The organism is Lysinibacillus sp. FJAT-14222 (genome assembly GCF_001278875.1).
GTDB classification, from domain to species: domain Bacteria; phylum Bacillota; class Bacilli; order Bacillales_A; family Planococcaceae; genus Lysinibacillus; species Lysinibacillus agricola.
Genome location: NZ_LIYL01000050.1, coordinates 1 through 57,671, shown reverse-complemented (window position 1 = coordinate 57,671; position 57,671 = coordinate 1). Strand labels below are relative to the sequence as shown.

Here is a 57,671-nt window from a genome sequence, read left to right as displayed (position 1 = left end):
CAATCGTGGATGGCATAGCTTTAGGCTTTGATTTTGTTGAACAGATTCGTAAATTAGTAGAAGCCGCTGAAAAATCAGATCGTGCAGATAGCTTTAAACGTGAATTTACAGTGATCGAATGGTTATCACCAATTCCACGTACACCAAAAAATATTATGTGTATTGGGAAAAACTATAATGAACATGCAAAAGAAATGGGTGCAGAGGCAGCCCCAACAGACTTAGTGGTATTTACAAAATCTCCGACTGCTATTGCTGCTGATGACCAAACTATTTCTATTCATGCTGATCTTTCATCCAAAATGGATTATGAAGGCGAATTAGCAATTGTTATTGGTAAACGTGGTAAAAATATTCCGAAAAACTTAGCATATGATTATGTATTTGGCTACACAATTGCCAATGATATAACAGCTCGTGATTTACAAGAAAAACATAAACAATATTTCTTAGGAAAAAGCTTGGAAGGTACTTGTCCACTTGGACCGTACCTTGTGACAAAAGATGAAATTCCAAATCCACAAGAGTTAACAGTGGTAACAAAAGTAAACGATGAAGTACGTCAAAACGGCTCAACAAAAGACATGATGTTCTCTGTAGAATCATTAGTATCGATTTTATCTCAGCACGTAACATTAGAGCCAGGCGATGTTATTTTAACTGGTACCCCAGCTGGTGTTGGAAAAGGCATGAATCCACCACAATTCTTAAAAGCTGGAGATACTGTAAAAGTATCCATTCAAGGCATCGGTACATTAGTCAATCATTTTGAATAATGGCTCTCAAATCCGCGCGAGTTTATACTCCGCGGATTTTTTTAAGTATATTGTGTGAACACTATGGTAATGTTTGAAACCCTTCCCATCACATGATAGGATAGAGTTTGATAGAAAAAAGAATATGAGGTGGGACAATAATGGGATTTTTAACTGACTCAACACATGCGCATATTGCTACTTGGGTAGTTGCAATCGTAATCTTTTTAATTGCAGCATTAATGGGCAAGCAGTCAAAAGGCTTACATATGACATTACGTTTATTCTACATTTTAATTATTATTACTGGTGGGGCACTATTCTTCCAGTATCAAACTAATGATCCAATGCTTTATGGTCTGAAATTCTTAGGCGGTATTTTAGTCATTGGTATGATGGAAATGGTATTAGTTCGTCAAAAGAAAAATAAACCAACTGGCCTGTTTTGGATTTTATTCGCAGTATTCTTATTCATTACATTATTCTTAGGCTTCAAACTGCCAATAGGACTACATTTCTTGGCATAATTATTTAGAAAAGTCGTGAAGATTTAGCTTCACGACTTTTATTTTTGGGGAGATAAAAAAACTGCTTAGGAAAGCCGAAGAAGTGATCGGTTAGCCCGACAAACTGCTCGAATCCTGCTACCAAGTCGATGAACTGTATTCGAAGAAGAAGTTGACACCTTTTTGCCGTAATTCATTTTGCATTTTCGGAAAATATTTTGAAATGATAGCGACGTGACTGTTTTATTTGGTAAAATGACGATGGATTGGTTTGAAAGAGAGGGAATAAAAGTGAAATTCAAGAAGTGGATAAGTGCGACAGCTGCATCGCTTTTACTAGCAACTTTATTAGTAAGTGCTACACCAGTTGCACATGCTGATGAAGCATCAACAAGAACGATTGCAGAAGAAAGCATCTATGATTTACTCGTTGACCGTTTCTTTAATGGTTCGGGCACTAACGATTTTGATACAAATACGCAAGACCCTACGAAATTTGCAGGAGGCGATTTTGCAGGTCTACAAGATAAACTGAAATTTATCGGAGAGATGGGCTTTACAATCGTTTCCATTGGTCCAATTTTTGCCACTGAGAAATATGATGGTTCGATGCTGACGAGCTATTCTACAATCGAGCGTCATTTTGGGACATCTGAAGAGTTTCAAAGTGTCGTTGAGGCCTATAAAGCCAAAAATATGTCGATCATGGTTGATTTTCCACTTAATAATGTAAGTCCGAATCATGAGTGGGCAAAGGATTCAGCAAAAAAGGACTGGATTGCTTCAACAAATAATGGACAAGTACAGTGGGACTTAACAAACAAAGATGTGCAAGAAGCGCTTATTAAATCAGCAACAGACTTTGTCTCTACATATGATGTTGGTGGGGTGCGTCTAACTAATATTGTTGGTGCCGATACAGAATTTATCGATGCAATGATTGCGGCATTAAAAGATACGAAAAAATCGCTTTTTGTGATTTCAAATGAAGAAAGTGATGCAAATTTTGATGCAAGCTTTTCACCAGCTACAGCGGATATTTACCGTAATATATTTAAAAATGTTGATAAGGATTCTTCTAAGTTGATGGAGCCTTTTACAGGTGAGAAACCAACTCAGATTATGGTTGATTCGCTAGATACACATCGTTTTACATTTGATTCTGCAACTGAAAATATGTTCCCGCCGACGCGTTTGAAAATGGCGATGGGTGCTTTATTTATGATGCCAGGGATTCCAGTTGTGCAATATGGTACAGAAATTGCGATGAACGGGGAAGAAAAGCCAGATACGCATCAAATATATAACTTTAAAACAGATACAGAATTAATCGACTATATTAAAAATGTCCAATCTTTACGTAATCAATCTGCTACATTACGCAATGGTGATTTTGAAGTTATCACAAATGAAAATGGCCTACTTGTATTTACACGTACATCTGACGAAGAGAAATGGGTCATCATGGTTAACAATACTGGTAAAACACAACGCGTTGATTTAACACCAGCTCAGATTGGTGAAGGTAAAATGCTAAATGGTATTTTACATGAAGAAAAAGTTCGTATTAATGAAAAAGACGTTTATCCAGTTATTTTAGACCGCGAAATGGTAGAGGTTTATCAAATTAAAAATGATGAAGGATTCAATATCCCATATATGGTAGCGCTAGGATTAGTGTGGGTAATATTCATAGGATTTGTAGTTGTAATTATTAGACGAGGTAAAGTACGACGTAAGGAGCAAGATGTTCCAAAATAAAGTGAAACTTTAATCAGTTGGGACTTTCTTCATCCCCACTTCACTTCTTTGCTTTCGCTGAGTTTGAGGTGGAGGTCTTGTACCTGACGCTTCGCTAATTACCCGTTAATGCGGGAAAAATTGTAAACCCCCTCTACACTTTTACATTAAGTGTGGAGGGGGTTTTTATTAAGCTTGATAGCTTTTATTCGTAAAGAAGATGGCAATTGTACCTGGTCCTACGTGGGAGCCGATAGCTGAACCAATCATTGTTACTTGAATAGCTTTTGGTGAAAATCTTTCTTGGATAGAAGCCTTTACTTCATTGGCGAAGTCCACATCATCACTATGGCTAATACCAACAATTTTCTCAGAAAAGTTATCACCGCGCTCCTGCATTAATTCTAACATGCGAGCGATGGCTTTTTTGCGTCCACGTGACTTTTCAATCGGCACAAGCTTGCCGTCCTCTACATTTAAAATAGGTTTAATGCTTAGGAGCCCTCCAAGAAATGCGCTTGCCTTTGATACACGCCCACCTTTAGCGAGGTAATCTAAATCCTCAACCGTAAATAAGTGCTCCATTTGTGGGGTAAGGGCAGTAATTTTGGCTTCGATTTCATCCAACGAAGCACCTGTATTTCGAAGACGAACAGCTTCCTCAACTACTAAGCCAAAACCTAATGAAGCACATTTAGAATCGATTATAGCTAATTTGAGTGATGGATATTGCTCTTGTACTTGATTACGAATCATGACCGCCGTATTGTAGGTGCCTGATAATTCCGATGAAAAGGCAATATAGATACCTTCCTCTTCATTTTTTGCTAGATTTTCAAAATGCTTGAGAAAAAGCTCTGGTGATACTTGGGATGTTTTTGGGCGAGCACCTTGACGAATTGCATCGTAAATTTCTTTGGAATTAATCGAAATGACATCATCATATTCATTATTGTTCAATTGCACTCGTAGTGGAAGAAGTTCAATATTGTTTTCTTCGTAATATGATTTTGGTAAGTCACATCCACTATCAGTAAAAATTTTCATCATTTGTCCCCCTAATTTAACATTCTTTTAACTCTATATGAGAAGTTTTCAAATACCTATACTACATAACAGGTGAACAAGTGTCGAGCTGTCACTTTCCACTCTAAGCTTCTCTAAATTATTTCCTAGTAAATGTTATATAGATAAATAATCATATCGAGTTTCAGTATAATTGCAACTCATACAATTCAACATTATTGATAGTTGCTACATATTTTTAACTTTATTCAGCAAGTACTCATTAGTGTTAAATATGATATCGGGATAAAGGGTACTACTGAATAAAGTTAAACTGTAAAAAATGGAATGTTAACTTGAACTTACTACTTAACTAGGATAATTTCAAGCGATCGATGAGTATTTTAGCGATTCCATCGTCATTATTGGTTGTTGTAATTTCATTGGCAATATTTTTTAAAGTAGAAATGCCATTACCCATTGCAACACCTAATCCTGCATATTCAATCATTTCTAAATCATTGTCCTCATCACCGAATGCAATGATACGATCGCGTGGGATACCTAAATCCTTTGCTACATGAGCAATTCCCACTGCTTTATTTAAGCCACGTCGAACAATCTCAATAATATGGAGTGGCGCACCCCAGCGACGATGTTCAATGACCTCTGCATGAACAGCCTGTAAGTGATCACGAATAATCATTGAATTTACATCATTAGCTTGAATCAGTAAACTAGTGGGGTTGTCGTGTAAATGAGTATATAAATCCCCAAGAGTAATTTTTGGATTCCCCATATTAAAGATATTTAATATCCGTTCATCCTCTGTATGCACATAAATATCGTCCTTAACCTCTGCAATAATATTTTCGTATTCATAGCTATTGATGGATTCGACGACATTATGCACTACGCCTAAATCAATAGGAGTATGCATAGTCTGCCAAGAAGCATTTTTTGGATGGTGAACATAAGCACCATTAAAATTTACGATGGGCGTTGTAAGGCCAAGCTCGTGATAGTATATATCACTCGCACGATAAGGACGACCTGTAGCGATCATCACTTGATGACCTTGTTCCTTTGCCTGCAATAATGTTTTTTTAGTTTTTGCTGAAATTTGTTGTTGGTCCGTTAATAACGTACCATCTAAATCTAAAACGATTAAATGCGGTTTCATAGCTTATTGCCCCTTTCCTATAGTTTGAATAGTATCTCTTTGTTATCCATTCGTCAAAATTTTGTCACATAGATAAAAGTTTGCTAACATAAAGATGAGACAAAAGTTGGGAGTGACAAAGATGATTGTTGAGAAAGAAGTGTGGGGGAATATTCCTTTATTACATATACATACAGAAAATATGAATGAAGAAACCCCAGTAGTGATTTTTTTACATGGCTTTATGAGTGCAAAAGAACATAACTTACATTATGCATATCAATTAGTAGGTAGAGGGGTGCGTGTCCTACTACCAGATGCAAAATTACATGGCGACCGTAGTGAAGGCCTGTCTGAGATGCAAATGAGCTTACACTTTTGGGATATTGTTTTAAATTCTATTCATGAAGTTGAACAATTATATAATGAATTAAAGAATAAACAATTATTAATAAATGATAAAATTGGCATTGCCGGTACGTCAATGGGTGGAATTGTGACGTCAGGCTGCTTAAAGCTTTATGATTGGATTAAAACAGCAGCAGTATGTATGGGTGCACCAGGTTTTATTAAATTGGCTGAGTATCAATTACAGCAATTCGCTAAAAACGGTGTTAACTGGCCAATGTCCGAAGAAGAGGTACAGCAAACGAATGAACTTCTAGCTAAATATGATGTCAGCCTAACACCAGAAAAATTTGCAGGACGACCTGTATTGTTTTGGCATGGGGAACTAGATAAAACAGTACCTTTCAAAGAAACTTATAATTTTTATTTAACTTTACGCAAATACTATGAAGCAAATCCAGATGACTTAAAATTCTTAGCTAATAAAAAAGCAGGTCACGCTGTGTCACGAGACGGTATGTTAGCTGCAACAGAATGGCTTGCACAGCATTTGGCATAATAAGACGCATCTGCTATGATTAAGTTAACACTGTGATGGAAGGAGAAATACAGATGGATCAAGATATGAAAGACAGCATGTTCGGTGCATTAGAAAATGTAATTGACCCTGAGCTTGGTATTGATATCGTCAACTTAGGTTTAGTATATGATGTAGAGTTAGATGAAGAAGGTGTAGCAACCGTTACAATGACGCTAACGTCTATGGGCTGCCCAATGGGACCTGTTATTGTTGATCAAGTGAATACAGCATTAGGTGAGCTTCCAGAGGTAAAAAGTACAAATGTCAATATTGTATGGAATCCACCTTGGTCAAAAGATAAAATGTCACGCTATGCAAAAATGGCATTAGGTGTACGATAAGTCCGCTTAAAGGCACGAGAAAAAAATCCCCGTTTATAACTCATAAGCGGGGATTTTGTGTGTAGCGATTAATCGATACGACATATTTGTAACGGACAATTCTCACAGGCGATTTCATCCTTTAAAAATTGTAGATCGTGAATGGTAATATAACCTTTTTCGAACGATATAATATTGTGTTTCTTTAAATCATTAAGCATGCGATTGATCATCTCTCTACTCGTCGCACATAAATTAGCAATTTCTGTATTTGTTAATGGGAAATCAATAAAAATAGTGCCATTTTCTAAAGGCTTGCCATAAGTATTCGAAAGACGGATCAGCGTTGAAAATAAAGCGCCCTTTTTACCATTTAAAACTAAATCACGCAAACGACTTTGATGCTTTAAATTTTCTGTTTGCAACCACTTCATATATTCCACCATTAAATTAGGTTGTTCCACTAATAAAAGTTCCAATGATTTACGGCTTAGAACATATAAAGTTGAAGGTTCTAATACTTTTGCAGTCATGGAATGATATGTTAGATTACAAAATAATGAGCCTTCACCAATAATACTACCTGAACCACAAATTCGAATGGTTAATTCCTTCCCGTTCTCGGTTTCCTGACTAATCGAGATAGCTCCTGTTTTTATATAATATATTTCATTCGCACGTTCGCCCTCTAAAAAAATTTTACTATCCTTATTTACTTTAATAAAAACACCATGCTTTTGAAATAGATCGTGAAATTTTTCTTGTATACTATCCATTTTAATCATATCTCCAACACATCGCTTTCTTTTTGTAATACTTGGCTGTTAATTACAAAAGGATGGTGAATAATTTCGATATTAAATCTAAGAAACATACTTTTATTATAACGTAATTTTCCAATTGTAAGTGAAGAAATTTAGAGCTAATTCTTTGCTAAGGTTTGTCGTATGTTGTAAAATAAAGTTAGTCAAAGAAGGTCAAACATTTTTAATGAAACAGAATGGCAAACGGGATTCCGCTAACATTATTGAAAAGGAGTGCTAAACATGCAATTTCAACAAACAGATGACAAAAAACCATTAGAGCAATTTGGACGTAATTTAATTGAAGAAGTAAAAGACGGCAAAATGGACCCGGTTATCGGTCGTGACGAAGAAATTCGTAATGTCATTCGTATTTTAACACGCAAAACGAAAAATAACCCTGTCTTAATAGGTGAGCCTGGGGTTGGTAAAACAGCGATAGTAGAAGGATTAGCCCAACGTATAGTAAAGGGCGATGTTCCTGAAGGATTAAAAGATTGTGTACTGTATGAGCTGGATATGAGTGCCTTAATTGCAGGTGCTAGCTATCGTGGACAATTTGAAGAGCGTTTAAAAGGTGTACTAAAAGAAGTAAAGGAATCTGAGGGGCGCATCATTTTATTTATCGATGAAATTCATACAATTGTTGGAGCAGGTAAAACGGATGGTGCAATGGATGCTGGGAATATGTTAAAGCCAATGCTTGCGCGAGGTGAGTTGCATTGTATTGGTGCTACAACATTAGATGAATACCGTATGTATATTGAAAAAGATCCTGCTTTAGAGCGTCGTTTCCAACAGGTGCTTGTGCGTGAGCCATCTATGGAGGATACAGTTTCCATTTTACGGGGCTTAAAAGAGCGCTTTGAGTTACATCATGCGGTACGTATTCATGACCGTGCTATTGTAGCGGCAGCAGAGCTTTCAAATCGCTATATTACAGAGCGCTTCTTGCCAGATAAAGCCATTGATTTAATCGATGAAGCCTGTGCGATGATTCGAACAGAAATTGATTCAATGCCACAGGAACTAGATGCAGTAACGCGCCGTATTATGCAATTAGAAATTGAGGAGCAAGCACTGTGTAAAGAAAAGGACGAGGCAAGTAAAAAGCGTCTAGAGCAGTTGCGTGAGGATTTAACAAAGCTAAAAGAATCCTCTGAGGGCATGCGTAAACAATGGGAAACCGAAAAAGAAGCGTTACAAGGCATTCAGAAAAAACGTGAAATACTTGATAAATACCGCCGTGACTTAGATGAAGCAGAAAGTAAATATGACTTAAATAAAGCAGCCGAACTACGTCATGGGAAAATTCCTACTCTTGAAAAGGAAATTCAAGAGATGGAGAAACAATTAGAGAATGGTACGGAATCACGTATTTTACGTGAAGAGGTAACTGCCGATGAGATCGCATCTATTGTTTCACGCTGGACAGGGATACCAGTGACAAAATTAGTGGAAGGCGAGCGCGAAAAATTATTGCGTTTAAAAGATACATTACATGAACGTGTGGTTGGGCAGGACAATGCTGTGCAGCTTGTCACTGAAGCGGTATGGCGTGCTCGAGCTGGTATCAAAGATCCGCATCGACCAATTGGTAGTTTTTTATTTCTAGGACCAACGGGTGTTGGTAAAACAGAACTTGCGAAGGCACTAGCGGCACAGCTATTTGATTCTGAAGATCATTTTATTCGCATTGATATGAGTGAATATATGGAGAAACATAGCGTATCACGTCTTGTAGGGGCACCTCCAGGTTATGTTGGCTATGAGGAAGGTGGACAATTAACAGAAGCTGTTCGCCGTAATCCATATTCAGTTGTATTATTAGATGAAATTGAAAAGGCACACCCAGATGTCGCGAATATTTTACTGCAAATTTTAGATGACGGTCGGATTACCGATAGCCAAGGCCGTATGGTCAACTTTACGAACACAGTTGTCATTTTAACCTCTAACATTGGCTCAAGTTATTTGATGGAAGCAAAAGAGGACGATGCCGCAGTTGAGGATTTAGTGATGGCTGCACTACGTCAGCACTTTAAACCAGAGTTGTTAAATCGTATGGATGATATTATTATGTTCCATGCACTATCAGATGAGCACTTTACAGCGATTGCTTGGAATTATGTCGAACAGCTTGTAAAACGAGTTGCGGAGCAGGACATTGCTTTACAAGTAGATCAAGATGTAATTGATTGGGTGGTAGAACAAGGGGCAGATCCTCAGTTTGGCGCAAGACCCCTAAAACGCTTCGTGCAACGTTATATTGAAACTGCGGTTGCAAGAGAATTGCTACGAGGTGAAGTATTACCAGGAGAAACATTGCACATTAGAATGCATGATGGCCAATGTGTTGTTGAAAAATAACAAGAAAAAACCTGTTTCACATTGTGCGAAACAGGTTTTTTTTTAGTTGAATTAATGATGGTCTACAGCTTCTGGAGTTGATTCGTTTGGAATGATTGCACCAATAATGAATACAAGAATTGTGAATACAACCGACATGACTACACCAATTTGGAAATCAAATGGTGCACCAAGTACAGAGCTTACTACGTAGTTTAACATTGAAACTAGTAGGAATGACCATATGAATGTTACGATATATTGCATTAATTTCACCTCAACCGAACTTTTTTATATCATAAAGTTTTACTACATATTCATTATCATATCATAACATAAATCGAAAAAAAAAGAACCTTTTCTGTTAATCATGGCGAATTTGTCACGGAAGTGAGCTTCAGGAAGCCCACTTTCGCACAGAAAACATTCGCTCCACTCCAGGGTCTCATCTGTGACGCTGATCCCCAAGAAGTCTCCCAACCCTCACTCCAATCAGCATACGGTTTAACAAATGTCATCCACAATTTTTGGTGATACGCCTATTATTTCTCATCTTTTTTAAAAATGCACATATCATTAAAACCCTTGATACTACTAGTTTTAAGACGTTAAATTTAATTCACCTTGCACCTCTCCTTCATTATGAGTTATAATTATGACCAGTTACTAATAATTGATAGTAAAAAGCGGAGGGGTTGCTATATGAACGCTGGTATTATAGGAATAGGTAAATACGTTCCAGAGAAGGTTGTTACAAATTTTGATTTAGAAAAAATTATGGACACTTCGGATGAATGGATTCGAACTCGCACGGGGATTGAAGAACGTCATTTTGCAGCAGATGATCAGGAAACTTCAGATTTAGCAGTAGCTGCTGCTAAAGAGGCTATTGCAAAAGCAGGTATTACACCTGAGGAAATAGGCTTAATACTTGTAGCAACTGTAACACAAGATCAAACGTTTCCAAGTGTAGCATGTATGGTTCAGGAGCAAATTGGAGCAGTCAATGCAGCAGCGATGGACCAGGCGGCAGCTTGTGCAGGATTTATATATAGTTTAGTGACAGCAAAGCAGTTTGTAGAATCAAATACTTATAAATATGTCTTAGTAGTAGGTGTTGAAAAGCTGTCGAAAGTAGTTGATTGGGAAGATCGCAATACTGCTGTATTATTCGGTGACGGTGCAAGTGCAGCCATTGTTGGACCAGTATCAGAAGGTAGAGGTATTTTATCATTTGAGCTTGGAGCTGATGGTACAGGTGGGAAGAATTTGTATTTAACACAGCAGGACACAATCGCTATGAACGGCCGTGAAGTATTTAAGTTTGCCGTACGTCAAATGGGTGAATCTGCAGTAAACGTATTAGATAAAGCAGGTTTAACAAAAGAAGACGTAGATTTTTTAGTGCCGCATCAGGCAAATATTCGAATTATGGAATCTGCTCGTGAGCGTCTAGAGTTGCCACCGGAAAAAATGTCAAAAACGATTCACAAATACGGGAATACGTCGGCAGCATCTATTGGTATTTCCTTGGTAGATGAGCTTGAAGCAGGTAAGATAAAAGATGATGATATATTAGTACTTGTTGGATTTGGCGGTGGCTTAACATGGGGCGCCGTTGCAATGAGATGGGGAAAATAATAACGAAAAAATGCTTGAGGGGAGTAAGACAATGAGTAAACGACGAGTAGTAATTACAGGAATTGGCGCAGTTACACCACTAGGAAATAGCATCGAAGAAACATGGGCTAACATTAAAGCTGGAAAATCTGGTGTTGGCGAGTTAACACGTTTAAATAAAGATCAATTTGCAGCAAAAATTGCCGCTGAAGTGAAAGATTTCGATATTGAAAAATATATCGAGCGTAAAGAGGCTCGTAAAATGGATCGCTTTACACATTATGCCCTAGCAGCGTCCATCATGGCGATGGAAGATGCACAATTAACAATCGATGAAGAGCTAGCACCACGTGCAGGTGTCTGGATTGGCTCTGGAATCGGTGGAATGGAAACATACGAACAACAATTTTTAACATTCCAAGAACGTGGAGCAAGACGGGTAAGTCCCTTCTTTATTCCAATGATGATTCCAGATATGGCTTCAGGTCAAGTGTCGATTCACTTAGGTGCAAAGGGCATTAACTCTTGTTCAGTAACTGCTTGTGCTTCAGGTACAAACTCGATTGGTGATGCTTTTAAAGTAATTGAACGTGGCGATGCAGATGTCATGATTTCTGGTGGGGCTGAGTCGCCAATCGTTACAATGGCAGTGGCAGGTTTCTGTGCAAATACTGCATTATCTTTAAATACAGATCCACAAACAGCTTGCCGTCCATTTGATAAAAATCGTGATGGTTTCATTATCGGGGAAGGCGCGGGTATTGTCATTTTGGAAGAATATGAGCACGCAAAAGCACGCGGTGCAAAAATCTATGCGGAGGTTCTTGGCTATGGTGCAACAGGAGATGCTCATCATATTACAGCTCCAGCTCCAGAAGGGGAAGGTGCTTCCCGTGCAATGATGCAAGCTTTAACTGACGGTGGCGTAGAAGCTTCACAAGTAGACTATATTAACGCACATGGAACAAGTACACCATATAATGATTTATTTGAAACACAGGCAGTAAAAACTGTCTTTGGTGAACATGCTTATCAGCTTGCAATGAGTTCTACAAAATCAATGACAGGTCACTTATTAGGCGCAGCTGGTGGTGTTGAAGCTATTTTCACAGCGCTAGCACTGAAAGAAGGCATTCTACCGCCGACAATTAATCTAACAGATCCAGATCCAGAATGTGATTTAGATTATGTGCCGAATGAAGCTCGAGAGGCAGATATTAAATATGCTATGAGTAACTCACTTGGGTTTGGTGGACACAACGCTAGTCTACTATTCAAAAAAATCGAGGAATAATAAAGTAAAACAAAAAATTAGAGTGACATATCAGAAGATACACGCTAGTAAAGTGGTTGATTGGAGTGAAGGCTAGGCGACTCCTTGGGGATCAGCGATAGGGGAACGAAGGCTAAAACCATCACGTCCTGTGATAACGCCTTCGTGACCAACATCGTGTTGGCCCGAGACCCTGGAGCGAGCAACGCGAGTGAAGCGGGTAGGGGAACGAAGGCTAAAAGCATCACGTCCTGTGATAACGCCTTCGTGACCAACATCCTGTTGCCCCGACGCCCCCAGGAAGCTTTGCTCTGTGCGAAAGCGTAGCGACAGCAACAAAGCGCCCAGCCGGAACGGAAATCAACCTCTCGTTTTGCATAAGGTTCTTACTTTATATGATCAACATAAAAAACGTCAGCCCAATTTACGTGGCTGACGTCTTTTTTTATAGTTTTGTGAATAGATGATAATTAAGAAGAAAATAGAAAGGATGCCCTTATCTTGTTCCGACTCTTTTTATTTTTAATGAGCTATGGCTTATTGATTCTTTCCATAGGGAATCTCATCTTGTATTTGAATTATCGGACACTCGGATATTCCTGGCTAGTAGTTTTTAAGTTCATGGCACAAACATCAGCATTTTATATGGCCATTGGATCAGCCGTTATATTATGCGCTGTTGTGCTCGATCTTGGTTATGATAAAACTGTAAATGAAAAAGATAAGATGTAACTCTTAAACTGCTCTCTTTTTGGCCAAGCTCTTCCGATCATCTCTATGATAAATTTTTCGTTTTAGCGACGTGCACGACCAAGGCCCATTGCTGCTTCCATGCGTTTTAATGTAGCGCTGGCAATAGCGTTTGCCTTTTCAGCACCTTCGTCTAAAATAATATCTAATTCTGAGGATTCTACCAAATTATAGAACTTCTCTTGAATTGGTGTCAGGTGATCAATAACTGCTGATGCAACACCTTGCTTGAAACCACCGTATCCAACGCCTTCATATTTTTTCACAAGATCGTCAATAGATACACCTGAAATGGCAGATTCGATTGTTAGTAAATTGGAAACGCCAGGTTTATTTTCCGCATCAAATGCCACAATACCATCAGAGTCAGTAACAGCAGACTTAATTTTTTTCTCAATATCTTTTGCTGAATCTAAAAGTTTGATTGTCGCTTTTGTATTTGGATCTGATTTACTCATTTTCTTTGTAGGTTCTTGTAGTGATTTGATACGAGCTCCTGCTTTAGGTAATTGAATTTCAGGGATCGTTAATACGTCACCATAACGTTTGTTAAAGCGCTCTGCTAGATCACGAGTAAGCTCAATATGCTGCTTCTGATCATCACCGACAGGAACAATGTTTGTGTTATACAAAAGGATGTCTGCTGCCATCAATGGTGGGTAGGTTAAAAGAGCGGCAGATACGCTTTCCTTACCGTGAGATTTATCTTTAAATTGTGTCATACGTTCAAGCTCACCAATCGATGCAACACATTGTAACATCCAGCCTGCCTGCGCATGAGCTGGCACTTCTGATTGAATAAATAATGTAGATTTTTTAGGATCGATACCAGTAGCAATATACGTAGCTGCTAGGTTGCGAATATTTTGACGTAAATCTTTTGGATCTTGTGCCACTGTTATTGCATGCTGATCGACGATACAGTAAACAGCATCTCCTTCATCTTGTAATGCAGGGAATTGCTTAAATGCACCTAAATAGTTCCCTAAAGTTACAATACCCGTTGGCTGTACGCCTGAAAAAATAGTTGTCATTGTCATTTCCTCCTTGAATTTCGTCCCTAAGATTGTTGCTGAAAGTAGTTAAAACCCAAAATAAAAAACATCATGCGTCCTCATTATTAGTCTAATGAAGGGACGAATGATGTTTGAATCCGCGGTACCACCCAGCTTGCCTATAAAGGCCACTCTACTTCGTAACGTGAAGGGACGAGCTTTGCTAATAGACTCAAGTAATTATACTTAAACGTTCACAAAGCTAACTCAGAAGTCCATTCCAAATGCTTACACGATCTGTTTGCAGCAACCACAGACTCTCTAAACGTGTAAATCGCATATGTACTACTCTTCGTCAGCGCTTTTTATTTAGTTCAATAACTGTCTTCCAAGTGTATGGATGAGATGAACTCACTAAAGACATAATTGATTGATTGCAAAAAATTATATTATAAAGGCTCGGTGAAATGCAAGTGATGGGTTTTCTCGTTCGGAAAATCTGTAAAGTCAGACTTTTGGCGGTGTTCATTCTCGGAAAAAAATTATATGCTATTTTCGCTGCTTTTTTTATCTATACACATCCCAGGAAAGCGCCTAGGCGGAACGGAAATCAACCAAACATTATGGTGATGAACTATTTATTTGAAAATGCAACCAATATTAGTAAATAAACGTCTAGGATTGTACACACTGAATCTACAATATTCTCGTTTAAAGTTTTTAAATGAGAACAAAAACAATCAAGAAATGAGTGTTTAAAATGCTCTGCTAATGGGAATATTATTAGTAGTTCATGCAAAGAAGTAACTACTTTGAAAGCTGTATAAATAAACAGAAAATTTCGTGATAAAACTGTTCTTTTTTTTGTTGGGACTATATTCAAACACCACAGAGTACTGTATAATGGTATGTAGATCTACATTACATTAATTCTAATTTAACACACTGGTTTATAGATAATGATTATAAGGAAAGGATGTGTCAGTATGATAGTAACTTTATTTACATCACCAAGTTGTACGTCTTGCCGAAAAGCGAAAGCATGGTTAGAGGAGCATGAAATCCCATATACAGAACGTAACATATTTTCCGAACCGTTAAGCATTAGTGAAATTAAAGAAATTTTGCGTATGACAGAGGATGGTACGGATGAAATTATTTCAACTCGCTCAAAAATTTTCCAAAAATTAAATGTTGATGTTGAAAGCTTACCATTACAACGCTTATATGAATTAATTCAAGAGTATCCAGGTTTATTACGTCGTCCAATTATTTTAGACGAGAAACGCTTACAGGTTGGCTACAACGAGGATGAAATTCGTCGTTTCCTTCCTCGCAAGGTTCGTGCTTATCAATTACAAGAAGCGCAGCGCATGGTGAACTAAAATCCTTGTATTCTGCATATAATAAGTATTAGATGTTACAAATGCAACCAGCATATTGTGGCATCTATTTTTTTGTGTTTTACTTATGTAAAACCTTCTATATAAAGTATAATAATTAATAGGGGAAAGTCATATATTTCCGTAAAAGTATGTTAAACTTGATTTAAGCTTAATAGTTTACTACAATTTCAATAATTCAAATATCTTCTGTGAAACGGTGTATATCCTTTTCATTTTATGACAGAACAGCATACAATAGAATTAGAGACAACTGTGAACAAAAAACTTATCTTCATTTAGTTTAAAGATTAAATGAAGGTAAAGCCTCCGGATGCAATTACGCCAAGGCGTCATTGATTAATGCAGTTGCTCGACGGTTTTACTGTAGTGTGGTCAAAGGTTGAAAAACAAACGGAGTATGAAGGTTAAAAATAATGAATAAAAGCATACTAATGAAACAAAACTGTTTTTCGACAAATGACAGTGAAGGGAGATGAGGTCTAGTGGACATCGAACGTGTAAACGAAAATACACTCAAGCTCTTTATTACGTACAATGATATAGAGGATCGCGGCTATAGTCGTGAAGAGATTTGGTACAATCGAGCAAAGGGTGAACAACTTTTTTGGGATATGATTGATGAAGTAAACACAGAGGATTATTTTGATGTAGAAGGTCCGATTTGGATTCATATCAATGCGTCTGACGTAGGCTTGGAAATCATTGTCACACGTGCACATATTTTAAAAGACGGTGAATCCTTAGATGGTCATTCGCATTTTGATGAACACAAAGAAATGTTTGCCCCATTCGACGACGTAGGAGAAGATCTTCTCAGTCAACTAACTCAATTCGGTGACATGGATGAGTCAGAATTGTTTATGGATACAGACATTTATGTTTATAAATTTAAAGATATTGATGAGTTAATCCCTGTAGCGAAACGCATGACAGATGAATTAGTGGATTCCTCATTATTCAAATATGAAGATTGGTACTATTTAGTAGTTGACTTCGTGAATGCAGATGATGATCTAAATCGTCACGATAGAAATGCAGTCATCAAAGAATTTTTATTACCATCGAATTTCACAATTCATCGCCTAGAGGAATATGGCGATAAAATTATGGAATTTAATTGCTTTGAAACAGTACGAAAATATTTTATTTAAAGTAATGAGCACCTGATTCAAGGGCTTAGACTGTAGACTAACTTGATAATAATCAAGTTGGTTTACAGTCTTTTTTTTAAAAGGTAGCATTTTTAAAATTTCAAGAAAAAACCGTTATTTATTTGTTGCTATAAAAAAACTCCTTTACTATAAGTGAAAAAGGAGATGATTTTATGCTTATTGCCTATAATGAGCAGCAGCAGCCTTTTCTTCCATACCAATATTCGAGGGAAGACTTACAACGATATAGGCGACAGATGAAATTTTATTGTCCTCAATGCCTACAGCCCGTCCAATTAAAGATCGGGCAATATAATATACCTCATTTTGCTCATATCGCTGATAACAGCTGTGTACAGTTATTTGCAGAGGGTGAATCCCAACTTCATTTACAAGGAAAACTTCAATTATTTGAATGGCTGAGAAAACTCGGGCATACAGTAAAGCTGGAGCCTTATTTACCAGAACTTTCGCAGCGACCAGATATGCTTGTGACAAAAAAGCAAAAGCAAATTGCTATAGAATTTCAATGTAGCTCAATCTCTCATGAAAAGTGGTTATTGCGTACATCTGGATATGCGAAAAATTCTATACAACCATTGTGGCTTTTTCAAACACCTCAAAAACAATCCAATCAAGGTATCCAAAAGATTTTTATTTCTCCGATTATGCAAAAAGTGATAACTACTTCAACGCGAGGCGTGTCTTATTTAGTGACCTATGATGCAAAGACATCAAGATTTATTTATTGGACGAATCTTCTTCATGTTCATGGGCATACTTTTATAGGCAAAGTACAAGAAGTACCTATTCACAAGCAGCATTTTCCCTTTTATGAGCCTAAATCAATTACGAAAGAGGAATTTCCTCTTTATTGGCAACTTTATAAAAAGCTTTGTAAACAATTCGTGTATCAGCGATTATTACATAGTAAAAAAGGGGTGCAAGATTCATTTTTACGAAGTAGTTATGAGTTACGTTTTGCACTTACTGCTATGCCTGATTACGTTGGTGTCCCGGTAAAAGACGCGGAGGCGATTCAGATGTTCTCCGTTGAGTGGCAAACGATTTTGCATCATTTTAGTCGACGATTACTGCTACTGCCTCATGAATTATGCGATGAGGATATTCGATCGTTTTTAATCCAACACAATGTAGAGGTTACAGCTCGAGCAGTACAGGCTATCAAAAATTATGGAATGGTGCTTGAGAAAAGTTATCAAAAAACTGACTATTATCCAAATATACGTGAGCAAGTGTATACACATTTATTTGCAATTGCCACAATATACTGAGAAAATATGAGAGTATAAGAAAAACTCACATATAAAGGGGGCTGCCACATGGCTAGTAACAGCAATCAAGTTTTATTAAGAAATGAAGTTCCAGAAGAATTAACTTGGCGCTTGGAGGATATATTTGCAACCGACGCTCTATGGGAAGATGAATATAAGGAAATTGCAGAAATTGCAAAAAAGGCACCTAGCTATGCAGGTACGTTAAACGATGGGGCAGATGCATTATTGGCGGTTTTAACTTACCATGATGATATTTATGAACGTACAATGAAGCTTTACACGTATGCACATATGCGTTATGACCAAGATACGACAAATAGCTTCTATCAGGATATGAATAGTCGTATTCAAACATTGGCGACTAGTATTTCAGCTGCTCTATCGTTTTTAACACCAGAGATTTTATCATTGAGTGAAGAAACTATAGAACGTTACTTAACAGAAAATAAAGATTTACAACTGTATAAGCAATCCTTAAAAGAAATAACGATGGCACGTCCGCACGTATTACCAGCAGAACAGGAAGCATTACTTGCACAAATGTCTGAGGTTACAAGTACAGCTTCCAATACATTTAGTATGTTAAACAACGCTGATATGGTCTTCCCTAAAGTGAAAAATGAAGATGGGGAAGAAGTACAGTTAACACACGGCAACTACATTAAATTTTTAGAAAGCAAAGATCGTTCTGTTCGTGAAAATGCCTTTAAAGCAATGTACGAAATTTATGGCAACTTTAAAAATACGTTTTCGGCTACATTAACTGGCAATGTTAAGAAACATAATGTCAGCGCACGCATTCGTAATTATGATTCTGCACGCCATGCGGCAATGTCTAATAACTTCATTCCAGAAAATGTTTATGATCAATTGGTGGAAACAATCCATAAACATTTGCCAGCTATGCAGCGCTATATTTCATTACGGAAAAAGCTTTTAGGCGTAGACGAACTGCATATGTGGGATTTATTTGCGCCACTCGTTAAGGAAGTCGACATGAAAGTCACTTACGACGAAGCGAAAGATATTTTAGTAAAGGCTTTAGCGCCACTTGGTGAGGAATACCAAGGTATTGTTCAAAGTGGTCTTGATAACCGCTGGGTGGATGTCTTAGAAAACAGAGGGAAACGCAGTGGTGCGTACTCTTCAGGTGCCTTTGGAACAAATCCATACATTTTAATGAATTGGCAAGACAATGTTAATAATCTGTTTACACTAGCTCATGAATTTGGTCATAGTGTACACAGTTACTATTCACGTAAAACGCAGCCGTTTGTTTATGGCGACTATTCTATTTTTGTAGCTGAAGTAGCTTCGACATGTAATGAAGAACTGTTAAATGATTATTTACTGAAAACAATTGAAGATCCACAACAGAAAATTTATTTATTAAATCATTGGTTAGACGGCTTCAGAAGCACTGTTTTCAGACAAACAATGTTTGCTGAATTTGAACATCTAATCCATCAAATGGATAAGAACGGTGAATCTTTAACAGCAGAGCGTTTAACAGAGGTTTACTATAATTTAAATAAACAATACTTCGGCGAGGATATTGTTGTAGATGAGGAAATCGGCTTAGAATGGGCTCGTATTCCGCACTTCTACTATAATTACTATGTGTATCAATATGCTACAGGTAAAGCAGCTGCAACAGCATTAAGTAAACAAATTTTAGAAGAGGGTGCACCAGCTGTAGAACGTTATATTAATAACTTCTTAAAAGCAGGCTGCTCTGATTTCCCAATTGAGGTATTAAAGTCAGCAGGTGTTGACATGAACGTGGCAAAACCGATTGATGATGCATGTAAAGTATTTGAAGAACGCTTAAATGAGTTAGAAAAATTATTGTTGAATAATTAATTGGGAAGGCTGTAGGGAAATTACTACAGCCTTTTTTCTATGATAAGTTTAACAATAAAAAATTAAAGAATAATGATTTTTTTTGATTTCTAAATGTTTAAAAGTGTGTTTCTTGAAAAAATACTGTTTGTAATCGCTTTCTATTTGACAAATTTGTGAATCTAACATCGGATATATTGCTAAATTTATTATTCCATGATAAATTGATTCATGTGAAATAAATCACAAAACAAACATACACCCCTTTGTTTGAACGTGAACATTTCTCCCATCCCCTTTGTGAAAGAGAGGCGTCACTATCTGTCGAGGATAGTGGCGCTTCTTTTATTTTGTTATAAATCTCGATCAAACAGCCAAGTATTCCGATAAAACTCAAAAATGTTCCGATAAATCGCTGAAACGTTCCGACAAATTACTAATATGTTCCGATAAATCACTAGAACATTCCGATAAATATATAGAGCCTTATAATCCGAAAGAAAGTTAATGATGGGGCTAATAAAAGAAAAATAAAAGCAAGTGAAGAAAACTTCACTTGCTTTTATTTTTAGGAGCTTCTTAGAATAATAATATAATTGCATTATTTAATACGCCATAGTGTAGCGTGATCTGTCTGAATTCGTTCAATCTTTTGTTGCAGCATACGTTTCTTTAATTCACGTTCAGCTGTTTGCTCTGTTAATGAGTAGATGAAAGCTATTTCATTTGTTGAGAGCGTATGGAATCTTGTAAATAACTCTTCTATTGTTGGTAATGGTTGACGCACAAGTTGTTCATCCATCATCTCTTGTAAAATATGTTCATAAACTTCATAGGAATAGCTACCACTAACTTTAAGACCCTCATCTTCAATACATTCATTGAAAAATACAACGCTAGGTACTTCATCAACTTCCATTTCGCGTTTAATATATAAATCGCACTGAAAGGCACGAGCTGTTTCCTTTGAACCAAAGTCTGCAGTGAATTCACTCATGTCTAATCGAACATCCTCAGCAATTTTTAAAAGCGTAGCATAGGAATTTACATCTTGATGGTTTAGTAATACATATTCTTGTAGTTTCAACAAATAGCGTGCTCCTGCACGTTTACCCTGTAACTCTGCTGCCTTAATAGCGATAGATGGTAAAACAGGATGATTTATGTCGAGTTCAATGCCCGATGCACAACCCTTTACGCGCTTACTTAAACAATTTAAAGAGGCTAGCTCTGTGCTTAGTACAAGGCGCCATGTAAAGTAATGATTGTACTCTAGCTGTAACTTACGAAGAATTGCTTGCATACTGAAAGCTTCAGGACAAAGTGGATCTACGAAAATATACAATTCAATAGGCTTATTAGCAGTAGAAATCACAGGAGTTGGCTCTTGCAGCATTTGAATATTATTCACGTAATAATTCCCCCTCATCGTCATTTGGCGTATTAACCATGTGATGAGCTGTTAATACTAATCGTTGATAATAAGTTTCGCGGAACTTCCCTTCCAAACCAACTTCGTCCATTGCTTCGGACATACATTCGAGCCAAGCTTGAGCACGATCAGGTGTAATCGGAAAATTCATATGACGTGCACGCATCATTGGATGTCCATGCTCTTCAGTAAAAAGATTTGGTCCACCTAAGTACTGTGTTTGAAATTGAATTTGCTTACGGGCTGTCTCTGTCAAATCTTTCGGAAAGATTGGAATAAGATTAGGATGCTGAGCAACTCTTTTATAAAACGCATGAATAAGCTCTGAAAGTTTTTCAGCTCCCAGCTCCTCATAAGGAACAGTGTATTTTCGACTCATAAGTTATATGCTCCTTTTATTCTTTATATCGTAAAAGTATAATTTTATATCTTCATTCAGTAGAAGACTCTCACCTCTATCGGTGATGAGCTGAATGTTTACGCCAAGGAATAATGGATAGTTTGTCATCTTCTAAAATGTGAATTTCTTGTGACTACTTTCATTCTATCAACGTATTTTCGTTTATACAAATAAAGCGCTCTTTCCAAATGTTTCTCGCTAGAAAAGCACAAATTTCACCACTATGGGTGAAATTTGCCGAAAAGGACCGTAATAACAGTGATTATGCGATTAAGCTGTGTAGTAATTCATCACTTTTTTGACATAATTCTGTGTTTCTTTGAAAGGAGGAATGCCACCATACTTTGTCACGCGTGAAGCTCCCGCGTTATAAGCAGCTAACGCTAACGTTGGATCGTTATCAAATTTATCTAGCATTTGGCGTATATATTTGGCCCCTGCCATAATATTTTGTTCAGGATCAAAAGAGTTTGTAACCCCTAAATATTGCGCTGTTTTTGGCATTAATTGCATTAATCCCTGTGCTCCAGCATGACTAATTGCATTTGAATTAAAATTAGACTCTTGCTTAATCACTGCAGCGATAAGTTTTTTAGGTACATTATATGTAGATGCTGCCTTTTCAATAATCGAAGCGTATTGATTCGCTCCTGCTAATGCATTGGCATACGCTGTTGAACCAATAACATTATCTGAAACATAGGAGTCGAGTTTTGTACTAGATTGTGTGTTTGCTAATGCTGCCTGTACAGAAGTAGGGATAAAGACTGCATTAGAACCTTGATATAGCAATGATTGATACGCACTATTTCCCACGTTTTCAGACAACCCATTTAAACTACTAAGCTGGTTCATTAATGACGAAGCGCTTGATACACTCCCCAGCATACTAGATAATTTTGCACTATTAGCAGTCGTTGCGTCGCCGAGCAATTCGCTAATCATGTCTGAAAACATAGAATTACTGTCTGTAAGATTGTTTGACGATGAATTTTCTGTAGAGCCTAATGTTTGCATTGCTTGAATTTCAAGTAAAGTTCTGAGTGATTGGATATCCAAGGAGTTGGTCACCCTTTCTTGTTATACTGGTTAATTTATTTTAGCAACATCCGCAGAAATAGAGGAACTTAGTCTAAGAATGCCACGTCCTGTGGCAAAGACTGAGTGACCAACATGACGTTGATCTAATGCCTCCGCCGGATGTCACAGAATCGGAAAGGAGTTCACATAGGATGTTAGCCTAAAATCATCGCATCCATGCGATAACGGCTAACTGACCTGCATCCTGTTGTTGCTGCCGCTTCGCTTTCGCACAGACAAACCCCTGTTGCTGCCGCTTCGCTTTCGCACAGACAAACCCCCTGCTGCTGCCGCTTCGCTTTCGCACAGACAAAACCCTGTTGCTGCCGCTACGTTAGCACTGCGCTTTCGCACAAAAAATATCTGCAGGCCTAAGCACAAAGCCGATTCCGGACGCAATTATGCCGAGGCATAATTACTATTAGTATTATTTTTTATTCATTTGTAATGCTTTCATAAAGCGTGCGATTTTTTTATCCGCAGTCTGTTTTTTGATACCATATTGCTGTAGAAATTCGTCGAAGATTGCATTTCCTTTTATTGCATCTTTTGTTTCATATTCTACCTCATAATCGTCGCACTGCAAATAGAAAGAATGATCAAACACTAGAAGACCATCTTTATAAGGAATTTCGACACGATCAGTTGTCAGCGAACCAAATACTTCTAATTCTTCTAAAGGAATGTTATATAAAGCTAGTCTATTGGCTACCTCTTGGGCATAGAAGCCTTCACCAACAAGCATTTTTTTAGCTTGCTCAGCAGTTAATTCATCAGTAGTCTCTAAATGTTCATGTTCTGCACTTTTTTCTTTTAAGGTACATTCATAATATTTGTCGATTTGTCTGATACGGAGCCCGCTTTGTAGTTTCCGAATAGCTTGAGAAGGTGTGTCAAAATAATGATTTGTTTGACGATGAATAGCATTTTCGAGAATATGGAACTCTTGTAATAAATGCTCGTATTGTTGTTTTGTTAAGAGGTTTTTAAATTCGATTTCAAGTTGTTGTGCCATTTATGCTCACCTGTTTATTTTATTTTTTCACGCATGTGTTGATTAAGAGATAGATAGCTTGTCGTGATATTGGTTATTTCCTTTTCTCTGTGGCGAAGGTGCTCACTCCAGTAGGAGAAATACGAGAAAAACCAGCCTATGATAACGTCTACGTGTTACACCTTACAGAAAAAGTCAACCTACCTATTTTCAAAATGGTTTATCAACACACTTTTTTAGGTTGGCTCATCATCAAAAGATTGGGATGACATTTGTTAAAGCGTATACCATGCAATCAACCCTACGTTATGCTTATGAGTTAAAGTTTAATTCGTTGATTTAATATTTACACACTGCAACTAAGTACCCTGTATGCTAAAATAAGAGGAAGAGTAAGACGAAAAGGGGAACCGCATGTGCGTAAAATTTATACAATAGAAACATTGAATTTTGAAAACGAGCAACTTCATTTTAGTTTAAACGACATTGAAGTAAATTTACAGTTAAAACCTGCTGCACAATTAATTGCAGATTCTGATGACTTTGCGTTTATTTATTTACTTGATGCAGGAGAGGATTACCATTACTTGCGTTTTTCACCGAGTAGTTGGGATCAACTTGTACATATTTTACAGAAAAAGCAAAATCCAAAGCTCCAATTAGGTAAAGAAGTTATTGAACTTACAAATTTTTACGATGAATTGGAAATGCTCGTGTATAATATTGAAGGAAATTACAATTATGGAGCGGAATTTGTCCAAGCGGTGGAACAACACTTCAAGGCAATTCTCGCTGAATAAAAAGACAAAACGAACAGACGGTGTTGGTTTTGTTCGATACCGAATGTCGGGAGGTTTTTGCGATGGGACAATGGGAAATATTTTTAAGTCCTTATAAACAAGCAGTAGATGAGTTAAAAGTAAAATTAAAAGGTATGCGTTCGCAATTTGGTATTGTTAATGCAAATTCACCAATTGAATTTGTTACTGGACGTGTAAAGCCTTTAGCAAGTATATACGATAAAACATTAGAAAAAGGACTAAACTTTGAGCCTTCTAAACAACTAGGTGATGAGCTAGGTGATATCGCAGGCCTTCGTATTATGTGTCAATTTGTAGATGATATTTCAACAGTTACAGAGCTAATACGTCAACGTAAAGATATGCGTGTAGTGGAAGAGCGTGACTATATTACACATAATAAGCCAAGTGGATACCGTTCATACCATATGATTGTGGAATATCCTGTAGAGACGATACAAGGGAAAAAAGTGGTATTAGCTGAAATTCAAATAAGAACGCTTGCCATGAATTTCTGGGCATCTATTGAGCATTCACTAAATTATAAATATAAAGGCATGTTCCCTGAGGAAATAAAAAATCGCCTTCAAAGTGCAGCAGAAGCCGCCTTTCGATTGGATGAGGAAATGTCGTCCATTCGCAGTGAGATTCAAGAAGCGCAAGCCTATTTTAGTGAATACAAAGAAGCATCGAATCCTAATTTACTATCGGAGAAGGAGCGTGACACACAATGAAATTTTCCATTCAATCACGTAGAGATGCACAATCGAACGAATTAATGGAGCTAGCCAGAACGTATTTGCAGGATTTTGGGTTAACTTATGATGAAGAAGCGCCTGAAATCGTAATCTCTATTGGAGGAGATGGCACATTATTACATGCCTTTCATCGATATGCTCATTTGCTAGATCAGGTTGCCTTCGTAGGTATCCATACAGGACATTTAGGATTTTATGCGGATTGGAAGCCATCTGAATTAGAAAAGCTTGTTTTGTCCATTGCCAAAAAGGACTTTAATGTTGTGGAGTATCCACTATTAGAGGTAAAGGTGGAGCATCATAATGCGGAGTCCAATACGTATTTAGCGTTAAATGAAGCAACCGTGAAATCACCTGACGTCACACTTGTTATGGATGTTGAGTTAAATGGCAATCAGTTTGAACGTTTCCGTGGAGACGGTCTTTGTGTGTCAACTCCTTCTGGTAGTACAGCTTATAATAAAGCCCTCGGTGGAGCAATTATTCACCCGACTTTAGCAGCACTCCAAATTACTGAAATAGCATCTATCAATAACCGCGTCTTCCGTACAGTTGGTTCACCGCTCATATTACCAGCACACCATCACTGTATTTTACGTCCAGTTAATGAACAAAACTTTAATATGACAGTTGATCATTTACAAGTTACGCAAGGCGATGTGAAGTCGATTGCATTTAATGTAGCAAATGAAAGAGTGCGTTTTGCACGTTTCCGTCCATTCCCATTCTGGGAACGAGTACATGAATCATTCGTGGCAAATGAGTGAGATGGATACAAGATTTACACTGCATTTTATAGCACAAAAGGAAGGTCAACTACTACGGGAGGCCTTAACTGAATGGCGCATCTCTAAGCGAGCTTTAACGGCCATTAAATTTGATGGGGGCTTACTGACAGTGAATGATGTCGAACGCAATGTTAGACATCCTCTTCACGTTGGGGATCGAGTTGAAGTTAAATTTCCCCCCGAAGAAAAAAGTGAAGGGCTCGCTGTTGAGTATGGTGAACTTGCTATTGTTTATGAAGACGAAACTATCTTAGTGCTTAATAAGCCAGCACATCAGAGTACGATTCCTTCACGAGAGCACCCAACACAAAGTGTAGCCAATCTAGTGTGCGGTCATTTTCAGCAGCAAGGTCTAGCATCTACTGCCCATATCGTAACGAGACTTGATCGTGATACTTCTGGTTTGTTATGCATTGCTAAACATGCTCATATCCATCATTTAACGGGGCTTGCACAGCGCAATGGAGCAATTTCTCGACAATATGAAGCGATTGTACATGGACATGTTGCACAAGATATACACTCAATCATTGCTCCTATTGGACGTAAAGAGACGAGTATCATTGAGCGAGAAGTGCGTGAAGACGGTCAATTTGCCCATACAGATGTGGAAATTTTAAGATGTTTTTATTTACAGGATGAGCCGCTGACACATATACGACTAAAGTTGCACACGGGGCGTACACATCAAATTCGTGTACATATGGCCTATCTGGGACATCCACTTGTTGGAGATGAACTTTATGGCGGAAGTCGTGAACATATTAATAGACAAGCCCTACATTGTGTGTCCTTAAAGATGCTTCATCCTTTGACAGGTAAGAGTTTACAATTCACAAGTAACTTAAACGAAGATATGCAGCGATTATTAAATGACTCCTTAGCTTGAATTTTGGAAAAACTACACTATACCGAAGACTATCTAAACAGTCTTTAGTTCACTAATTGTGTAAAACTATTACTAAATCATGTTTATGTAAGGAGATGTTCGCACAAACGGGCATCTCCTTATCATTTTATTTTCTATAAAAGTAATAAGTTTTCTTAACAGCACGTTAACAGAAAAGAAAGTGATTGTAGGATAAAGTAGAGTAGAGGTTTTTTAGGCTCAGTACCATAGTTGAGCATGACATTTTTTTTGAATGTATGTTAGGTATATAAGTTGATTGTAGTGGAGACTGGGCGACTCCTCGGACGCCCCCAGGAAGCTCTGCGCGAAAGCGAAGCGACAGCAACAATTGTTTTATCTGTGCGAAAGCGGAGCGACAGCAAATGTTTTATCTGTGCGAAAGCGAAGCGGCAACAAATGTTTTATCTGTGCGAAAGCGAAGCGACAGCAACAATTGTTTTATCTGTGCGAAAGCGAAGCGACAGCAACAATTGTTTTATCTGTGCGAAAGCGACAGCAACAACAAATGTTTTCTGTAGCGAAAGCAAAGCGGCAGCTACAAAGCGCCCAGTCGGAACGGAAATCAACCACACGTTATGGTAATAGGATAAAATAGAAACTTTTACCCGCAAATTTATCCAATTGGATTGCAGCGATGTCGTAAGTGCTAAGTAGTAAAAAAAGGGTTTGCAGAAAAGGTACAATACACTCTATTATATAAAAGGTAGATTTACGGCATTCCCCGTATGAATGATTGATTGCTCGGAAGGAGGGGACAAGCATGATAGAGGAAAGAAATGAAAAGAATGATGTGCAATTCGACGAAGCACGTTTGCGAGAAATGCTCGAAGCACATGATATAAACGCATTCCGCGATGAGTTTTTAGAGCTTCATCCATATGATCAGGCAACGTTTTATGAGAAGGTGGAACCTGATATACGAAAGATCATCTATTCGTTCTTGTCTCCGACGGAAATGGCTGATATTTTTGAGTCAATCGAAATAGATGATGATGAATACACAGCGTATCTAGCTGAGATGGATCCGTCATATGGTGCAGAAATGCTTTCTCATATGTATGCGGATGATGCAGCAGACGTTTTAAATGAGTTAGATACGAAACAACGTGAAAGCTATTTAGGCATGATGGATGAGGAAACAGCTGAAGAAATTAATGAGTTATTAAGCTATGACGAAGATACAGCTGGTTCTATTATGACGACTGAATATGTAGCTATACCAGAAAATTCCACTGTTCGTTCAGCGATGGCGATTTTACGGAAAGAGGCGCCAGATGCCGAAACCATTTATTATATTTTTGTTGTTGATGAGGCACATCGATTAACAGGCGTTATTTCACTTCGTGATTTAATTATTGCTGATGAAGATACCCTTATACGTTCGATTATGAATGAACGTGTTGTGATGGTGCATGCTGGGGATGACCAAGAAGAGGTTGCTCAAATTATGAAGGACTATAATTTCTTAGCAACTCCAGTTATCGACGACAAGGGAGAATTACTAGGGATTATCACAGTCGACGATATTATTGACGTTATTGATGAGGAAGCATCGGAGGATTACTCTAAATTAGCGGGTATTTCCGATATGGATAAATTTGATACGACCTCGTTACAAGCGGCTAAAAAACGATTACCATGGCTTGTCATATTGCTGTTTTTAGGGATGTTGACAGCAAATTTGATGGGACAATTTGAGGCAACGCTAGAACAAGTTGCGTTACTCGCAGTGTTTATCCCTCTCATTTCAGGTACTTCTGGAAATAGTGGAACACAGGCACTAGCGGTAGCTATTCGAGGAATTGCAACAGGAGATGTCGAAGAACATAGCAAGCTAAAATTACTACTACGTGAGGCCGGTACAGGCTTAATGTCTGGAATTGTTTGTGGGTTGATTGTAATCGGCATTATCTATGTTTGGAAACAAGAGTTGATTCTTGGAATGCTTGTGGGAGCAGCGCTTTGTGGTTCTATTTTAGTAGCAACACTTGCAGGTTCTTTTATTCCACTGCTTATGCACCGCATGAAGATTGATCCAGCTGTCGCATCAGGTCCATTTATTACAACATTAAATGATATTACAAGTATTTTAATTTACTTAGGTTTAGCGACAGTGTTCATAAGCCAAATAGGCTGAGAACCAAATTCCTTTCTTTTGCATATTGTATGGAAAAAGGGAAGTGAGTAATGTGGATCAAGAGCCACGCTTGTTTATAAAATCGCCATCATATTTTCTGAAAATTTCCAAGGTCCTGCATGAACTTGATTTGGATGAAAGTACATCAGTGTATATGAAGGACGGCTATTACAATGAACAGACTATTGAAGAAAAAGAAGAAGTACAAATAGATCCGTATTTACTAAAGCAACTTCAATTTTTAGAAAAGCCGTTTCGGCAAAAAGCTTATCAACCGCTAGTAATATGTTTAAAAGACGGTAGGAATTTACGCGGTAGTGCATCTGAAGTGCAGTCCGATTCAATGATGCTTACTTCTTTAGAATTAAAGACACAAGAAATTATATATTTTGAGGACATAGAACGAATATTATGGCGAGGTAAACAATTACCAACCTTATGAAAAAAGTGTACAGCAGAGGATGCTGTACACTTTTTTTATGTGTAGTGTGTCAAAGGAGAAAAGATTATTCACAAATCCCTAAGTCAACATCAGCGATACATTGTACAGCGCAGAAGCATGATAAATCTACAGTAATACAGCTCTCAGTTGAATTCCAATCATCTACTTTACATATTTTTTTCATGTTGACACAGCAGCCATCACGACTTAATAGATCTACTGTACTTTCACTGGAGTCAAATGAACATAAAGGCTCTAAAACACGCAAAGTAGCGCAGCATTCATCGAACATATCTTCTACACGGAAAAACACTGATGTGCATATATCTGGTTCTGCTGTTGGAGAACTAAAAAATGCTTTAAAAGGAGTACCATCTTTGGTAATTAACATAAATACACGTGTATCTGCATGAGAGCGTGCGGGACTTACTATGCCTCCAAGTGGTTCTAAGAAACAGTTAGCTGTACATGGTTGACATTCTTCTCTCACCGCTTGATTTTGAATGTCTAAAATAGCGCGTACTACGTCACAAACGCAGCCTGCTGAATGGATTGGTCCAATAGGATTTGTTGGCTTGCCACAACCCATATTGTCACCTCCTTTCCTCGTTACTACTTCTACAATATGTACTTATGAAAAATGGACTCGGGCCTTTGTATATATAGTCAAATGAATAGTTTTTATATGTCTGGAGAAACTTTAAAGAAAAGGAGGGTAAAACTTGAAGCTATTAGGAATGATGTTACCTCTATTAGTCAGTTTATCGCTTTTAAGTGGTTGCGGTGAAAAAGAAAAATTTATTGTCTACGGTTCACCGGAAAATGAAAAGGAAGTTGAAGCCATTTTAAAAGAACAGAAATTTGTAGACAAAACAACGGTTATTCAATATGACAATAGTATGCTTGTAGCAGTTCAAATTAAACAATGGGATAAGTGGAAAAAGGCTAAATTAGAGAAAAAGTTGCAAAAGAAATTTGATGAAAAATATCCAAACAAAGATGTTTTTGTCTCAGCTGATTATAAAATATTTTATGAAGCCAATAAAATAAAAAGGGATCAAGTTGAAGATAATAAACTGAAAGATAAAATAAAGAAATTAAAAAAACTGGCGAAGGAGGAAACATAGTGGAAAAAGAACAATACCAAAAATTAGAACAAAATGTCACGCCGAAACCGCCCTATTTTAAGAATGTTGCAAAGGCATTTTTAGTAGGTGGCCTTATTTGTACAATCGGACAGGCCGTCTCTCTTTTTTATATAATTTTCTTTGATTTTACCGAAGCGACAGCCGGAAATCCAACTGTTGCAACAATGGTATTTTTCGCCATGATTTTAACAGGCTTGGGTTTATATAAGAAAATTGGTCAATTTGCTGGGGCTGGATCAGCTGTGCCTGTTACAGGGTTTGGTAATGCTGTTATTTCTGCTGCTATTGAGCATAGATCTGAAGGATTAGTACTTGGTGTTGGTGGAAATTTATTTAAATTAGCTGGGTCAGTTGTATTATTTGGTGTTGTCTCTGCCTTTTTTATTGCACTTATTAAATTCATTCTTGTAACGATAGGAGTGGTTTCATGGTAATTGTCTTTCAATCGAAGCCGTCCTTAATAGCCAGTGGTGTGGTAGCAGGTCCACTAGAGAAACGTAGTATTTTTAGTCAACATTTTGATGCGACTTACGATGATGAACGATGGCAAATGAAAACAAATGAACAGGGTCATCGAAAAATGGTTCAAGAGGCCTGTGAAATTGCTATGAAAAAAGCGGGCGTGAAAAATCCGGACATAGATTACTTTATGGGTGGCGATTTAATTAATCAAATGACACCAACCAATTTTGCAGCGAGGGATTTAGATATTCCTTTTATTGGATTATTCTCAGCGTGTGCCACCTCTGTTTCTTCAGTAATTGTTGCGAGCCTTTTAACAGAAATAGGTGCCGCCAATTTATCGCTAGCTGGTGCATCCAGTCAACACAATGCGGTTGAGCGACAATTCCGCTATCCAATCAATTATGGCTCGCAAAAGCCCCGAACTGCTCAATGGACGGTAACGGCTGCTGGTTATGCTCTTATTGGTAAGCATCATGAGGAATACCCTTCTATTGAAGCAGCAACTATTGGAAAATCGGTTGATTACGGTATGGATGATCCATTTCACATGGGCGCAGCGATGGCACCGGCCGCTTTTCAGACCATTCAATCACATTTAGAGCAGCGTGATCAAAAAATGTACCACTATGATTTAATTTTAACAGGTGATTTAGGTCATCTTGGGTTAAAACTTCTAAAAGGAATGTTTGTTGAAAGTGGCGTAAAGAGTGAGGAGTTAAAACCTTTACGTGATGCGGGTGATGAGTTTTATGGACAGGATGAGACATTCCAATCCGGTGCAAGTGGCGCAGGTTGTTCAGCAGCTGTTTTTTTTAGTTATGTGATCCAACAGATGCGAGCAGGTACCTATAAACGAGTACTTCTTGTGGCGACAGGAGCATTACTGTCTCCGCTTTCATTTCAACAGGGCGAGACAATTCCATGTACGGCACATGCGATTGAAATTACAATGAAATGAGGCAAAAGCTATGGTTATGACATTTGTGTTTGCGTTTTTTGTAGGAGGTATTATTTGCGCCATAGGGCAATTATTAATGGATGTTGGTAAATTAACACCTGGACATACATTAAGTACGCTAGTCGTAGCTGGTGCAATTCTTGCCGGAATGGGTTTGTATGACCCACTTATTAATTTTGCTGGTGCCGGTGCAACTGTTCCTATTACATCTTTTGGGAATTCTTTAACGCATGGTGCAATTGTTGAGGCAGAAAGACATGGGCTTGTAGGTGTGTTAACTGGGATGTTTGAGGTGACAAGCTCAGGAATCAGTGCTGCCGTTGTTTTTGGCTTTATCGGAGCATTAATATTTAAACCAAAAGGAAATGTTGACTAGACGAATACCCCACCCATTTTTACAACCTAAACATATTATAGGTTATAGAAGGGAGGGGTATTTTTATGGGATATCAAGGCTGGGGCGCGCATCCGTATGGAGGGCACGCTGATGGTTGTTACGGAGGAGATTATGGCGGTTACTATGGTGGTCACCATGACGGTTGCCATGGCGGTTACTATGGTTACGGACATGGGCATAGTTCAACATTTGTCTTAATTGTTGTCCTATTTATTCTTCTAATCATTGTTGGCGCTACTATCATTTAATTTGATTAATGTGACAGTCGATAAGAGGCTTTAGCTTTTCTTCAGAGTGCACCATTATCTGAATAAAGTTTAAAGCCTTCACTAGTTGTCAAATGTTTCGTGCATGAAAACAACAGTGAAAATAAATATAAATTTTAACTGATAGGAGGGGGAACATGAATCGCGGATTTTTTAATTCAATTGAACAAAAAACTGGGGTATCGATGGATGAAATCTTCGCATTAGCAAATGCAATTCAACATGCTGATTTTAAAAATGAAAAACAAGTAAGAAAAATCGTACGACGCGTAAGTAAGGTGTCCAATAGACAAATTACGCAAGAGCTTGAAGATAAATTAGTACAATCTATTATTCAAGATGGCGCTTCACTAGATTTCGATAAAATTACTAAAATGATGAAATAACATGATAGGTTGGTTGAATGGATGTTCATCTATAAATCAACCTTTTAAGTTTTGTAGAAAAATAAAAAAAGGGTGTTACGATATGCCGTAGCATTTTCGTAACACCTATTTGGTTCATTATGTTAAATCGTTTTTTCCATAGCACGATGTGGGATACCAGCATCCATAAACTCAGGAGATGTTACTGTGTAGCCGAGCTTTTCATAAAAAGGAATAGCATAGCTTTGTGCATGGAGTTTTAGTTTTTTCTTATTAATTGAAATGGCATACTTCTCCATTTCCTTCATAATTAAAGCACCTAGTTTTTTACCGCGCTGATCCTGTAAGATACTGACACGTTCAATTTTCACGGCATCGTCCTCGATACTGCGTAAACGTGCAGCACCTACAGGGGCAGTGCCTTCGTACATAATGAAATGCGTTGCGGTTGCATCCTCAGCATCACATTCTAGATGAAGCGGCACACCTTGCTCTTCAACAAAAACTTTTTTGCGGACTGCAAACGCATCATCATGTTCCTTTGTTGTTTCAACAATCTTAACGTTATACAAGTATTACTCAGCTCCAGTCAAACGGAATGTTTCATATGTTGTCCACGAGCCGTCTTCCAATTGGTATAAAAGATGAATGCGGTCAATTGTATCTTTTTCGTCAACACCTGTCATGCGTAATTGCCCAAAAATGTCATCGTGCTCGGAGTCCTTCAGTTTTTGAGCAATAGTAATATGTGGTACAAATACGTGTTTAGTCCCACTAAAAGGTACTTGCTCTTCTAGAGCTTGGTGGAATCCTGTTAATTGTTCAGTTGGTTCAATGCGGAAATAAATCGCATTTGTCGTAGGGAAAAACGAACTTATGCGTGATGCATGAATGTTTAAAGGTGCATATTTGGCAACAAGTGCATCTAATTGCTTTACGATGGATTGAATATCTTCATCCGTTGCATCAAAGCTGTCCTTTAATGTTATATGCGGAGTAATTTTCGCATAATGAGGATCGTAACGTTTACGATAAGTATTCGCTAAATCTTGCAATTTTTTTGATGGAAATGCCACAATACCGTACTTCATAGTCCATTACCTCCCGAAAATAAACAATTTTTCTCTTAAAGTATAACAGAAATTTCCCTTTTCGTAATTTGAATCGCCCATATTAATTGAAATTTTCAATTAATGCACGACGTAAATCAGGTTTCCAATATTTCCATGTATGATTGCCATCAAATTCTTCATAAAATGTAGAAAATCCTTTGTTTAACATAAGATTATGCAGCTGACGATTTGGGGTTAAAAAATCTTTAATTGTTTTATCCATCGTGACAACTTTATCTTCTTCTTTGCCAACAATATGGTAAATAGAAATTGAGCCTGGATCTTTAAAATTCTCTACAGCTGTCAAAACATCTTCGTCCACATACGGCGATTGTAAAATGACCTTACCAAAAATACTTGGATATTTTAATGCAGCCATTAAGGAAGCGGTTGCAGCCATCGAGTCACCAATGACTCCGCGGCTCATCCCCATTTGATAGGTTGCATATTCAGCGTCTAAATATGGCACAAGCTCATGCGCTAAAAAACGAAGATATGCTTCATGTTGCTCTCCACTTGGAATATATTTGTGACGTCGATCCTTAATGTCCTTATAAGGAACGAATGCAATGATTAAATTTTCGATTTCATAGTCATCAATAAGTTCATCAGCAAGTTTTGTAATACCTCCAATCTGGAAGTAATCTTTGCCGTCTGATGCAATTAAAATATTATATTTATATAGTGGAGAATAATTTGCAGGAACATAAATGTAGAGCTGTAATTCCTCCTGTAACGCTTCACTATAGAACTTTAAATCTTGTACAGTTCCCTTATCCAATGATGACACTCCTTCTTGTGTTTGTAACAAAATTGTACCATACTGCCAAAGTAAAGGTATAATAGGTTGGGCTAGCACTTACTAGCAATAAAATCGAAATGAGGGTTAGTTATGCATAATAAAAGTACTCGTATACACTCTGATGAAGTAGCGAAAGCAGCCCATGCTGCACTCATTCGTCGCGGTGTATCGCTAAAGGATATTGCTGAAATTGTTTATGAAATGCAAAAATCCTATAATGAAGGTTTAACATTAGAGCACTGTGTTCATTCTGTTGAGCGTGTATTACGTAAGCGTGAAGTTCAACATGCTTTATTAGTAGGTATTGAATTAGATGAACTTGCAGAGAAAAAGTTATTATCTGCACCATTACAGCAAATAATAGAATCCGATGAGGGTTTATTTGGTGTGGATGAAACAATCGCCCTTGGAGCTGTTTTTACATATGGTAGCATAGCGGTAACAACTTTTGGACACTTAGACAAGCAAAAAATCGGTATTATTAAGAAGCTTGATACAGAACCTGGCCATCATGTAAATACGTTTTTAGATGATTTAGTTGGCAGTATCGCAGCTTCTGCCGCATCACGTATTGCACATCGTATGCGTGACTTAGAAGAAGAAGGCGGCACATTTGCAGATATCGAGCCAGAAGAGCTAGGACCAAAATCAAAATCACATAATGAGATTTAATGGAGTATTAATATATATTACAGAGCCTTCTCAATAATTTGAGAAGGCTCTCTTTATGTTGTAAATAAAATATGGCTTTTCAGCAAAGCGGGGGTGATTTCCGTTCCGGCTGGGCTCTTACCCAAGGAAAGCGTGTATCCCTAGAACGAAAATCCTCCTCTAAAGCTCCACAACATTCAAACATTCATAAAGATTTTCTTGACTATTTTTTTAACAGTCTGCCCAGAGCCTTCTCAATAATTTGAGGAGGCTCTGGGCAGACTGTAGACAAACGCTACTCCTGATTGCATAAAGCTGTATGGTGATCTAATAGTAAGACCCCGACATACGGCATTTTGTGAGGATCGTCGAAACCGTCTCGTTTTCCTACATGTGAGGCTTGCCTTGGATGAAAAATAATCAAACATATCCCATAGGTTGGGTTTTTTTAGTATTTTAATCGTAGCATTATACCATTTTAGTTCAGCTTTTCACCCCATATTAATGATGAGGAGCTGTTGATTTTTCACGGAGAGTGGCGACTCCTACGGGATGAGCTTGCGCTGAAAGCCCCGCAGGAACGTAGTGACGAGGAGATTGAAGCCAAGCCCGCGGAAAGCGCCAACTCGGAGTGAAAATCAACCTTTGTTTATTGATACACTTATTTTATATTTATTCTTTTGTCGACATGCTGAACAGAGCCTCCTCAATAATTTGAGAAGGCTCTGTTTTTTAGATGCTTAGACAATTGTTTAGTATACTTACACACTTATTTTTAATAATTAATCATTAGAGGCTTTTAAAAACTCTGTTACTTTTTCACTGTCTGCCTCAAGTTTTAAGCCTGTATTAACTAGTGGTGAAAGAGTGGATACAGCAGGTTTTTTATTGCCTTGGTAGTAGCTAATGAACTCATCTTGATTAATAGAGTAAAGAATTGCTTTACGTAAGTCTACTGAATCTGATATAGCGCGACCAGATGTATTCATTTGTAAATATGCTACTGCATTACTATCAGCAGTATTTAACGTTAGTTTAGTATCAGATTTTACAATATCTAGCTTTGTTTCTGGTACTGTCTGAAGAACGTGGATCTCACCATTACGTAATGCGGATAATGCACTATCATTATCTTCAATAAAACGAACATTGATTTTTGCAATCTTCGGTTCATATTCACTACCTGCACGGTAAGCTGGGTTTTTCACAAATTGTGCTTCGTAATCATTTTTCTTCACGAGAATGTAAGGGCCGCTTGCATATAGCTGGTTGTTGTATGTCGCTGCACCTTCTGTCACTGTTGCTTGATCACCATATGCGATATCCTTGTCTGGATTATAGCTTGCTACATCATATGTGTTAATGCTTGTTACTTGTTTTTCTGATACGATACCACCAGATTGGTGTGCTAAATAATTTAACACTTGTGGGAATGGTGTTGGTGTTGTAATTTTAACAACTTGGTATGCGCCAGCTGCATTATTAACAGTTCCCTTATCTTTCGCTAATTGCGTTACGGAAGCAGGAAGGTTTTGAGATAAAGCCTCAAACACAGATTGATCAGAGCCTGCAACTTTTTTCTTTTGTAATTCAGCTAAGTCAGAAACCGTTTCGACTTTTTCGATATTTTCATGAAGACTGTATGTGCGATGGTCTGGTACTGATTTTGAATCTTTTGCACGGTTTAATGAAAATACAACGTCTTCCGCTGAAACTAAGTCACCTGTATCAACAGCAGCACCATCTTTTATAGCAGTGAAGTTAATATCATCACGTAAGATGAAATAATATTCTTGGCTACCTTCAGCAATAGCATGATTATAAGATAATGAACCATTTGAAACGACTTCGTCTGTATCTGTTAAGTTGACAAGACGAACATACATATTTGTATTTAATGCATTAATAGAACCATCATTTCCTTTAATAGGATCAAGCGATGTTAACGAACTAATTGTTTGATGTAAAATCAAAGGTTCAGTTGCATTTTTGGATGAATCAGTAAATTCTATGCTTTCCCATACTTGCGCACGAGATTTTGGTAGATGCACCGTTTTTGGGTTCACTAATTCAGAGTAAATCCCTTGATATTTATTTGAAATATATAACGGCGCAATATAAGCTTGGTCGAATACTAAGAGCTGTTCTAATTCTTTATATTTTGCTGCAGCTTCATCACCCGTTAATGTACTTGCTTCTTCGATGAGAGCATCTAATTTTGAATCAGCTACAATACTATAGTCACCGCCCGTTTTAAATAAACCACGAACAGCATAGTCAGGATTTCCTGTTACTGTTGTCCAGCTCGAAAGCGCTAAATCATAATTGCCAGCTTCTTTTTGTGCTGAAAATGAACCATAATCAGGTTGAATATTTAGTTTAACATCAAAGCCATTTTTAACTAGTTGATCACGAACAATATTCATATCTTCCTCGGAAGCGGCCATTCCTAAAACTTCAATTGCTTTTTTACCTTTACCTTTTGAATCTTTACTGCCTTCTACGTCAGTTTTTGTTTGTACGCAGCCTGCTAATGCTAACACTGCTATGAATAAGAATACAAGTAATCTTTTCATTTAAGAACCTCCATTGTTAATTTGATTTTGGATCTAAAGCATCTCGCAAACCATCACCTAAGAAGTTAAAGGAGAGAACGAGAAGCATAATACAAAGACCTGGGAAAATAGCAACATAGGAATGCGTTTCCAGGTACGTACTACCAACTTTTAGAATATTGCCCCATTCAGGAATGTGTGGCTCAATGCCGAGCCCTAAAAAGCTTAAACTACTTGTTGAAATAACAGCGCCGCCAATGGTTAATGTTGCTTTAACAATCATTGGTGCTAACGAGTTTGGAACAATATGTTTAAAGATGATTGCAGCATCAGATGCCCCCAATGCTCTAGCTGATTCCACGAATTCAAAATTAGAAAGCTGCATGACATTTGCGCGCATTGTACGAGCATATGTCGGAATTGCTCCAACGCTTAGTGCGATGATTAAATTAACGGTATTGGCACCAAAGGCAGCAATAATGGCGATAGCTAGTAAAATTCCAGGAATGGCATATAAAATATCAAGACTTCGCATGATCATGTTGTCAGTCGCTTTTCCGTAATAACCTGAAAATGCTCCAAGTGTTCCGCCAATTAATGCAGGGATAATCGTTGAGAAAAATCCTACAATGAGCGATATTTGTGCACCGAAAACAATACGAGAAAATAAATCACGTCCGTAATTATCAGTGCCTAATGGATATTCTAACGAAGGTGTTTGTAACAATGCTCCATAATTATTTTCAGTCGCAAAGTCATAGTCAAATGTCCAAGAGCTTGTTACGGATAAAGAAAACATAAATACGATGAAAAATAATCCGAAGACGGCCATCGTATTGCGTAAAATCTTTTCCCAAATTTTTTGCCATTTTTCGATTGTAGATGGATTTGCCTTTCGAGCTTTTTGAATAAGGCTATACCCTAGCAATGTCGCAAAAAGATTGCCAGTCAAAGAGGCGATAAGCAGCAAAATACCAGGTAACAGCATCCATTTCGGCGCAGCCTCTGAAGTCACATATTTTGCACACAGAATTAACATCACAATATAAAAGAGTGCAAGGAGTAAGAAAAGCCCCATCGCTAGTAAAAACGTATCTGTGACATACGGTTTAAATAAGTTCAGTGCTGAAATACCGATAATGAAAAGTTGAGTGATGAATGCATAGGCAGCAAAAGTATATTCAGCTGTCTTTCTTTTTGACACAAGCATAAACGCAAACGATGTAGAGAAAATATTGCCTGAAACTATTGTTAATAACAGTGGATAACCAAGTATTCGAGTGCTTTTTTGTATGTCACCATGGCTTGCTAAATCCTGTTTAATTCGTAAAGTTAGGAAACCAATATAGGTTGTGGTGATTGCATAAATAATGAAAAAGATTAAGACAATTGGTCGCCAACTTTGAGTAGAAAAATTATAGCTATAAGCTAGAAACAATAAAGAAAACAGTAAGGAAAAGACAAATGTAAAATGTGAATTGACATATTCCTGTGTAATCTTCAAAAGTAGTTTGACATGTAAGCTGTTTTTCACAGATGATCCCCCTTTAAGACTTCTTCATTTTCGAACGAATGCGTGGATCGAAAAAAGCATACAAAATATCGATGAGTAAATTAACGATCGAAATTGTGATGGCAATATAGACGACCCCACCAAGGATAGCTGGGATATCCGGAATAAACTGTTTGTCAACAATATAGCTACCAATACCACTAATATTGAAAACTTTTTCTGTAACAGATGCCCCACCTAACATGCCGCCAAAGAGAAGCCCAATCACTGTAATAATTGGAATCATGGCATTGCGAATAGCATGCTTTGTAATCACTTTAAATTCATTTAAGCCTTTTGCTTTCGCTGTAATAATGTAATCCTCATGTATGACCTCAAGCATACTGGATCTTGTCATACGAGCAATGGAAGCCGTAATGGATGTACCCAAGACAATAACTGGCATTATTAAAGATAACCAGTTTTGAGGATTGTACGTAGCTGGGAACCACTGTAGCTTTAATGCAAACGTTAAAATAAATATCAATCCTTGCCAGAAGCTTGGAATGGATAATCCAATTAAGGCAATGAACATAAACGTATAATCCAAATATGAATTTGGACGAACGGCCGAAATAATGCCGACTGGAATGGCAATAGCGATAGCCATTAATAATGATAGGATGGCTATTTCAAGTGTGACAGGAAATTTGTTTACAATGCTTTGTGTAACATCTTCTTTCCCTGCAAAGGAAGTACCTAAATCAAATGTGAATAGGCCAGATAAAGCATTCCATAATTGAGATAAATAAGGCTGATCCAAGCCATGAATGTGATTAAAGTTAGTTATTTGCTCTGGCGTTGCCGCAACACCAAGTAAGTTTCTTGCTGGATCGAATGGCGACAAATACAAAATTGTAAACACCAGTGTTGCGACACCTACTATAACAATGAAGCTTTGTAGTATTCGTTCAATAACAAATTGCAGAAATGGATTCGCAAACAATATGAGTACTACATAAAATAAAACAGCCGGTAAAAAAGTAAGGACCACAAAGTTTTTATGTTTAAGCTGCTGACTAAAAAATTGTAAATAGGATTGATCTTCTAAGCCATCTTTCAATAAATCTTGCGCTACTAGTTGCTGAAGTTTTGCTTCTGCTAATTTCGAAGCAGTTTCCTGTATTTGTTTTTCTGGCACAGATTCATGAAAAAATTTAGCTTTGGCTAATTCTTGCTCAGCAAACTCAACCTGCCATTGTGTGAATAAACCCTTTTCTTTGTAGTACTGTCTTCGTTTCTCAAAAGCTTGCTGGTATTGATGTGAATGTTTTCTTTTCCGATAAGATAAGTATGTAAAAGGGTGTACTAAAATACTTAAAAGAAAGAGCAGCGCATTGTAAGACTTATGGTGCATGAGCTTTTGATAAACTGAAAAAAAGAATACATGTTCCTTAGTTGTAGAATGATCTTGTGAAATAACCATGCATTTCCTCCAGACGTAAGTAAAATAATAGATTCTAAAGTGTGGACAAAACAACATCAACACACGCTTAGTAGTCAACTCATTTTTAGCGAGGTCCTACTAAATGAATTGCAGGATGAAGATTCAATATTTTTTATATTGTATAATTCCTATCAGTATTGTAAAGTATGAATTATACTAGTAATTAAGTCAATCACAAAATTTACAAAAGGATGGATTGAATGAGTGAAAAGCTTCTAGAAATAAGCGATCTTCGTGTATCTTTTATAACGGGAGAGACAGAATTTGAAGCCGTTAAAGGCGTTAATTTTCATGTAAATAAAGGTGAAACACTCGGAATAGTAGGAGAGTCAGGTAGTGGAAAAAGTGTAACGGCTCGTTCAATTATGCGTTTATTACCATCGCCACCTTCATTTCTAAAGTCAGGAACTATTTTGTTTAAAGGACAAGAGATTACTTCATTGAGTGAAAAACAAATGGAGGCAATCCGTGGACAAGATATTAGTATGATTTTTCAAGATCCAATGACATCCACAAATCCAACTATTCGTATTGGAGACCAAGTGTCCGAAAGTTTAATAAAGCATCAGTCAATGTCCAAAGCAGAGGCATATAAGCAAACAATAGAGTTATTAAAGCTTGTAGGCATTCGAGATGCAGAAGAACGCTATAAACAATATCCGCATGAATTTTCAGGGGGAATGCGCCAACGTGCTATGATCGCCATGGCACTTGCTTGTCATCCTTCTTTACTAATTGCAGATGAACCGACAACAGCCCTTGATGTAACCATTCAAGCGCAAATCTTAAAATTAATGCGAGATATGCAAAAAAAGATGGGTACCTCAATCATATTAATTACACATGATTTAGGCGTTGTTGCTGGTATGTGCGATCGACTTATTGTTATGAAGGAAGGCGAGATTGTTGAGCAAGGTACAACAGAGGAAATCTTTGCGAATGCTCAACATCCTTATACTAAAAAACTATTAAATGCTTTGCCTAAGCTCCATGAGAAAAAACAGCCCAAACCAATTGCGAATGTACAGCTAGGAATTGATAAAAATAAACCATTAATCGAAGTGACACATCTTTCAAAGGAATTCGCATTAGGTCGCGGTCAAACGGTGAAGGCAGTCAATGATTTGTCGTTCCATATATACCCAGGAGAAACATTAGGCTTAGTAGGCGAATCAGGCTCCGGGAAATCTACGACAGGCCGAACTATTTTACAGCTTCATCAACCTACGAATGGAGAGGTCTTGTATCAAGGTATACCCATTACAAGACTAACGAAAAAGCAGCTTAAAGCAATGCGTCGTCATATGCAAATTATTTTCCAAGATCCATATTCCTCGTTAAATCCTCGAAAAAAAATAGTAGATATTATTGGAGAAGCTCTAGACATTCATAAACTCGTTAAAACGAATGAAGAGCGTCAACAGCGTGTGGAGGAATTACTGGAACTTGTAGGCTTAAACAAAGAACATGCAGTGCGTTATCCACATGAATTTTCCGGTGGTCAGCGTCAACGTATTGGCATCGCAAGAGCTTTAGCAGTGGAGCCAAATTTTATCGTTTGTGATGAACCACTTTCAGCACTTGATGTTTCTATTCAAAAGCAGATTGTAGACTTGCTAAAGGATTTACAGCAGCGCCTAGGATTGACATACTTATTTATTGCTCATGATTTGTCTATGGTTAAACATATTAGTGATCGTGTCGCTGTCATGTATGGTGGGAAGATTGTAGAGCTTGCAGAAAGTGAGGAGCTGTACGCCAATCCGCAGCATCCGTATACACAAGCTTTATTGCGCTCAATACCAATTCCAGATCCGGCGATAGAAAAGCAAAAACATATGGATGCAGAAAATGAAGAGGTACAAACACGCTATGAGATAGAAAATAGTCAGCTTGTTGAAGTATCCCCAAATCATTGGGTTGCCATAGCATCTACATAGCTTGAATGTAGTAGCCTGATATTTTACAATAGAAACATCGTGAAACTTTTAAGGACTTTTGATTATAGAAAGTTCTTTAAAGTGTAATAAAGATGGAAAGTTGTGAGGGACCTACTACATGAAAATGCAAGATATAAAAACGTTAATTACGAGTGGTACAATTATTCTAGCCGTTGCATTGTATATGATTTTTGGCAGATCACCAGCCGAAGAAAAGGATGCAACAACTACCGACCAGCATGGCATTATTTCTATTGAACAGGTTGAAGAAAAAACAGGAAATAAGCGCTTTGATGTAGACTATATTAAAGCATATGATGGTGATACAATTCAGGCGACAATAAATGGCAAGAAAGAAAAAATTCGTTTGCTGATGGTAGATACACCAGAGATGAATTATAACAAAGGTGAAGCACAGCCTTATGCTGAAGATGCGAAGGACTATACGATTAAATTGCTAGAAAACGCTAAAAAGGTTGAAGCGGTTTACGATGTTGGACCAGAAACAGATAACTATGATCGCTTATTAGCTTATGTCTTTATTGATGATGTAATGTTACAGGAATCATTACTAAAAGAAGGGCTTGCAGCGGTTCGCTTTATCCATAAACCAAACAATACGTTTGAGGATGAATTTAGAGAAATTCAGCAAGATGCGGAAAAAGCAAAACTAAATGTTTGGTCACATGAAAATTACTTCCAAAAAGATGGCTTCCATCCGGAAGTATTAAAATAATGGTTAACTAACAAGGGACTGTCCCAAAAGGCAATGAAAAATGCCTTTTGGGGACAGTCCTTTCTTTATTCAAAAAATATAGTAGTAAAAAAAGTGAAGCTTATAAGAGTTTGTCAAAAAGCTGCACTTTATTTTTTGTTCGTCACTGAAAGTTGGGGGTGGATGACATGCTGTTAAAACGTATGTCATGTGGCTAAGTTGATTGAAATCGCCCAGTCGGAACGGAAATCAATCTCAAGTTATCGTGATGCGCCTTTTTTTATAAAAATCGAAACGGTGCACTTTTTACATACGTCTAATTTAATGAGGTGGTGAATGTTGGATGGATTTTGATGAGGTAGCAAGAGAATACATGAAGGATTTATTTAAAATTGCATACTCATATGTGAAAAATGTCCAATTGGCTGAAGATATTGTACAGGATGTCATGATAAAAGCTTTTGAGCGGCAAGAACAGTTCCGTGGAGAATCAAATTACAAAACTTATTTAATTCGTATGACCATTAATCGCAGTTACGATATATTACGAAGTTGGTCTTATCGCAACTATCAACTAACAAATACTTTTACATCATTTTTTAATCATTCAAAGTCAACCGAAGAATTAGCTGAAGAAAGGAGTAGTAACAAAGAGCTCTACGAACATGTATTTAATTTATCAATAAAATATAGAGAAGTGATCTACTTATATTATTATTTGGATTATTCCGTTAAAGAAATAGGAGTTTTACTAGATTTATCTGAAAATACGGTAAAGACTAGGCTTGCTCGAGGACGTGAAAAGTTAAAAAAGTTACTAAAAGAGGAGGAGGCGATATTCAATGAATAAAGAACAGATAAAAAAGAGTTTGGATCATTTTTTTGAAAAGAATAATCTTCCCTCCGAAAAGTCGATAGAAAGAATGTTAAATTATAAAAATCAGAAACCAAAAAAGACTCTGGCCTTATATCCTAAGCATTTATTCGGATTCATTACGACAATTGTAACCGTAAGTTGTATTATTTTTATTTTAGGAGTAATTACACCAACAGAAAGTACTGTAGACGTTACAAGTAACAAATATTCTAAACTTCTAAAAGAATATAATCTTGAAAAAGTCCATATTGAACCTCTGAACAAAACTTTTTTTAGTGTAGATGTATATGATATGCAATATTTCCAATCTGCATTTTGGACTAGAGCAGAGGCTGAATCGCTTAGTTTTGATTCGCTTATTGGGCAAACGGCAATGATGACTTTTGCTCAAAGTAAAGGTATTAAAGTTAATGATAAGGAGATTGAAGAACTTGCTAAACAAAAAAATACAGAATTTCTTCATGAATTTTCTCAAACAAAAGCAGTATCTGAATATGGTGATTTATTCAAGGCTTTAGGTATTTCAGAAAATGAATATTTTAAAGATGTTCTATATTTCAACGCGAAATATGAACTATTAGAAAGTAGACTTTTAAAAGCATTAAGTATAAAAACAAAAAATAGTGAAGAATATAGCCAGCTTCACAGGAACGCTATTCATTTTTATAGGGAAGTTGCTGCGGATGATATAACTATCTTTAAAGAGGATTTTCAAATAGATGAACAATTATCCGTAAAAAAACTCAAATCTTTAAAAGAACCAGTAGAAGTTTCCTTTGATTATAAAAATATATCAGCTCTAGCATTAGGCCAAAATTCAAACGGTGAATTGGAATTTATAAATCCGCATGACACGTGGAATTATACTTTAGAAGTATATGCTGAAATGTTATATAAAGTTGATGAAGGGAATGAAAAGTATATCCCATTTGCTCCAAAAACATATAATAAATACAAAGTATCTTTAAAAGAATTTGCTGAAGATTCATCTAATGAATACCAAACGGAGGCTATACAGTTACTAGAAATATTAAATATATTTGAGCATTCTTATAATGAAGATTATCAGTTTGAGTAATTATTGATGTGTCAGTATAAATTTCTCGGGATGTTAAGGATAACTGGAAAACGTAAAGTTAAATATTGGGTCACATATCAAACATACTTTCAAAGGGATGGCTTCCATCAGGGATATTAAAATGACATAAAAAATCCATCTACTGGCTTATAGTAGATGGATTTTCTGCTTTAATTAGTGATGCAGTCCTTGATTTTATATTACTTAGAGAACTTTTAGTTGGCCCCAGTAGTTTCTCTTCACAAATAAAACGGCACCAACTTTTTAAGAGTAGTAGTTTATTAAACTATCCATTTTGTGTTGAAAACTGGGCGTCTTCCTATCCTTTTAGTTATAGTCCTTGAATTGAAGAATTTCCTCTACGGTTTATCGTTAGCGAATAAATAGCAGAGATAAGGGCTAACACTACCATAATACCAGCTACCCACGTGTTGATAGTTACGGAATAGTAGTCTACAAGTAAACCACCAAAACCAGAACCTAAAGCTACTCCAAGATGTAAAAATGAAGTATTTAAACCTAATTGGATATCTGAGGAATCTGGAGCAGACTCGGCTAGATAATTTTGTACTGCTGGACTAAGAGCCCAAACCATCGCACCGTATAGTACGACAACGATCAATAAACTTATCATTGATCCTGTTGCATAAGGTAATAGGAACAAGGAAACTGCAAAAAGTATAAGAAATGTGAGTATAGTTTTTGCTCCTCCAAATTTATCGGATGCCCAGCCACCAATCCAACCACCTGTTATTCCAGCTATACCAAAAACCAGTAAGACCATACTAATCATATTTGTTGATAAGTCCATTGTTGTTTTAAGAAAAAGCGTGAAATAAGTATAAACGATGAAATGACCAGTTAGCTCCAAAACGGATATGAGCTGGATTGATGCGATTTTTTTACTTTTTAATGTGGCTATTTGCTTACGTAAAGGAATGGCTGGTTGTGGTGGAACCTTAGGTAAAAACTTAATGATTCCTAACATAGAAACAATACTTAAGACTGCAACTAATACAAATGTCATTCTCCAACCAAAATTTTGACCGATAATAGTTCCTAGTGGTACACCTAACACTAATGATGCACTTAAACCCATGAAAATTAATCCAATAGCTCTTCCTCTTAATTCCGTTGCAACAGTTTTGGCAGCCATTGTTACGGAAGTGACAACCACAATAGAGCAGCTAGCTGCAAGAATAATTCTGGCTATTAATAAGGTTGTAAAATTCGGACTAACTATAGATAAAATATTACCACCTAGAAAAGTTAACATTGCTATGAGCAGTAATTTACGTTTTTCTACTTTAGAAGTTAGAGCAATAAGTACTGGAGCCCCAAAGGCAAAAACTAATGAAAAAACTGAGACCAACTGACCGACTGCTCCTACAGAAACATGTAAATCTTCTGCAATCATGTTTATTATCCCCGCGATCACCAACTCCACTGTACCAGCAACAAATGTGGCAAGTGCTAAAACAAAAATCCCTATATTCATTAAAAATTCCTCCTAAAAAACTATTAAAAACTGAATCTAGAATCAAAGATACTCCTTAGAGTGCACTATAAAGCAAGTGTGTTATAATAAAAATATGGAAAAATTATTAACTATTCGGGATATATCCTCAATCACTGGTCTTAGTTCTTACACGCTACGCTATTATGAAAATATTGGTCTTTTATGTGAGATTGAAAGGGATGAAAATGGATATCGTAAATACTCAAAGAACGATATTTCATGTATAGATTTTCTCATTATGTTACGTAACACAGAAATGCCTGTAAGTGATATGAAAAAATTTGCAGACCTAAGACGTCAAGGTGATTCTACCGTTACTGAAAGACGAGAACTATTAGAAGTTCATCAAGATAATGTTCTTAATCAAATTAAGCAACTAGAAAACAATTTAACTAAGATTAATGAAAAAATTGACTACTATAAAAATTTGGAGGAAAAAGTTAAGTAATATAATCAAACGTGTTGATTAGGAAAATATAGGTTTATTATTGAGTGATAAAAGGATTTTTTTGTTGATATTTTGCTAATGTATGTCCATTTTAACTGATCGTAGCGTAGGGCTACTCGACTCCCGCCCGCAGGAAGCCTTGCTCTGCGCGAGAGCGAAGCGTCAGCGACAAATGTTTTATCTGTGCGAAAGCGAAGCGTCAGCAACAAATGTTTTATCTGTGCGAAAGCGAAGCGTCAGCAACAAAGCGAGTAGCTCGTAGCGGAAATCAGAGCCTTCTAATTAATTTAAATGGATAAAAATGGTTAATCGATATATCTGTAATATAATTAAATAAGTTTAAAAGAGACCTTTCTAAAAGGTCTTTTTTTTATGAGAAATGGGAAAAAATACATTTGCGTTATAGTGCACTCTAATCGATATAATTTCATGCTATAGAAAGATTGGAGGAGAAAAAATGAAATATCGATCTATTGGAGATTTAAGTGTCTCATCCTTAGGATTAGGATGTATGGGCATGTCAGAATACTATGGAACTCAAAATGATGAGGAATCGATTGCTACACTGCATTACGCCTTAGAACTTGGTGTTAACTTTTTTGATACAGCTGATCAATATGGAGTGGGGAAAAACGAAGAATTAGTCGGTCAAGCATTAAAAAATGTCAGACAACAGATAAACATAGCTACCAAATTTGCTTTTGTAAGAGATGAGAGTGGGAAGGTAATGCAAATTAACGGCAGCCCGGAATATGTAAAAAAGGCCTGTGAAGCAAGCCTAAGACGGTTAAATACTGACTACATCGATTTATATTATCTACACCGTGTAGATCCCAGCGTTCCTATAGAAGAGACAGTTGGTGCTATGAAGGAATTAGTTGAAGAAGGTAAAGTACGACATATTGGGCTTTCAGAAGTATCTTCTCAAACGATAAAACGAGCACAAAAAGTACATCCTATAGCTGCATTACAGACAGAGTATTCAATATGGACTAGAGATATTGAAGAGGAAATATTGCCCCTTTGCCGTAAACTAAATATCGCTGTTGTACCATATAGTCCTCTGGGACGAGGGTTTTTATCTGGAAAAATTAAGTCGGTTGATAAATTTGTAGAAAACGATTTTAGAAGGAACGCACCTCGATTTCAGGGAGGCAACTTCAATCAAAACCTTTCTTTGATTCGACAGCTAGAAGATATAGCAAACCAACTAAATATTAGTCCTGCACAACTAGCATTAATATGGTTGATGTCTGATGGGGAAGATATTATCCCTATACCAGGGACAAAAAGGAGATCCTACTTAAAAGAAAATATAGCTGCAATAGATTTTGAATTGCCAAATGATGTAAAGGATTTCATAAATAAAGCTATACCTGTAGGTTCAGCAGTTGGTGATAGATATCCTGTACATTCTATGAAACTATTAAATCAGTGAAAGAAGGGTATATAATTGGAAGTTTGGAAAAAGAATATGTATATTTTGAGCATTGCACAATTTTTAGTCATGTCCGCATTTAGCTTAATTATACCTTTTATTCCAGTCTATCTTAAAAGTGATTTAGGTGTTCACACTCAAACTGATATTCAGCTTTGGACAGGGATGATTTTTGGAGCTACTTTTTTATCTGCTTTTATTTTTCAGCCGATATGGGGGAAAATTGCAGATCGAACGAGTAGGAAAACTATTCTAATCCGTTCAGCAATTGGAATGGCGTTTGCCACATTCTTAATGACCTATAGCACGACAGCTTGGCATCTATTAGTTCTACGTTTTATCTTAGGGATTTTTGGTGGATTTATCCCTGCATCTTCTCCATTTATTACAATGAATACCCCTAAAGAAAAAATAGGTTATGCACTCGGTGTAGCCCAATCAGGTGCTTACACCGGAAATATTTTTGGGCCTTTAATAGGTGGAGTTTTGGGGCAGTGGATAGGATTTTATAAAATCCTTTATGTGTCAAGCGCTATGTTACTGATTTCAGGAGCACTTATTTTATTTTTTTTAACAGAAATTAATAAGCCTGAACCAAATACCTTGAAAGTTCCGACATCTAAAAAAAGACGTATTAATTTTTTCTCTGAACTACAGGAAATTATGAAAGAACCTCTAATTGGAATTTTGTTTATGGTTGGATTTCTTATTCAGTTTTCAACGATGAGTACTTCACCATTTCTGGCTACGTATGTAGAAAGTATGTGGAACAATGATAGCTTTTTAACAACGATGGTAGGGTTATCGGTTTCTATCTCGGGTTTCTCTATTATGATCTTTTCTCCCATTTTAGGAAGAAAAGCAGATCAAGTAGGTCCTGAAATTATTTTGTTAATTTCTTTGTTTGGGAATTTTATTTGTTATGTTTCTCAAGCATTGGTTTCTTCTATATGGCTTTTTCTACTCGCTAGGTTCTTAATGGGAATGTTTATAGGTGGACTTCTCCCATCGGTAATAAGTTTAATACGAAAATATGCACCTGAAAAAATGGAAAGTTTAACATTCGGTTATTATCATAGTGCTTTATTTTTAGGAAATCTAATTGGTCCTTTACTTGGTGGATATTTAAGTGGAATCATCCACATAAAAGGGGTTATTTTTTTAGCTGGTCTCCTCTTTTTAGTAAATAGTTTATTTTTAAAATTTCATTTGTTTAGACAAGAATCTTATGTATCTTTACTTAAGAGGGCCATTTCCATTCGGAGGTATTAAAATAACATGAAAAAATCCATTTACTGATTGCTTAGTAAATGGATTTTTTGTTGATTAAGTGTATCAGAGTAATCTAACTTTTTGCGTGAGCATTTATACTACACAATATGTAATACCTGAACTTCTCATGTCGAAGTCGAATTGTTGAACAGAGCTTATAAAAGCTCATCATTTGTGTTATTTTACATCTTTTGTCCACTCTGAAACTTTATCTTCATTGTCTTTAATCCATTTTTTTGCTGCTTCTTTAGGATCAGAGCCTTCCATAATATCAAACATAACACTTTCTATATCTTCTGCAGTCCAGTGGAAGTTTTTGAGAACACTATATGCTCCTGGATTATCTTCTTTTAATCCTTTACGTGCAAACGTACCAATATATTCTTCAGCTCCGTATATGCCTTTAGGATCGTCTAAATATTTTAAATCAAAAGCATTAAATTTCCAGTGAGGTGACCAACCTGTAACTATGATTTCTTCATTTTTTTCAATTGCTTGACTAAGAGCTGCTGTCATTGCGCCTCCAGATGAGGTAAGTACATTCCAGCCTTCAAGGTTACTATATTCTTTATAAGCATTTTCCGTAGTTGCTGTCATATTTGCTCCTGGATCAATGCCAGTTATCGTTTTACCAGCTTCATCTGTTAAATCTTCGATAGAATTTACATCCATATAACTAGGGACAACCATGCCAATTTTTGCACCAGTTAGGTTTTCACCCAAATCGACTATTTTATCTTTGTACTTCTCAACTTGTGGGGCATGTGTTTGTGGTAACCAAGCTGACACCATACCATCAACTTCTCCTTTTGCAAGAGCTTCCCACATAACTCCGTTATCTAGTGGTGTTAGTGTTGTATCATATCCTAAATCCTCTAGAACTTGTCCTACTACGTGTGTAGAGGCAATTTCCGTATCCCATTCAACATAGACTAAGTTCACTTCTTTTTTCTCTTTATTTTTCGTGCCTTCATCATCTGAGCCACAAGCAGCTAATACTAACATTAGTGCGAAGGCCAATCCTATCTTTAATAATTTACCGAATCTCATAAAATCTCCCTTTCTTCTATAGTGTAGAATGAGATATACCTAAAAATTAACAAGTAACAACTTAACGTTAACAAAAGGTTGTTACTTTTGTCAAATCGGCTTCGATAGAAAAAGTATCCAAAGCTAACCTCGAATCTATGGAATCATGCGGAAATATATAGGGTTGTTTTTATAGGTAAATCAAGGCGGGTAAAGCGAGTATTTTATGTTAATTCATATCGGTTTAATACATTTTGAGGTTACTAAAGTAAATAAAATATCCTTGGTTTTTAGTTTGTAAACGTACAAAATGAAGCCAATTTTGATGAAATCTAAATTTGCAAGAAAAAAGACTATCAAAATATGTTCGAAAACTAACAAATTTTGATTTTATCAATTTTTTAGATAATGCTATAGTTCCAATGTCAAAAAATATGGTTTTTTATGTTAAAGAAAGGAGATGTTAAAGTGAAAAAAGCAAGCTTACTATTGATGATTGTCATACTTTTGATATCTTCTCAACTATCATTAAGTAATCTATCTGCTTACGCAAACAGTGATAGTGAAGGCGATTATATAACAAAGAGCGGGGAGGGCGGTGTTGCCATTGTCGGATATCAGGGTGAATCAAAGGATATTGTTATTCCTGATGAGATTGAAGGTCAAGCAATTGTAGAAATAGGGGACAATGCGTTTAAACATGAGCTACTAACAAGCGTAGTGATACCATCAAGCGTTACAAAGATTGGGATAAGTTCATTTGAATTTAATAAATTAACAAGCGTAAAGATACCATCAAATGTAACAACTATAGGCAGTAGTGCATTTTATTCTAATTATTTAAAAAGTATTGAACTTCCATCAAGTATTAAGACAATCGGACATTCTGCATTTCAATTCAATAAATTGGATTATGTAATATTTCATGGATATCCTTATAAATTTGCGCCATTCGGAACGCCATTTGATCAGCAAGTCCAACCAAGAAAAACATTAGTTGGATGGTTTGAAGACAAAAATTATACTATTAAGTGGAGTGAAAATGTTTTAGAGCCGATGACAATTTATGCAAAGTGGCAAACAAACAGCTATTTAGTCACTTTTGAATCAAACGGAGGAAGTAATATATGGGAAAAAGAAGTCCCTCTATCGGGAGAGCTCCAAGCACCGACTCCTCCGGTGAAGGCTGATTATATTTTTGATGGTTGGTATAAAGATGTAGAACTTATAAACGAATGGGATTTTAAGAAAGATAAAGTAACAGATGACCTAACTTTGTATGCGAAATGGAAAAAGGAAAACACTTCGGCAAGTTACACTGTCACGTTTGATTCAAATGGAGGAAGTGAAGTATCAAATCAAGAAGTTTTAGAGGGAGAATTGCTAAAAGCCCCGGTTACTCCACTTAAGGAAGGCTATACATTTGCGGGATGGCATAAAGATAAGGAAATGGCAGAATTATGGGACTTTGACCAAGATGTAGTAAAAGAAGATATAACGCTATACGCCAAGTGGTCAAAAGTAAGCTATATCGTTACTTTTGATTCTAATGGAGGAGGCAAAGTTTTATCACAAACCGTTAGATATAACGAATTAGCGAAAGCACCAATTCCTCCTAATAAGGAAGGCTATACATTTGCAGGCTGGTATAAAGATAAAGCATTAACAGAACTATGGGACTTCAATAAAGGTCGAGTAACAAAAGATATAACGCTTTATGCTAAATGGTCGAAAGTAAGCTACATCGTTACTTTTGATGCCAATGGAGGAAGTGAAATTTCATCGCTAACTGTCGGACATAATGAATTAGTAAAAGCACCAGTTGCTCCAAAGAAGGAAGGTTATACATTTGGAGGGTGGCATAAAGATAAAGAATTGACAGTAGCATGGGAATTTGCAAAAGATGTAGTGACAACAAATGTTACGTTGTATGCGAAATGGACAAAGGATCATACGTCGGGCGGAGGATCTGGCGGCTCTGGTGGAGGTTCGTCAAACTATAAAATTACCTTTGACTCCAATGGTGGAAGTGAAGTGCCACCCCAAACAGTCGGCTATAACGACCTTGTGAAAACCCCTGCCACTCCAGTGAAAGACGGCTATCATTTTGACGGCTGGTATAAGGAAACGGCGCTTAACAATGCATGGGACTTTGCGAAAGATAAAGTAACCGCAGACATAACGTTGTATGCGAAATGGACAAAGGACTATATGGTTACATTTGATTCAAATGGAGGCAGTGAAATTCCATCGCAAACAGTGCCGTATAAAGCTTTAGTGAAAGCTCCTTCTAATCCGAAGAAGGAAGGCTACCTATTTATCGGCTGGTATAAAAATGAAAATTTCACAAAAGCATGGGATTTTGCAAAAGATGTTGTTACAGAAGACCTAACATTATATGCGCGATGGATGAAGGAAAGCCACGGTTGTGACATTACTTTCAAGGATGTTGATCAAAACTGGGCACAAGATATGATTAAAGAAGTTGCCGAGCGATGCATTATTATAGGTTTTCCAGATGGCACTTTCCGACCGAATGATATGATTCAACGTCAACACGTAGTGCTTATGATTGACCGTGCATTACAACCAGCACCAATTCGAGACGCTGTAGCCTTTTCAGATGTCCCTAAAAGTCATGTAAATTATGAACAAATTACACGACTACAACGAGCGGGTATCGTGGATGGTTCAGATGGAGCATTTCGACCAAACGCTAATGTAACACGTGCCGAAATGGCAAAAGTGATCGTGCTTGCATTTGGTTTAACGCCAGAAGGCGATAGTACATTCAAGGATGTCGATCCATCGCACTGGGCGAGTGAATATATTGCCGCTTTAGCAGACCATAACATTGCACTAGGCGATGAAAACGGTCATTTTAGACCAAATGAAAACTTAACGCGTGCACAATTTACGGCGATTATGTACCGAGCACTTGGTTTATAAGTCTTATTATAAAGGGAGATGTATCATAAATTGATACATCTCTTTTTCTATTTTAGTAGTTGAACGCCATTAGCATTATTTAAGAAACACCCTCTCACGATATAAATCCAATAGAAAATCAAATCTAATGAAAACATTGTACTAAGTGAAAAAATTACATAGGAAAACAACTTCAAAGAGACTGTAAAAAATTTAAAATCCCTTAAAATTAAAGGCATTTTGAAAGAATTTTAGAATTATCAAAAAATGTTTCAAAACGAACAAATTGTGATTTTGCTTGTTTTAAATTGCTTGTTATAGTGTAAATATCTTTAAAAACAAGGGGCTTTATTCACGGTTACTCAAAATGAGCGAATTTAATGAAAATAATGTGTTTAAAAGAGTATTCGATGGGAGTGAAATATTTCATCTGACATCTGTTTTATGGTTACTTTTATGTCTGGAATAGTTATAAAGTATTAATAATAATGCTTTTTTAATGTTTAGTGTCATAAAAAACGGGAATAGAATTAATGATAAGGGCTATATAGACTTATCTAATTTCAAATAAATAGTATGTTAGTATGACGCAGCTAGGATTTACTAGTGAAAGGCATTGAGGTGTTTTTATGTATAATTTTTTAGATCACACTGCTTTACGAAAAATAGAGGTTTTACATTATATTTACAAAGAACAGAAACTATTTTCAAGTTTAGAGATAGCTGAAATGATGGCTCTGTCAGAAAGAACAATTATTAAAATAATCGAGGAAATATCAATTGATTTAAAACTTATTACAGAATCTGCTGTTATCCAAAAAGTAGAGAATAAGTATTTTCAATTAGACTACAAAGATAATTTCTCTATGAAGACTGTAGAAAGATATTATTTACAAAACTCATTAACATATAAAGCTTTTGATGAGATTTTTTACAATAGATTTAATGATATTAATATGTTTGTTTTAGAAAACTTCACCAGTACGGCCTCCATGTATCGACGTATAAAAAAAGTTAAACCTTTATTAAGTCAATTTCATTTGAAGTATACGTCTCAAGAAAAGGTCAGTCTTGAAGGCACAGAAAAGCAATTTCGTTATTTTTACTTCTTGTTTTATTGGAATTCGTGTTGGGGAGAAGAATGGCCATTTACACTAGTTTCAAGAGAGGAAATTCTAGAAAAAATGAAGAAAGTCAATATAAACTACCATGAACAAGTATTGTATTGGCTTGCCATTTGCATAACACGTGCAAAATTAGGTTGCTTAATCGATTATCATCCAATGTATGCAAACTTTACAAAACACCATCATAACTATAATCAATTATCGAGAAAAATTAAGATTGTATTTAAAGAATTTACAGATCTATCAGAAGAAGAAATTGAATTGGAAACAATGTTTTCTTTCTCCATAATTAGTTGCATGCGCCATTATCAGAAGAAAGATAATGCAGTAAGTTTATTGATGAATTTTGCACAGCACCATAATCAGGAATTATTTGTACAAGCAACCCTTTATTGGATGGAAAAATTTATGGATCATTTTTCTGTTACTTTAGATGCCGAAGAATATGGGACACTTTTTATAAATTTACTGCATCTTCATTATTTTGTTTTAACTTTTTCTGGTCCAGCTAATTTATTTAAAGAAGATCTTTATAAAAAGCGATTAGAAATGCATGAAACTGCTCAAATAGAAATCATGAATCAATTTTTTGATCGACTATTGGAAAATAGGGATTTCAACGTCGTATTTAAACGCAGAGAAGTATTAATTGGTCGATATCATAAATTACTAAAACAAACAATTGATTATGCAAATAAAGATACCATTAAAATAAAAATATTTTCATTGATAAGTGATGCGCCTTATCTATTCAATCAAATAAAACGTCTTTTTGTCCATGTTGAGTTATGTTTTGAAGATGAAGAAGCAGATTTAATTATAACCGATCGCTTATACTTAAATATTAAAAAAAATCCAGAAAATATATTTGTTTGGAATTCAGTTCCGGACAGAGGAGACTATGATAGGTTAGCTAGAAAACTACAGGAAATCTATTTTAATAAGTACCAACAGCCAAATAAGCTATTATTGAAAACTTTACTAAGTGAAGTTTAAAGAAAAATCAATCGTTTATTTTAGAAATGGAGGTTGATCTATGTTCTGGAAAAATAAAAGTAAAAAGGTAGATCACGATATTATATTACTTGATAGTAATATAAAAATGAATATTCAACATGACAGTGAAATAGAGAAACAAATAAAAATGATTAATTTTTCAATAGAAGAGCTGCAAGTAATTAAAAGCTTGCTGCCATTTATTGAAGAAAAAATTGATGACATTGTTGATTGTTTTTACAAGAATCTAGAATTGGAAGAATCCCTACTGACACTAATTAATAATAATAGTTCAGTTGCAGCCTTGAAGAAAACTTTAAAATTACATATTTTAGAAATGTTTTCGGGAATAATCGATGATGAATATTTTTTAAAAAGAACTAGAATAGCACAAATACATGTAAAAATTGGTCTACAGACAAAATGGTATTTATGTGCTTTTCAAAATATATTTATAACAATTATTGAGATTATTGAAAAGAATTTTTCTGAAAAAGAACTTTATTATTCTAGTGTAAAAGCACTCTCGAAATTATTTAACTTAGAGCAACAAATAGTTCTTGAAGAATATGATAAAGAGATAAGTAGAATTAAAGAAAAATCAAATAAACAGGTAGAAAAAACTAAAATTCAAGTTGTGAATTCAACTGAAAATTTAGCAGCAATTTCAGAACAAACGAATGCAGCATTTCGAGAATTACATATTCATTGCACAGAAATGGTGGAAACCGTAAATGCTGGAAAAGAGTTATCTGCTTTAGCGGAGGAGAGAGCAGAAAATGGGAAATTTCAAATAAGTAAACAGAATAGTAATATGAAGAAGGTTCATGAGGCAGTCAAAATAATTTCCAATGATATAGAAGAATTATTAAAAATAACAAAGGAAGTTCAAGGCATTATTGATATTGTAACGAAAATAGCTGATCAAACTAATTTATTATC

Annotated in this window: 56 protein-coding genes and 1 other annotated feature (1 of these 57 running past the window's edge); of the genes, 37 read left to right on the top strand and 19 right to left on the bottom strand. The window is 36.5% G+C overall.

From position 1 onward, the window contains the following. From AN161_RS21175 to AN161_RS21165, 3 genes are all read left to right on the top strand, one after another. On the top strand, window positions 1–776 hold the 3' portion of the coding sequence (locus tag AN161_RS21175) for a fumarylacetoacetate hydrolase family protein (RefSeq protein ID WP_053596315.1). The gene continues 127 nt to the left of window position 1, outside the view; 776 of the gene's 903 nt are visible here — the last part of the coding sequence; its start codon lies beyond the left edge, outside the window; it ends in the stop codon at window positions 774–776. Between the two features lie 140 nt (window positions 777–916). Continuing rightward, window positions 917–1,282 (top strand): YisL family protein, encoded by a 366-nt coding sequence (locus AN161_RS21170; RefSeq protein ID WP_053596314.1) that lies wholly within the window; start codon window positions 917–919, stop codon window positions 1,280–1,282. Window positions 1,283–1,552: 270 nt separating this feature from the next. After that, complete coding sequence (locus AN161_RS21165) at window positions 1,553–3,022, top strand: alpha-amylase family glycosyl hydrolase (RefSeq protein ID WP_053596313.1); 1,470 nt, start codon at window positions 1,553–1,555, stop codon at window positions 3,020–3,022. 168 nt (window positions 3,023–3,190) lie between these two features. Here the strand turns inward: AN161_RS21165 and AN161_RS21160 are convergent, their stop codons facing one another. Then, window positions 3,191–4,048, bottom strand: coding sequence for a DegV family protein (locus tag AN161_RS21160; protein WP_053596312.1), 858 nt, complete (start codon window positions 4,046–4,048; stop codon window positions 3,191–3,193). A gap of 331 nt (window positions 4,049–4,379) precedes the next feature. After that, window positions 4,380–5,189: a Cof-type HAD-IIB family hydrolase gene (locus tag AN161_RS21155; protein ID WP_053596311.1), complete on the bottom strand. Its 810-nt coding sequence runs from the start codon at window positions 5,187–5,189 to the stop codon at window positions 4,380–4,382. Window positions 5,190–5,310: 121 nt separating this feature from the next. Between AN161_RS21155 and AN161_RS21150 the strand changes: the two genes are divergently transcribed. After that, window positions 5,311–6,075 (top strand): prolyl oligopeptidase family serine peptidase, encoded by a 765-nt coding sequence (locus tag AN161_RS21150; protein WP_053596310.1) that lies wholly within the window; start codon window positions 5,311–5,313, stop codon window positions 6,073–6,075. Between the two features lie 53 nt (window positions 6,076–6,128). Then, entirely contained in the window at window positions 6,129–6,437 is a 309-nt protein-coding gene (locus tag AN161_RS21145; protein WP_053596309.1) for a metal-sulfur cluster assembly factor, read from the top strand. 68 nt (window positions 6,438–6,505) lie between these two features. Here the strand turns inward: AN161_RS21145 and AN161_RS21140 are convergent, their stop codons facing one another. Further along, window positions 6,506–7,192, bottom strand: a complete 687-nt coding sequence (locus AN161_RS21140) for a Crp/Fnr family transcriptional regulator (protein WP_053596308.1) — start codon at window positions 7,190–7,192, stop codon at window positions 6,506–6,508. 270 nt (window positions 7,193–7,462) lie between these two features. Here AN161_RS21140 and AN161_RS21135 point away from each other — a divergent pair, with 270 nt between their 5' ends. After that, window positions 7,463–9,589 carry an AAA family ATPase gene (locus AN161_RS21135; protein WP_075807312.1) on the top strand — a complete coding sequence of 709 codons (2,127 nt, stop codon included), beginning with the start codon at window positions 7,463–7,465 and terminating at the stop codon, window positions 9,587–9,589. 51 nt (window positions 9,590–9,640) lie between these two features. On the opposite strand, the gene AN161_RS21130 is transcribed toward AN161_RS21135, so the two are convergent. Next, the gene (locus tag AN161_RS21130) at window positions 9,641–9,835 is read right to left on the bottom strand and encodes a YjzD family protein (RefSeq protein WP_053596307.1); all 195 of its coding nucleotides are present in this window, start codon (window positions 9,833–9,835) and stop codon (window positions 9,641–9,643) included. A gap of 435 nt (window positions 9,836–10,270) precedes the next feature. On the opposite strand from AN161_RS21130, the gene AN161_RS21125 reads away from it, so the two are divergent. Then, window positions 10,271–11,209 (top strand): beta-ketoacyl-ACP synthase III, encoded by a 939-nt coding sequence (locus AN161_RS21125; protein WP_053596306.1) that lies wholly within the window; start codon window positions 10,271–10,273, stop codon window positions 11,207–11,209. 31 nt (window positions 11,210–11,240) lie between these two features. After that, window positions 11,241–12,482 carry a beta-ketoacyl-ACP synthase II gene (fabF, locus tag AN161_RS21120; protein ID WP_053596305.1) on the top strand — a complete coding sequence of 414 codons (1,242 nt, stop codon included), beginning with the start codon at window positions 11,241–11,243 and terminating at the stop codon, window positions 12,480–12,482. Window positions 12,483–13,255: 773 nt separating this feature from the next. Here the strand turns inward: fabF and trpS are convergent. Beyond that, complete coding sequence (gene trpS, locus AN161_RS21110; protein ID WP_053596303.1) at window positions 13,256–14,245, bottom strand: tryptophan--tRNA ligase; 990 nt, start codon at window positions 14,243–14,245, stop codon at window positions 13,256–13,258. A gap of 95 nt (window positions 14,246–14,340) precedes the next feature. Next, window positions 14,341–14,574: a binding site (T-box leader), on the bottom strand. A 621-nt stretch (window positions 14,575–15,195) separates the two neighbouring features. Between trpS and spxA the strand changes: the two genes are divergently transcribed. The 4 genes from spxA to pepF all read left to right on the top strand — a co-directional run bounded on the left by spxA (window position 15,196) and on the right by pepF (window position 19,924). Continuing rightward, the gene (gene spxA / locus AN161_RS21105; protein WP_024362527.1) at window positions 15,196–15,591 is read left to right on the top strand and encodes a transcriptional regulator SpxA; all 396 of its coding nucleotides are present in this window, start codon (window positions 15,196–15,198) and stop codon (window positions 15,589–15,591) included. Window positions 15,592–16,094: 503 nt separating this feature from the next. Then, on the top strand, window positions 16,095–16,763 hold the full coding sequence (gene mecA, locus AN161_RS21100; protein ID WP_053596302.1) for an adaptor protein MecA: 669 nt from the start codon (window positions 16,095–16,097) through the stop codon (window positions 16,761–16,763). A 173-nt stretch (window positions 16,764–16,936) separates the two neighbouring features. After that, window positions 16,937–18,058, top strand: coding sequence for a competence protein CoiA family protein (locus AN161_RS21095; RefSeq protein WP_053596301.1), 1,122 nt, complete (start codon window positions 16,937–16,939; stop codon window positions 18,056–18,058). A gap of 48 nt (window positions 18,059–18,106) precedes the next feature. After that, window positions 18,107–19,924 (top strand): oligoendopeptidase F, encoded by a 1,818-nt coding sequence (pepF, locus tag AN161_RS21090; RefSeq protein ID WP_053596300.1) that lies wholly within the window; start codon window positions 18,107–18,109, stop codon window positions 19,922–19,924. A 580-nt stretch (window positions 19,925–20,504) separates the two neighbouring features. Here pepF and AN161_RS21085 read toward each other — a convergent pair. From AN161_RS21085 to AN161_RS21070, 5 genes are all read right to left on the bottom strand, one after another. After that, window positions 20,505–21,314, bottom strand: a complete 810-nt coding sequence (locus AN161_RS21085; RefSeq protein WP_053596299.1) for a DsbA family protein — start codon at window positions 21,312–21,314, stop codon at window positions 20,505–20,507. Continuing rightward, entirely contained in the window at window positions 21,307–21,714 is a 408-nt protein-coding gene (locus tag AN161_RS21080) for a globin (RefSeq protein ID WP_053596298.1), read from the bottom strand. The genes AN161_RS21085 and AN161_RS21080 overlap by 8 nt, the downstream gene beginning before the upstream one ends. A 291-nt stretch (window positions 21,715–22,005) precedes the next feature. After that, the gene (locus tag AN161_RS21075; RefSeq protein ID WP_053596297.1) at window positions 22,006–22,794 is read right to left on the bottom strand and encodes a lytic transglycosylase domain-containing protein; all 789 of its coding nucleotides are present in this window, start codon (window positions 22,792–22,794) and stop codon (window positions 22,006–22,008) included. 187 nt (window positions 22,795–22,981) lie between these two features. After that, window positions 22,982–23,122 (bottom strand): hypothetical protein, encoded by a 141-nt coding sequence (locus AN161_RS29915; RefSeq protein WP_158003080.1) that lies wholly within the window; start codon window positions 23,120–23,122, stop codon window positions 22,982–22,984. Between the two features lie 120 nt (window positions 23,123–23,242). Continuing rightward, on the bottom strand, window positions 23,243–23,830 hold the full coding sequence (locus tag AN161_RS21070) for a CYTH domain-containing protein (RefSeq protein ID WP_053596296.1): 588 nt from the start codon (window positions 23,828–23,830) through the stop codon (window positions 23,243–23,245). A 395-nt stretch (window positions 23,831–24,225) separates the two neighbouring features. On the opposite strand from AN161_RS21070, the gene AN161_RS21065 reads away from it, so the two are divergent. The 7 genes from AN161_RS21065 to AN161_RS21040 all read left to right on the top strand — a co-directional run bounded on the left by AN161_RS21065 (window position 24,226) and on the right by AN161_RS21040 (window position 29,644). Continuing rightward, window positions 24,226–24,609: a hypothetical protein gene (locus AN161_RS21065; protein WP_053596295.1), complete on the top strand. Its 384-nt coding sequence runs from the start codon at window positions 24,226–24,228 to the stop codon at window positions 24,607–24,609. Window positions 24,610–24,671: 62 nt separating this feature from the next. Further along, window positions 24,672–25,343 carry a GTP pyrophosphokinase family protein gene (locus AN161_RS21060; protein ID WP_053596294.1) on the top strand — a complete coding sequence of 224 codons (672 nt, stop codon included), beginning with the start codon at window positions 24,672–24,674 and terminating at the stop codon, window positions 25,341–25,343. Further along, entirely contained in the window at window positions 25,340–26,134 is a 795-nt protein-coding gene (locus tag AN161_RS21055) for an NAD kinase (protein ID WP_053596293.1), read from the top strand. Before AN161_RS21060 ends, AN161_RS21055 begins: the two co-directional genes overlap by 4 nt. Further along, on the top strand, window positions 26,109–27,044 hold the full coding sequence (locus tag AN161_RS21050) for an RluA family pseudouridine synthase (protein ID WP_082340265.1): 936 nt from the start codon (window positions 26,109–26,111) through the stop codon (window positions 27,042–27,044). The genes AN161_RS21055 and AN161_RS21050 overlap by 26 nt, the downstream gene beginning before the upstream one ends. Before the next feature lie 282 nt (window positions 27,045–27,326). Further along, a complete protein-coding gene (locus AN161_RS29055; RefSeq protein ID WP_143114969.1) occupies window positions 27,327–27,647 on the top strand; it encodes a hypothetical protein in 321 nt (106 codons plus the stop codon). Window positions 27,648–27,825: 178 nt separating this feature from the next. Beyond that, window positions 27,826–29,202, top strand: a complete 1,377-nt coding sequence (mgtE, locus tag AN161_RS21045; protein WP_053596292.1) for a magnesium transporter — start codon at window positions 27,826–27,828, stop codon at window positions 29,200–29,202. A 52-nt stretch (window positions 29,203–29,254) separates the two neighbouring features. Further along, window positions 29,255–29,644, top strand: a complete 390-nt coding sequence (locus AN161_RS21040; protein ID WP_053596291.1) for a hypothetical protein — start codon at window positions 29,255–29,257, stop codon at window positions 29,642–29,644. A gap of 64 nt (window positions 29,645–29,708) precedes the next feature. Here AN161_RS21040 and AN161_RS21035 read toward each other — a convergent pair whose 3' ends face one another. After that, a complete protein-coding gene (locus tag AN161_RS21035) occupies window positions 29,709–30,233 on the bottom strand; it encodes a CotY/CotZ family spore coat protein (RefSeq protein ID WP_053596290.1) in 525 nt (174 codons plus the stop codon). A gap of 133 nt (window positions 30,234–30,366) precedes the next feature. On the opposite strand from AN161_RS21035, the gene AN161_RS21030 reads away from it, so the two are divergent. The 6 genes from AN161_RS21030 (at window position 30,367) to AN161_RS21005 (ending at window position 33,264) form a co-directional block, all read left to right on the top strand. After that, window positions 30,367–30,771, top strand: a complete 405-nt coding sequence (locus tag AN161_RS21030; RefSeq protein WP_241774617.1) for a YhcN/YlaJ family sporulation lipoprotein — start codon at window positions 30,367–30,369, stop codon at window positions 30,769–30,771. Further along, the gene (gene spoVAC, locus AN161_RS21025; protein ID WP_053596289.1) at window positions 30,771–31,226 is read left to right on the top strand and encodes a stage V sporulation protein AC; all 456 of its coding nucleotides are present in this window, start codon (window positions 30,771–30,773) and stop codon (window positions 31,224–31,226) included. Before AN161_RS21030 ends, spoVAC begins: the two co-directional genes overlap by 1 nt. Further along, a complete protein-coding gene (locus AN161_RS21020) occupies window positions 31,220–32,215 on the top strand; it encodes a stage V sporulation protein AD (protein WP_053596288.1) in 996 nt (331 codons plus the stop codon). Before spoVAC ends, AN161_RS21020 begins: the two co-directional genes overlap by 7 nt. A 10-nt stretch (window positions 32,216–32,225) precedes the next feature. Continuing rightward, window positions 32,226–32,591, top strand: coding sequence for a stage V sporulation protein AE (gene spoVAE, locus AN161_RS21015; RefSeq protein ID WP_053596287.1), 366 nt, complete (start codon window positions 32,226–32,228; stop codon window positions 32,589–32,591). 65 nt (window positions 32,592–32,656) lie between these two features. Beyond that, window positions 32,657–32,860: a YjcZ family sporulation protein gene (locus AN161_RS31140; protein WP_053596286.1), complete on the top strand. Its 204-nt coding sequence runs from the start codon at window positions 32,657–32,659 to the stop codon at window positions 32,858–32,860. A gap of 155 nt (window positions 32,861–33,015) precedes the next feature. Further along, window positions 33,016–33,264, top strand: coding sequence for a stage VI sporulation protein F (locus AN161_RS21005; protein WP_053596285.1), 249 nt, complete (start codon window positions 33,016–33,018; stop codon window positions 33,262–33,264). A 122-nt stretch (window positions 33,265–33,386) separates the two neighbouring features. Here AN161_RS21005 and AN161_RS21000 read toward each other — a convergent pair whose 3' ends face one another. From AN161_RS21000 to AN161_RS20990, 3 genes are all read right to left on the bottom strand, one after another. Further along, entirely contained in the window at window positions 33,387–33,815 is a 429-nt protein-coding gene (locus tag AN161_RS21000) for a GNAT family N-acetyltransferase (protein WP_053596284.1), read from the bottom strand. Window positions 33,816–33,818: 3 nt separating this feature from the next. Further along, window positions 33,819–34,334 (bottom strand): YjcG family protein, encoded by a 516-nt coding sequence (locus AN161_RS20995; RefSeq protein WP_053596283.1) that lies wholly within the window; start codon window positions 34,332–34,334, stop codon window positions 33,819–33,821. Between the two features lie 82 nt (window positions 34,335–34,416). Next, complete coding sequence (locus tag AN161_RS20990; RefSeq protein WP_053596282.1) at window positions 34,417–35,136, bottom strand: alpha/beta hydrolase-fold protein; 720 nt, start codon at window positions 35,134–35,136, stop codon at window positions 34,417–34,419. A gap of 111 nt (window positions 35,137–35,247) precedes the next feature. Between AN161_RS20990 and AN161_RS20985 the strand changes: the two genes are divergently transcribed. Further along, window positions 35,248–35,829 (top strand): phosphatidylglycerophosphatase A, encoded by a 582-nt coding sequence (locus tag AN161_RS20985; RefSeq protein ID WP_053596281.1) that lies wholly within the window; start codon window positions 35,248–35,250, stop codon window positions 35,827–35,829. 761 nt (window positions 35,830–36,590) lie between these two features. Here the strand turns inward: AN161_RS20985 and AN161_RS20980 are convergent. Genes AN161_RS20980 through AN161_RS20970 form a run of 3 tightly spaced genes read right to left on the bottom strand, consistent with a single transcriptional unit; the run spans window position 36,591 to window position 41,341 of the window. Beyond that, window positions 36,591–38,384 carry an ABC transporter substrate-binding protein gene (locus AN161_RS20980; protein ID WP_053596280.1) on the bottom strand — a complete coding sequence of 598 codons (1,794 nt, stop codon included), beginning with the start codon at window positions 38,382–38,384 and terminating at the stop codon, window positions 36,591–36,593. A 16-nt stretch (window positions 38,385–38,400) separates the two neighbouring features. Beyond that, window positions 38,401–39,897: an ABC transporter permease gene (locus AN161_RS20975; RefSeq protein WP_053596279.1), complete on the bottom strand. Its 1,497-nt coding sequence runs from the start codon at window positions 39,895–39,897 to the stop codon at window positions 38,401–38,403. A gap of 13 nt (window positions 39,898–39,910) precedes the next feature. Beyond that, the gene (locus tag AN161_RS20970) at window positions 39,911–41,341 is read right to left on the bottom strand and encodes an ABC transporter permease (protein WP_053596278.1); all 1,431 of its coding nucleotides are present in this window, start codon (window positions 41,339–41,341) and stop codon (window positions 39,911–39,913) included. Between the two features lie 221 nt (window positions 41,342–41,562). Between AN161_RS20970 and AN161_RS20965 the strand changes: the two genes are divergently transcribed. From AN161_RS20965 to AN161_RS20950, 4 genes are all read left to right on the top strand, one after another. Continuing rightward, complete coding sequence (locus AN161_RS20965) at window positions 41,563–43,302, top strand: ABC transporter ATP-binding protein (RefSeq protein ID WP_053596277.1); 1,740 nt, start codon at window positions 41,563–41,565, stop codon at window positions 43,300–43,302. A gap of 118 nt (window positions 43,303–43,420) precedes the next feature. Continuing rightward, complete coding sequence (locus AN161_RS20960) at window positions 43,421–44,038, top strand: thermonuclease family protein (RefSeq protein ID WP_053596276.1); 618 nt, start codon at window positions 43,421–43,423, stop codon at window positions 44,036–44,038. 322 nt (window positions 44,039–44,360) lie between these two features. Beyond that, entirely contained in the window at window positions 44,361–44,867 is a 507-nt protein-coding gene (locus AN161_RS20955; RefSeq protein WP_053596275.1) for a sigma-70 family RNA polymerase sigma factor, read from the top strand. Then, window positions 44,860–45,972: a hypothetical protein gene (locus AN161_RS20950; RefSeq protein WP_053596274.1), complete on the top strand. Its 1,113-nt coding sequence runs from the start codon at window positions 44,860–44,862 to the stop codon at window positions 45,970–45,972. The genes AN161_RS20955 and AN161_RS20950 overlap by 8 nt, the downstream gene beginning before the upstream one ends. Before the next feature lie 331 nt (window positions 45,973–46,303). Here the strand turns inward: AN161_RS20950 and AN161_RS20945 are convergent, their stop codons facing one another. Next, complete coding sequence (locus tag AN161_RS20945; RefSeq protein ID WP_053596273.1) at window positions 46,304–47,470, bottom strand: MFS transporter; 1,167 nt, start codon at window positions 47,468–47,470, stop codon at window positions 46,304–46,306. Window positions 47,471–47,564: 94 nt separating this feature from the next. On the opposite strand from AN161_RS20945, the gene AN161_RS20940 reads away from it, so the two are divergent. From AN161_RS20940 to AN161_RS20930, 4 genes are all read left to right on the top strand, one after another. Next, window positions 47,565–47,939 (top strand): MerR family transcriptional regulator, encoded by a 375-nt coding sequence (locus AN161_RS20940; protein WP_053596272.1) that lies wholly within the window; start codon window positions 47,565–47,567, stop codon window positions 47,937–47,939. An 82-nt stretch (window positions 47,940–48,021) separates the two neighbouring features. Beyond that, window positions 48,022–48,201 (top strand): hypothetical protein, encoded by a 180-nt coding sequence (locus AN161_RS29050; protein ID WP_143114966.1) that lies wholly within the window; start codon window positions 48,022–48,024, stop codon window positions 48,199–48,201. Window positions 48,202–48,396: 195 nt separating this feature from the next. Continuing rightward, window positions 48,397–49,377 (top strand): aldo/keto reductase, encoded by a 981-nt coding sequence (locus AN161_RS20935; protein ID WP_053596271.1) that lies wholly within the window; start codon window positions 48,397–48,399, stop codon window positions 49,375–49,377. Window positions 49,378–49,413: 36 nt separating this feature from the next. Further along, window positions 49,414–50,649 (top strand): MFS transporter, encoded by a 1,236-nt coding sequence (locus AN161_RS20930; RefSeq protein WP_075807318.1) that lies wholly within the window; start codon window positions 49,414–49,416, stop codon window positions 50,647–50,649. Between the two features lie 177 nt (window positions 50,650–50,826). Here AN161_RS20930 and AN161_RS20925 read toward each other — a convergent pair whose 3' ends face one another. Next, a complete protein-coding gene (locus AN161_RS20925; protein ID WP_053596269.1) occupies window positions 50,827–51,699 on the bottom strand; it encodes a glycine betaine ABC transporter substrate-binding protein in 873 nt (290 codons plus the stop codon). A 447-nt stretch (window positions 51,700–52,146) separates the two neighbouring features. Here AN161_RS20925 and AN161_RS20920 point away from each other — a divergent pair, with 447 nt between their 5' ends. The 3 genes from AN161_RS20920 to AN161_RS20910 form a co-directional block, all read left to right on the top strand. Beyond that, the gene (locus AN161_RS20920; protein WP_053596268.1) at window positions 52,147–54,627 is read left to right on the top strand and encodes an InlB B-repeat-containing protein; all 2,481 of its coding nucleotides are present in this window, start codon (window positions 52,147–52,149) and stop codon (window positions 54,625–54,627) included. A gap of 608 nt (window positions 54,628–55,235) precedes the next feature. Then, entirely contained in the window at window positions 55,236–56,729 is a 1,494-nt protein-coding gene (locus AN161_RS20915) for a helix-turn-helix domain-containing protein (protein ID WP_053596267.1), read from the top strand. A 40-nt stretch (window positions 56,730–56,769) separates the two neighbouring features. Continuing rightward, the coding region (locus AN161_RS20910; RefSeq protein ID WP_053596266.1) for a globin-coupled sensor protein at window positions 56,770–57,671 on the top strand (902 nt) is incomplete at its 3' end.

Excerpts from the sequence above, each read along its gene's own strand:
- AN161_RS21170 (WP_053596314.1), top strand. The coding sequence starts at position 917 with ATGGGATTTTTAACTGACTCAACACATGCGCATATTGCTACTTGGGTA.
- AN161_RS21160 (WP_053596312.1), bottom strand. The coding sequence starts at position 4,048 with ATGAAAATTTTTACTGATAGTGGATGTGACTTACCAAAATCATATTAC.
- AN161_RS21155 (WP_053596311.1), bottom strand. The coding sequence starts at position 5,189 with ATGAAACCGCATTTAATCGTTTTAGATTTAGATGGTACGTTATTAACG.
- AN161_RS21150 (WP_053596310.1), top strand. The coding sequence starts at position 5,311 with ATGATTGTTGAGAAAGAAGTGTGGGGGAATATTCCTTTATTACATATA.
- AN161_RS21145 (WP_053596309.1), top strand. The coding sequence starts at position 6,129 with ATGGATCAAGATATGAAAGACAGCATGTTCGGTGCATTAGAAAATGTA.
- AN161_RS21140 (WP_053596308.1), bottom strand. The coding sequence starts at position 7,192 with ATGGATAGTATACAAGAAAAATTTCACGATCTATTTCAAAAGCATGGT.
- AN161_RS21135 (WP_075807312.1), top strand. The coding sequence starts at position 7,463 with ATGCAATTTCAACAAACAGATGACAAAAAACCATTAGAGCAATTTGGA.
- AN161_RS21130 (WP_053596307.1), bottom strand. The coding sequence starts at position 9,835 with ATGCAATATATCGTAACATTCATATGGTCATTCCTACTAGTTTCAATG.
- AN161_RS21125 (WP_053596306.1), top strand. The coding sequence starts at position 10,271 with ATGAACGCTGGTATTATAGGAATAGGTAAATACGTTCCAGAGAAGGTT.
- fabF (WP_053596305.1), top strand. The coding sequence starts at position 11,241 with ATGAGTAAACGACGAGTAGTAATTACAGGAATTGGCGCAGTTACACCA.
- trpS (WP_053596303.1), bottom strand. The coding sequence starts at position 14,245 with ATGACAACTATTTTTTCAGGCGTACAGCCAACGGGTATTGTAACTTTA.
- AN161_RS21095 (WP_053596301.1), top strand. The coding sequence starts at position 16,937 with ATGCTTATTGCCTATAATGAGCAGCAGCAGCCTTTTCTTCCATACCAA.
- pepF (WP_053596300.1), top strand. The coding sequence starts at position 18,107 with ATGGCTAGTAACAGCAATCAAGTTTTATTAAGAAATGAAGTTCCAGAA.
- AN161_RS21080 (WP_053596298.1), bottom strand. The coding sequence starts at position 21,714 with ATGAGTCGAAAATACACTGTTCCTTATGAGGAGCTGGGAGCTGAAAAA.
- AN161_RS21070 (WP_053596296.1), bottom strand. The coding sequence starts at position 23,830 with ATGGCACAACAACTTGAAATCGAATTTAAAAACCTCTTAACAAAACAA.
- AN161_RS21060 (WP_053596294.1), top strand. The coding sequence starts at position 24,672 with ATGGGACAATGGGAAATATTTTTAAGTCCTTATAAACAAGCAGTAGAT.
- AN161_RS21055 (WP_053596293.1), top strand. The coding sequence starts at position 25,340 with ATGAAATTTTCCATTCAATCACGTAGAGATGCACAATCGAACGAATTA.
- AN161_RS21050 (WP_082340265.1), top strand. The coding sequence starts at position 26,109 with ATGAATCATTCGTGGCAAATGAGTGAGATGGATACAAGATTTACACTG.
- mgtE (WP_053596292.1), top strand. The coding sequence starts at position 27,826 with ATGATAGAGGAAAGAAATGAAAAGAATGATGTGCAATTCGACGAAGCA.
- AN161_RS21035 (WP_053596290.1), bottom strand. The coding sequence starts at position 30,233 with ATGGGTTGTGGCAAGCCAACAAATCCTATTGGACCAATCCATTCAGCA.
- AN161_RS21020 (WP_053596288.1), top strand. The coding sequence starts at position 31,220 with ATGGTAATTGTCTTTCAATCGAAGCCGTCCTTAATAGCCAGTGGTGTG.
- spoVAE (WP_053596287.1), top strand. The coding sequence starts at position 32,226 with ATGGTTATGACATTTGTGTTTGCGTTTTTTGTAGGAGGTATTATTTGC.
- AN161_RS31140 (WP_053596286.1), top strand. The coding sequence starts at position 32,657 with ATGGGATATCAAGGCTGGGGCGCGCATCCGTATGGAGGGCACGCTGAT.
- AN161_RS21005 (WP_053596285.1), top strand. The coding sequence starts at position 33,016 with ATGAATCGCGGATTTTTTAATTCAATTGAACAAAAAACTGGGGTATCG.
- AN161_RS20995 (WP_053596283.1), bottom strand. The coding sequence starts at position 34,334 with ATGAAGTACGGTATTGTGGCATTTCCATCAAAAAAATTGCAAGATTTA.
- AN161_RS20985 (WP_053596281.1), top strand. The coding sequence starts at position 35,248 with ATGCATAATAAAAGTACTCGTATACACTCTGATGAAGTAGCGAAAGCA.
- AN161_RS20980 (WP_053596280.1), bottom strand. The coding sequence starts at position 38,384 with ATGAAAAGATTACTTGTATTCTTATTCATAGCAGTGTTAGCATTAGCA.
- AN161_RS20970 (WP_053596278.1), bottom strand. The coding sequence starts at position 41,341 with ATGGTTATTTCACAAGATCATTCTACAACTAAGGAACATGTATTCTTT.
- AN161_RS20965 (WP_053596277.1), top strand. The coding sequence starts at position 41,563 with ATGAGTGAAAAGCTTCTAGAAATAAGCGATCTTCGTGTATCTTTTATA.
- AN161_RS20960 (WP_053596276.1), top strand. The coding sequence starts at position 43,421 with ATGAAAATGCAAGATATAAAAACGTTAATTACGAGTGGTACAATTATT.
- AN161_RS20955 (WP_053596275.1), top strand. The coding sequence starts at position 44,361 with ATGGATTTTGATGAGGTAGCAAGAGAATACATGAAGGATTTATTTAAA.
- AN161_RS20950 (WP_053596274.1), top strand. The coding sequence starts at position 44,860 with ATGAATAAAGAACAGATAAAAAAGAGTTTGGATCATTTTTTTGAAAAG.
- AN161_RS20945 (WP_053596273.1), bottom strand. The coding sequence starts at position 47,470 with ATGAATATAGGGATTTTTGTTTTAGCACTTGCCACATTTGTTGCTGGT.
- AN161_RS20940 (WP_053596272.1), top strand. The coding sequence starts at position 47,565 with ATGGAAAAATTATTAACTATTCGGGATATATCCTCAATCACTGGTCTT.
- AN161_RS29050 (WP_143114966.1), top strand. The coding sequence starts at position 48,022 with ATGTCCATTTTAACTGATCGTAGCGTAGGGCTACTCGACTCCCGCCCG.
- AN161_RS20935 (WP_053596271.1), top strand. The coding sequence starts at position 48,397 with ATGAAATATCGATCTATTGGAGATTTAAGTGTCTCATCCTTAGGATTA.
- AN161_RS20930 (WP_075807318.1), top strand. The coding sequence starts at position 49,414 with ATGTATATTTTGAGCATTGCACAATTTTTAGTCATGTCCGCATTTAGC.
- AN161_RS20925 (WP_053596269.1), bottom strand. The coding sequence starts at position 51,699 with ATGAGATTCGGTAAATTATTAAAGATAGGATTGGCCTTCGCACTAATG.
- AN161_RS20915 (WP_053596267.1), top strand. The coding sequence starts at position 55,236 with ATGTATAATTTTTTAGATCACACTGCTTTACGAAAAATAGAGGTTTTA.